At 56.0% G+C, this 57,671-nt stretch carries 51 protein-coding genes, 2 tRNA genes and 2 pseudogenes (1 of these 55 running past the window's edge); 22 read left to right on the forward strand and 33 right to left on the reverse strand.

Features of this window, described 5'->3' with window-relative positions:
- On the forward strand, positions 1 to 182 hold a 182-nt coding region (locus tag KSX58_RS06570; RefSeq protein ID WP_303246165.1), incomplete at its 5' end, for a YccF domain-containing protein.
- 89 nt (positions 183 to 271) lie between these two features.
- Here the strand turns inward: KSX58_RS06570 and KSX58_RS06575 are convergent.
- The 6 genes from KSX58_RS06575 to KSX58_RS06600 all read right to left on the reverse strand — a co-directional run bounded on the left by KSX58_RS06575 (position 272) and on the right by KSX58_RS06600 (position 6,281).
- Complete coding sequence (locus tag KSX58_RS06575; protein ID WP_003808824.1) at positions 272 to 1,780, reverse strand: hypothetical protein; 1,509 nt, start codon at positions 1,778 to 1,780, stop codon at positions 272 to 274.
- Positions 1,773 to 2,015, reverse strand: a complete 243-nt coding sequence (locus tag KSX58_RS06580; RefSeq protein WP_237976461.1) for a hypothetical protein — start codon at positions 2,013 to 2,015, stop codon at positions 1,773 to 1,775. The genes KSX58_RS06575 and KSX58_RS06580 overlap by 8 nt, the downstream gene beginning before the upstream one ends.
- 214 nt (positions 2,016 to 2,229) lie before the next feature.
- Entirely contained in the window at positions 2,230 to 2,880 is a 651-nt protein-coding gene (locus KSX58_RS06585; RefSeq protein ID WP_009243732.1) for an ATP-binding cassette domain-containing protein, read from the reverse strand.
- A gap of 2 nt (positions 2,881 to 2,882) precedes the next feature.
- Positions 2,883 to 4,838 carry a hypothetical protein gene (locus KSX58_RS06590; RefSeq protein WP_101629281.1) on the reverse strand — a complete coding sequence of 652 codons (1,956 nt, stop codon included), beginning with the start codon at positions 4,836 to 4,838 and terminating at the stop codon, positions 2,883 to 2,885.
- A gap of 81 nt (positions 4,839 to 4,919) precedes the next feature.
- Positions 4,920 to 5,234, reverse strand: coding sequence for a hypothetical protein (locus KSX58_RS06595; protein WP_009243730.1), 315 nt, complete (start codon positions 5,232 to 5,234; stop codon positions 4,920 to 4,922).
- Between the two features lie 411 nt (positions 5,235 to 5,645).
- Entirely contained in the window at positions 5,646 to 6,281 is a 636-nt protein-coding gene (locus KSX58_RS06600) for a helix-turn-helix domain-containing protein (protein WP_101629280.1), read from the reverse strand.
- A 497-nt stretch (positions 6,282 to 6,778) separates the two neighbouring features.
- Between KSX58_RS06600 and KSX58_RS06605 the strand changes: the two genes are divergently transcribed.
- From KSX58_RS06605 to KSX58_RS06615, 3 genes and pseudogenes are all read left to right on the forward strand, one after another.
- The gene (locus KSX58_RS06605) at positions 6,779 to 7,828 is read left to right on the forward strand and encodes a replication initiation factor domain-containing protein (protein WP_257963366.1); all 1,050 of its coding nucleotides are present in this window, start codon (positions 6,779 to 6,781) and stop codon (positions 7,826 to 7,828) included.
- A gap of 12 nt (positions 7,829 to 7,840) precedes the next feature.
- Complete coding sequence (locus KSX58_RS06610) at positions 7,841 to 8,047, forward strand: excisionase (RefSeq protein ID WP_101629282.1); 207 nt, start codon at positions 7,841 to 7,843, stop codon at positions 8,045 to 8,047.
- A 6-nt stretch (positions 8,048 to 8,053) separates the two neighbouring features.
- Positions 8,054 to 8,809: pseudogene (locus KSX58_RS06615) on the forward strand (site-specific integrase); the annotation flags it as partial.
- Positions 8,810 to 8,953: 144 nt separating this feature from the next.
- Here the strand turns inward: KSX58_RS06615 and KSX58_RS06620 are convergent.
- Positions 8,954 to 9,868, reverse strand: a complete 915-nt coding sequence (locus KSX58_RS06620) for a hypothetical protein (protein WP_254882486.1) — start codon at positions 9,866 to 9,868, stop codon at positions 8,954 to 8,956.
- Between the two features lie 237 nt (positions 9,869 to 10,105).
- On the opposite strand from KSX58_RS06620, the gene KSX58_RS06625 reads away from it, so the two are divergent.
- The 5 genes from KSX58_RS06625 (at position 10,106) to KSX58_RS06645 (ending at position 14,012) form a co-directional block, all read left to right on the forward strand.
- Positions 10,106 to 10,276, forward strand: coding sequence for a hypothetical protein (locus KSX58_RS06625; protein WP_003808818.1), 171 nt, complete (start codon positions 10,106 to 10,108; stop codon positions 10,274 to 10,276).
- Between the two features lie 178 nt (positions 10,277 to 10,454).
- Positions 10,455 to 11,276, forward strand: a complete 822-nt coding sequence (locus tag KSX58_RS06630; protein ID WP_033499145.1) for a phosphoesterase — start codon at positions 10,455 to 10,457, stop codon at positions 11,274 to 11,276.
- A gap of 83 nt (positions 11,277 to 11,359) precedes the next feature.
- Positions 11,360 to 12,802 (forward strand): RNA ligase, encoded by a 1,443-nt coding sequence (locus KSX58_RS06635; protein ID WP_003808815.1) that lies wholly within the window; start codon positions 11,360 to 11,362, stop codon positions 12,800 to 12,802.
- A gap of 245 nt (positions 12,803 to 13,047) precedes the next feature.
- Complete coding sequence (locus KSX58_RS06640; protein ID WP_229026121.1) at positions 13,048 to 13,395, forward strand: DUF1829 domain-containing protein; 348 nt, start codon at positions 13,048 to 13,050, stop codon at positions 13,393 to 13,395.
- A 149-nt stretch (positions 13,396 to 13,544) separates the two neighbouring features.
- A complete protein-coding gene (locus KSX58_RS06645; RefSeq protein ID WP_033499146.1) occupies positions 13,545 to 14,012 on the forward strand; it encodes a hypothetical protein in 468 nt (155 codons plus the stop codon).
- 87 nt (positions 14,013 to 14,099) lie between these two features.
- On the opposite strand, the gene KSX58_RS06650 is transcribed toward KSX58_RS06645, so the two are convergent.
- Together KSX58_RS06650 and KSX58_RS06655 are read right to left on the reverse strand one after the other, a co-directional pair.
- Entirely contained in the window at positions 14,100 to 14,870 is a 771-nt protein-coding gene (locus KSX58_RS06650) for a PolC-type DNA polymerase III (protein WP_003808806.1), read from the reverse strand.
- Positions 14,867 to 16,015, reverse strand: coding sequence for an Abi family protein (locus KSX58_RS06655; RefSeq protein ID WP_217735670.1), 1,149 nt, complete (start codon positions 16,013 to 16,015; stop codon positions 14,867 to 14,869). Before KSX58_RS06655 ends, KSX58_RS06650 begins: the two co-directional genes overlap by 4 nt.
- A gap of 284 nt (positions 16,016 to 16,299) precedes the next feature.
- On the opposite strand from KSX58_RS06655, the gene KSX58_RS06660 reads away from it, so the two are divergent.
- On the forward strand, positions 16,300 to 16,506 hold the full coding sequence (locus tag KSX58_RS06660) for a hypothetical protein (RefSeq protein WP_003808800.1): 207 nt from the start codon (positions 16,300 to 16,302) through the stop codon (positions 16,504 to 16,506).
- A 60-nt stretch (positions 16,507 to 16,566) separates the two neighbouring features.
- On the opposite strand, the gene KSX58_RS06665 is transcribed toward KSX58_RS06660, so the two are convergent.
- Positions 16,567 to 17,094 (reverse strand): hypothetical protein, encoded by a 528-nt coding sequence (locus KSX58_RS06665; RefSeq protein ID WP_003808797.1) that lies wholly within the window; start codon positions 17,092 to 17,094, stop codon positions 16,567 to 16,569.
- A 1-nt stretch (position 17,095) separates the two neighbouring features.
- Positions 17,096 to 17,938 (reverse strand): ImpB/MucB/SamB family protein, encoded by an 843-nt coding sequence (locus tag KSX58_RS06670; RefSeq protein ID WP_141730684.1) that lies wholly within the window; start codon positions 17,936 to 17,938, stop codon positions 17,096 to 17,098.
- Between the two features lie 212 nt (positions 17,939 to 18,150).
- On the opposite strand from KSX58_RS06670, the gene KSX58_RS06675 reads away from it, so the two are divergent.
- A complete protein-coding gene (locus KSX58_RS06675) occupies positions 18,151 to 18,348 on the forward strand; it encodes a type II toxin-antitoxin system HicA family toxin (protein WP_033499147.1) in 198 nt (65 codons plus the stop codon).
- Complete coding sequence (locus KSX58_RS06680; RefSeq protein ID WP_033499148.1) at positions 18,345 to 18,758, forward strand: type II toxin-antitoxin system HicB family antitoxin; 414 nt, start codon at positions 18,345 to 18,347, stop codon at positions 18,756 to 18,758. Before KSX58_RS06675 ends, KSX58_RS06680 begins: the two co-directional genes overlap by 4 nt.
- 63 nt (positions 18,759 to 18,821) lie before the next feature.
- Here the strand turns inward: KSX58_RS06680 and KSX58_RS10625 are convergent, their stop codons facing one another.
- The 5 genes from KSX58_RS10625 to KSX58_RS06700 form a co-directional block, all read right to left on the reverse strand.
- A complete protein-coding gene (locus KSX58_RS10625) occupies positions 18,822 to 19,178 on the reverse strand; it encodes a tyrosine-type recombinase/integrase (RefSeq protein ID WP_237976459.1) in 357 nt (118 codons plus the stop codon).
- Entirely contained in the window at positions 19,067 to 20,098 is a 1,032-nt protein-coding gene (locus tag KSX58_RS10630) for a site-specific integrase (protein WP_237976458.1), read from the reverse strand. Before KSX58_RS10630 ends, KSX58_RS10625 begins: the two co-directional genes overlap by 112 nt.
- 239 nt (positions 20,099 to 20,337) lie before the next feature.
- Positions 20,338 to 21,432: a redox-regulated ATPase YchF gene (gene ychF, locus KSX58_RS06690; RefSeq protein ID WP_188015793.1), complete on the reverse strand. Its 1,095-nt coding sequence runs from the start codon at positions 21,430 to 21,432 to the stop codon at positions 20,338 to 20,340.
- A gap of 17 nt (positions 21,433 to 21,449) precedes the next feature.
- Positions 21,450 to 22,250 (reverse strand): pyrroline-5-carboxylate reductase, encoded by an 801-nt coding sequence (proC, locus tag KSX58_RS06695; RefSeq protein WP_011743042.1) that lies wholly within the window; start codon positions 22,248 to 22,250, stop codon positions 21,450 to 21,452.
- A gap of 60 nt (positions 22,251 to 22,310) precedes the next feature.
- The gene (locus tag KSX58_RS06700; RefSeq protein ID WP_026645716.1) at positions 22,311 to 23,654 is read right to left on the reverse strand and encodes an alpha/beta fold hydrolase; all 1,344 of its coding nucleotides are present in this window, start codon (positions 23,652 to 23,654) and stop codon (positions 22,311 to 22,313) included.
- A gap of 177 nt (positions 23,655 to 23,831) precedes the next feature.
- Here KSX58_RS06700 and KSX58_RS06705 point away from each other — a divergent pair, with 177 nt between their 5' ends.
- Together KSX58_RS06705 and KSX58_RS06710 are read left to right on the forward strand one after the other, a co-directional pair.
- Positions 23,832 to 26,441, forward strand: coding sequence for a histidine kinase (locus KSX58_RS06705; protein ID WP_217735669.1), 2,610 nt, complete (start codon positions 23,832 to 23,834; stop codon positions 26,439 to 26,441).
- A gap of 76 nt (positions 26,442 to 26,517) precedes the next feature.
- A complete protein-coding gene (locus tag KSX58_RS06710) occupies positions 26,518 to 27,267 on the forward strand; it encodes a response regulator transcription factor (protein WP_085380280.1) in 750 nt (249 codons plus the stop codon).
- A gap of 173 nt (positions 27,268 to 27,440) precedes the next feature.
- Here the strand turns inward: KSX58_RS06710 and KSX58_RS06715 are convergent, their stop codons facing one another.
- The 7 genes from KSX58_RS06715 to KSX58_RS06745 form a co-directional block, all read right to left on the reverse strand.
- Positions 27,441 to 30,083, reverse strand: coding sequence for an ABC transporter permease (locus tag KSX58_RS06715; RefSeq protein WP_085380279.1), 2,643 nt, complete (start codon positions 30,081 to 30,083; stop codon positions 27,441 to 27,443).
- Positions 30,084 to 30,124: 41 nt separating this feature from the next.
- On the reverse strand, positions 30,125 to 30,916 hold the full coding sequence (locus KSX58_RS06720) for an ABC transporter ATP-binding protein (RefSeq protein ID WP_021913905.1): 792 nt from the start codon (positions 30,914 to 30,916) through the stop codon (positions 30,125 to 30,127).
- Positions 30,917 to 31,089: 173 nt separating this feature from the next.
- Positions 31,090 to 32,109, reverse strand: coding sequence for an Lrp/AsnC family transcriptional regulator (locus KSX58_RS06725; RefSeq protein ID WP_021913906.1), 1,020 nt, complete (start codon positions 32,107 to 32,109; stop codon positions 31,090 to 31,092).
- Between the two features lie 9 nt (positions 32,110 to 32,118).
- Positions 32,119 to 32,931 (reverse strand): energy-coupling factor transporter transmembrane protein EcfT, encoded by an 813-nt coding sequence (locus KSX58_RS06730; RefSeq protein ID WP_033499155.1) that lies wholly within the window; start codon positions 32,929 to 32,931, stop codon positions 32,119 to 32,121.
- Positions 32,931 to 34,556: an ABC transporter ATP-binding protein gene (locus KSX58_RS06735; RefSeq protein ID WP_042990671.1), complete on the reverse strand. Its 1,626-nt coding sequence runs from the start codon at positions 34,554 to 34,556 to the stop codon at positions 32,931 to 32,933. The genes KSX58_RS06730 and KSX58_RS06735 overlap by 1 nt, the downstream gene beginning before the upstream one ends.
- A gap of 157 nt (positions 34,557 to 34,713) precedes the next feature.
- Positions 34,714 to 35,265, reverse strand: a complete 552-nt coding sequence (locus KSX58_RS06740; protein ID WP_003808767.1) for an ECF transporter S component — start codon at positions 35,263 to 35,265, stop codon at positions 34,714 to 34,716.
- A 234-nt stretch (positions 35,266 to 35,499) separates the two neighbouring features.
- Positions 35,500 to 36,810 carry an O-acetylhomoserine aminocarboxypropyltransferase/cysteine synthase family protein gene (locus KSX58_RS06745; RefSeq protein ID WP_085461848.1) on the reverse strand — a complete coding sequence of 437 codons (1,311 nt, stop codon included), beginning with the start codon at positions 36,808 to 36,810 and terminating at the stop codon, positions 35,500 to 35,502.
- A 330-nt stretch (positions 36,811 to 37,140) separates the two neighbouring features.
- On the opposite strand from KSX58_RS06745, the gene KSX58_RS06750 reads away from it, so the two are divergent.
- The 7 genes from KSX58_RS06750 (at position 37,141) to KSX58_RS06780 (ending at position 45,042) form a co-directional block, all read left to right on the forward strand.
- Positions 37,141 to 38,016: a PfkB family carbohydrate kinase gene (locus KSX58_RS06750; RefSeq protein WP_003808760.1), complete on the forward strand. Its 876-nt coding sequence runs from the start codon at positions 37,141 to 37,143 to the stop codon at positions 38,014 to 38,016.
- 169 nt (positions 38,017 to 38,185) lie between these two features.
- A complete protein-coding gene (locus tag KSX58_RS06755; protein WP_003808759.1) occupies positions 38,186 to 38,638 on the forward strand; it encodes a YraN family protein in 453 nt (150 codons plus the stop codon).
- Positions 38,638 to 40,167: a YifB family Mg chelatase-like AAA ATPase gene (locus tag KSX58_RS06760; protein WP_003808757.1), complete on the forward strand. Its 1,530-nt coding sequence runs from the start codon at positions 38,638 to 38,640 to the stop codon at positions 40,165 to 40,167. The genes KSX58_RS06755 and KSX58_RS06760 overlap by 1 nt, the downstream gene beginning before the upstream one ends.
- Positions 40,164 to 41,468, forward strand: a complete 1,305-nt coding sequence (locus KSX58_RS06765; protein ID WP_003808755.1) for a DNA-processing protein DprA — start codon at positions 40,164 to 40,166, stop codon at positions 41,466 to 41,468. The genes KSX58_RS06760 and KSX58_RS06765 overlap by 4 nt, the downstream gene beginning before the upstream one ends.
- 68 nt (positions 41,469 to 41,536) lie before the next feature.
- Complete coding sequence (locus tag KSX58_RS06770) at positions 41,537 to 43,393, forward strand: FAD-binding protein (protein WP_039774945.1); 1,857 nt, start codon at positions 41,537 to 41,539, stop codon at positions 43,391 to 43,393.
- Positions 43,394 to 43,451: 58 nt separating this feature from the next.
- A complete protein-coding gene (locus KSX58_RS06775; RefSeq protein WP_217735668.1) occupies positions 43,452 to 44,369 on the forward strand; it encodes a succinate dehydrogenase/fumarate reductase iron-sulfur subunit in 918 nt (305 codons plus the stop codon).
- Between the two features lies 1 nt (position 44,370).
- Positions 44,371 to 45,042 carry an O-methyltransferase gene (locus tag KSX58_RS06780; RefSeq protein ID WP_003808749.1) on the forward strand — a complete coding sequence of 224 codons (672 nt, stop codon included), beginning with the start codon at positions 44,371 to 44,373 and terminating at the stop codon, positions 45,040 to 45,042.
- A gap of 221 nt (positions 45,043 to 45,263) precedes the next feature.
- On the opposite strand, the pseudogene nhaA reads toward KSX58_RS06780, so the two are convergent.
- The 8 genes and pseudogenes from nhaA to KSX58_RS06820 form a co-directional block, all read right to left on the reverse strand.
- A pseudogene (gene nhaA / locus KSX58_RS06785) lies at positions 45,264 to 46,499 on the reverse strand (Na+/H+ antiporter NhaA); the annotation flags it as partial.
- Positions 46,500 to 46,688: 189 nt separating this feature from the next.
- A tRNA-Arg gene (locus tag KSX58_RS06790) sits at positions 46,689 to 46,762 on the reverse strand.
- A gap of 41 nt (positions 46,763 to 46,803) precedes the next feature.
- A tRNA-Arg gene (locus tag KSX58_RS06795) sits at positions 46,804 to 46,880 on the reverse strand.
- 87 nt (positions 46,881 to 46,967) lie between these two features.
- Entirely contained in the window at positions 46,968 to 48,281 is a 1,314-nt protein-coding gene (gene clpX, locus KSX58_RS06800; RefSeq protein WP_033499160.1) for an ATP-dependent Clp protease ATP-binding subunit ClpX, read from the reverse strand.
- A gap of 104 nt (positions 48,282 to 48,385) precedes the next feature.
- On the reverse strand, positions 48,386 to 49,087 hold the full coding sequence (locus KSX58_RS06805; protein WP_003808740.1) for an ATP-dependent Clp protease proteolytic subunit: 702 nt from the start codon (positions 49,085 to 49,087) through the stop codon (positions 48,386 to 48,388).
- A gap of 2 nt (positions 49,088 to 49,089) precedes the next feature.
- Positions 49,090 to 49,710, reverse strand: a complete 621-nt coding sequence (locus KSX58_RS06810) for an ATP-dependent Clp protease proteolytic subunit (protein WP_011743024.1) — start codon at positions 49,708 to 49,710, stop codon at positions 49,090 to 49,092.
- A gap of 105 nt (positions 49,711 to 49,815) precedes the next feature.
- Positions 49,816 to 51,327, reverse strand: a complete 1,512-nt coding sequence (locus tag KSX58_RS06815; protein WP_223895087.1) for an MDR family MFS transporter — start codon at positions 51,325 to 51,327, stop codon at positions 49,816 to 49,818.
- 138 nt (positions 51,328 to 51,465) lie between these two features.
- Positions 51,466 to 52,866 carry a replication-associated recombination protein A gene (locus KSX58_RS06820; protein WP_003808733.1) on the reverse strand — a complete coding sequence of 467 codons (1,401 nt, stop codon included), beginning with the start codon at positions 52,864 to 52,866 and terminating at the stop codon, positions 51,466 to 51,468.
- 83 nt (positions 52,867 to 52,949) lie between these two features.
- Between KSX58_RS06820 and KSX58_RS06825 the strand changes: the two genes are divergently transcribed.
- Positions 52,950 to 55,508, forward strand: coding sequence for an RNA helicase (locus KSX58_RS06825; RefSeq protein WP_033499161.1), 2,559 nt, complete (start codon positions 52,950 to 52,952; stop codon positions 55,506 to 55,508).
- Here the strand turns inward: KSX58_RS06825 and KSX58_RS06830 are convergent.
- Complete coding sequence (locus tag KSX58_RS06830) at positions 55,490 to 56,449, reverse strand: PPK2 family polyphosphate kinase (protein WP_227561446.1); 960 nt, start codon at positions 56,447 to 56,449, stop codon at positions 55,490 to 55,492. The genes KSX58_RS06825 and KSX58_RS06830 overlap by 19 nt on opposite strands.
- A 160-nt stretch (positions 56,450 to 56,609) precedes the next feature.
- Positions 56,610 to 57,671: the 3' portion of an amino acid ABC transporter permease gene (locus KSX58_RS06835; protein WP_003808726.1), read on the reverse strand. It continues 66 nt past the right edge of the window; 1,062 of the gene's 1,128 nt are visible here — the last part of the coding sequence; its start codon lies beyond the right edge, outside the window; it ends in the stop codon at positions 56,610 to 56,612.

Here is a 57,671-nt window from a genome sequence, read left to right on the forward strand (position 1 = left end):
TCGGCTCTGCCTTGGCCAACATCCTGTGGGTGGTGCTGGTCGGCTGGTGGATGGCACTCGGCTATCTGGGTGCAGGCGTGCTCAACTGCATCACCATCATCGGCATTCCGTTCGGCATCCAGTCGTTCAAAATGGCCAAGCTTGCGCTCTGGCCGTTCGGCGCACAGATCTACAGTTTGTGAATTACTCGAAATCACATACCTACAAAACCAAAGATTGTTGCTGTACCAACGTCTAGTCGTTGGTACAGCAATTACGGCAACATCTCCCCTTACAGGAAGAAGTCGTCAATCTCTGCTTCATTGTGCAATATCTCGGTTTCAGAGACACCAATGAATCTTGCCAAATCAACAGATGCGGCGAAACGTAGCTGTATATTTAAATCAAGATTGAATGCATAAGTCTGCAGCTCCCCTAGTTTCCGGTATTTATCGAGAAGAGTTTCCAATATTTGCGCGTATTGCACGTCGAGATTCGCGACGAACAAGTCCGCTTTGCGCTGATATTCAGCGATGATTGCCCGCTCTCTTGCACTCAATATGTTCTTGCCAAGACCAAGCACATTCGAAGCGACAATTGACCCGATAAGCGCGCCCACAACGGGAACAGGAATAAGCGTCTGACCAATCGCCGCTCCTACCGCCGCGCCGGTAGCATCAAGGGCATTGATAGTTACCAAGCTCAAGAAACCGTCATCATCAATCTCTCCGGAACGGAATTTCATGACAGCATCTATGAGTCCAAAAGTTCCGGACGCTATCGCCCCTGCGCTCGGAGCCGAAAGATGACAGACATTGGTCAATCCATAAATTGCATAGCCCGAAAACCCGCCTTTGAAGGCACCCTCTGCTGTCTTGACGCCTCCTTCCTTCCAATCCTCAGCGGTAAACTGCCATATTTCCTTGCCTTCTTCGTGCTTTTGATACACGAAAATGCCGAAGTTCAATCCACCTTGGATAGCAGCACCCACCCCGGCAGCTTTGTTAGCCTCGCCTAGATTCGGCTGAGCTTTGTGATATGCAGCAGCCTTATCCGTATTGGCCTTATTGGAGATTTCGCTCTTTTGCTCGGATGTCTGCCGTTTAATATTGTCGGTTTCTTCAGTAAAAGTCCGGTCAATCGCTTCTCTTTGGACCTGATCATATTTCAATACCGATGATTGCATCCATTTGTCCCAGGACAGTCCCCGGATGTTACTTTCCTCTTCGATAATCTGCTTAATTTTCTGCACTTGGTTACTGGTTAGCGGTTGTCCGTTGAGAAAGACTTCTTTATCGCCATGCATGACCGCACGAAAAACGTCCATGTGGTCCTTTGAAAACATCATATCCATAGAACGGTATTCCGCAGATGTCTTCAGCTCGTTCATTAGGTTCGCATAGAACTTTACCTGCACTGGCTTGCCGTTAATCAACAAATCAGCAGGACCATTATTATTAAGCGTAATTGTTGATTTTTCCAACCCTTCAAATGCTCGTCTGGCGTTAGCGATTCCCGTCTGCGCGAATTCAGCGATAAATCCATGCATACCATTTTCACCACCACGCCCACTGTTGACAATGTTCATGACATTTTGATTCGCTAAATCAAGGTTCCTTAGCGCATTAGCTTGTCGCTCGGCGAGATCTTTCAGCTGACCTGTTTCATTATTAAGAATCTGTCTCAATGTGTCCATCAGAGTAGACACACGTAGCTGATTCAAATAATCAATATACGCGGCAATGCCCTGAGCAACATTGTTATCGATGGCGTGCTTGTCAGCAGTATTCTTGTCAGTCATCGAGTTCCAGTTCCTTGTTAATCATTTGCGCTAAGGTGAGCGTCATATTGACCAGTAATCCCGCCTGCATTTTCTCTTCGTGGGAGAACTGGCTGTAATCGGCGCCTGTCACCGCAGCATTCGCACGCTGTACACCATCTATCTGAGTTTGCGTTGCCTCAGTCAATGCCGCGACTTCGGCATTCTTCACATTGAATTTGCGAATTAATACTTCCACATTCTGGCGCTCAAGCAAAAGCTTGTCAGCAGTTTCTTTGTTTTTATGATTATATAAAACTTGATATAGAAAATCCGATTATCCGCATAAATACAGCATTTAAGGGCTGTTCATCACTTGAAAAAATAAGTGTTTTACCACGAATTTACCATAATTGAATATGAGTCTTGATATGACGAAATATAAAGGGAGATTGCACGTATAATAAAACCGCGTATCTCCCTTTAACAAACTATCTAAAGTTTTCTACATTTATAACTCTGGAAAAACAATCGCACAAATTCATGTTGTGAGTGACCATGATTATAGTAATGCCCTTTTCATTTAATTCTTTCAAAAGTTTCATCACTATCAATTCGTTCTCTTTATCAAGTCCAGAAGTTGGTTCATCAGCTAATATAATCTGACTTCCTTGCAAAATCAATTTAATAATTGCAATTCGCTGTTGCTCTCCACCGCTTAACTGATATACTTTTTTGTTAAGCATGTCACTTAGCTCAAATTGCTTTAAATACTTATTGATTAGTTTCAGTTTTTCTTCTTTTTTTACTTTTTTATATTCAAGAGCTAATTTTAAATTCCACAACACGCTTTCATCTTCTATTAGTCCATAATTTTGAAATAGATAGCCTATTGTATATCTTCTCAAAATCATAGCATTTTTACCGTTCATGGACAAATTTTTATGACTATCAATAGTGATTGTTCCCTCGGATATATCAGTAATCAATCCTATTATATTTAAAAGTGTCGTTTTACCTGCCCCGCTTTTCCCTACAAGCCCCACAAATTCGCCTTTTTCTATTTCTAAAGATAAATTTTCAAATAGAACCTGATTTTTCCCATATTCTTTTTTGACGTTCTTTAATGTAATCAATGACATACTTATGCCCCCTTTTCAATCTCATATAAAGCGTTTGAGATATAAATTCTATAAAGCAATTCGCAGAATATGTAGTCAATAAGTATAATCGCAAAAAGGCAAGCAAAATAATAATTTATAGCAGTTAATACGCCTGATATAATTATTTCGATTCCCCAAAAAATATACCGATTTTTCAGTGTCCTAAAATGAGAGAATCCTAAAATCTCTTTTGCCGCATATCTCTTTCGATTTACAAAAATGTCCACATAATTTGAAATATACAAAATAAACAGTAAAGACACTATAAAGACAATCGTAAACATAGTGAGTGTTTTAAGAACGAATGTCACATTTTCAAGTTGCATTAAATAAGGTGTAAGTAATGTTCCAGCTGTAACTAATTGCTCTAAATCATATTCTGATAACAAAGAAGAAAAATCTTCTCTTGACTCCATTTGAAAAAATAAACACCTTGTATTTAAAGAATCCAAATAGTAAAGTCCTGCAAAATTGCCCGTATCAACAATGATAACAGGATTAGCCATATCCGAAAAACCATTTTCTGTATTGACTTTTATCGTAGAATCATCGTCTATATAAACAACATTAAATTTATCAATAGTTTTTTCTTCTCCCGGTATTCCATAAAATTGATTGTAATTCATCAATCGGAAATATTCTTGCTTAATATATTCGCTAATAGAATTTTCATCATTCTTATATTTATGTGGAACTAATACTGTTGGTTCACTAAATATATCTTCTCCCAATGGTTTTCCACTGAGCTGGATATTTGAAAATTCATTCAGATAATTTCTATTTGCAATAACAAGCTGTTGTTCATAATAGGGGCGTGATGTCTGCAAACCACCGTCTGTCCTAAAATCACATAGTAGTGAATGGTTATGATTATACATCTCTAATGTTTGTTCAGAATATTTTTCTAATATGTCTGTGTTTGCTAACGCATAATCATACTCCGATGAATTAAAACCATTAGCGGTATAATATCCGTCCAGATACTTATAATCTAAAACAGCTTGTTGGCTTTGTCTAAATGAGTTCCCCTGATTCAGCAATGAAATAATAGTGATAGCGATTATTACCGAAAAAATTATTTTTATAGCCTGAACTACAATATTTGTGCCGCTATTTAAAGTCTTATTTTTTATCATTGCCTCTAAAGAAACAAACTTAATTAAAATACTTGTAATTAAAACACAAAGTATATTTATAGCTAAAACACCAATAAAGAACAGTACACTTGTTGCTAAATAAGAAAAATCATATCTGTTTGTTAATGCGTAATATAAATTTAGCAAGAACAGTAATACTAAACATATTACAGCAAAATATTTTATTACACTGGTAATTTGCTCCTTTAAAATATGTATAGTAGAAAAGCCCATGCTTTTTTTAATACCTATTTTTTTCAAACTATAAGACGTATAAATACAGTATATGATTTGAAGTACAATAAATAAGATTACAAAATTCAGAAGATTCAATTCTAATACCATACTATACGGAATAGCGTCATTTTCAAAGTTATTTATTGCGACGGACAGTTGAGAAGCTATCTCTTTAATTGCGTTAGCTGGTAAATCTGTATAGAATACACCAACACTATCTAAAAAATCTTCCTTTTGCAATTCATGATATTGAAACAAAATAGAGGAAGATATAGGCTGTTTTTGTGTAAACTCATTTAATGGATAGCAATATAAATCATAAACAGATTTATCTGTGGAAGTGAGCGTATTGTTAATGAGTTCTAATTTATTTTGAGAATATTCTTCTGTAAATATTGTATAAAATTTGTCGAGAATTTCTGGCGATGTTTCTTCTAAAACATACCCTTTTAAATTCTCAGTAGCAATGTTATTCTTTTCATAAATGTTGTAAATAGAAGTATTAAAAATATATGCAAAGAGTATGACTTCAAGGAAAATAAAAATCTTTAAAAATTTTTTCATAACATACGCCCCTTTCTTTGAAGAAATGTATAAAATAGGGCGGGACAAATAGCCCCGCCCTAGGTGTTTGAACTATTTTACTTAATATGGATAATAATCATAATAAGATGTTTCGTTCGCCCACCAAACTCTCTTTGCATCTTTGTAAGCGTAGTTTGACTTGAATCCACTGGTATATGTATCTCCGCCGACCTTTACAGTTGCCTTTACCATGTAGTTGCGACTAATACCTGCTTTACGCCCAATTTCGGAATATACAATGGTGTCTGTTTGCCCTCCATTGTAGTACAAATCTCCACCCGCTACATCAATAGCCCACGCTGTAAGTGGAGCGCCGACAACCATAACTGCTGCTACAAGACCAACTACTTTCGTTCTCAACTTCTTTGCTCTCATTCGATAAACCTCCTTTCTCTTTTTTACTTTTTGATAGTTTTATGTCACGTACTGTTTTTACTAACCTCAACATAACATATATTTCATTAAATGTCAAGTTATTTTTGTTTCTATTTTATATATGACCTCTTTGTTGCTATCATATTTTGTGCATAATGCACAAAATCAAAGTGCCAATATTAGTGCTTTCCACGATTGTACTTTTACAATGAAAAGACGAAGTACCTGTGATAAATTCATTGCTCTAAAATTATTAGAGAAACTATACAATATAGCTATCCTTTTTTCTCTTGTCTGCCATAAACAGAAAAGAAAAAGCCCTGTCAAGAGCCTGCCACTTCTTTAGAAGTGGTGCTTGCACTCTTGATCTGGGCTTTTTGTTTGCTGTATCTTTTTGCAAGAGGAAAAAGGCTACTCGTCCCCGTTGTCAAAATGGCTGTCCTTTAAGACTTCCCGCAACAGCTCCATATCTTCTTTTGAGTTGGGATTTATCCTCTTTACAACCTGATAAGGTGTACCGTACTTGTGTCCGTCTGTGCTTTCCCCGAACATATCCATGCTGTATAAATCATCATAACGGTCTAATACTTTCTGAAATTTCAAGTGCTGGATAAATGTTTTGATAGGGTAAAGGTCGGACGCTTGTATGTCCTCTCCCTTGATATAGTCTGTGATGTATTTCCGCAACTGCTCCAACTCATACTCTAGCCATTCTTCTTCACTGTCAAAGAAGTTATCATAGTGTCCGTGTTTCAGTTCTGCATTTAGGCGTTCTTCCGTCCGTAAAAACTTGCATACCTCTTTTTCCGCCTGTTGGACAAACTTCCATTCTCCCGACAACAATTCATTCGGTGTTACTTCCAGTACGTCCATTATCTTTTCCAGCGTGTCAAAGGTGGGATAGTTTACCCCTCGTTCAATCTTAGAAAGGCTCTGCATATTGATACCGATGGCGTCCGCAAGCTCCTGCTGTTTCATTTTCCTGTGTTTTCTTATGGTCTGTATGTTCTCCCCTAAAAAATTTATTTTCTTTGTGTCATGCTCCATAACTTCTTATATCTTTTCCTTTCCCGGCTTTTTCGTTCCTTTATAAGCCTATCATACTTATTATAGCCGAAAAAGTCAAGAAAAAGTTCTTGACAAGTAATTCTAACGGCGTTATTATCATGGAGGATATAGTGATTAAGCACAATGAGGTCAATCACACGCTTGAGTAGGCATAGAAAAGAGTTATTTTCGCTTTGATAGCATGAATAGGCATGGACTATCCGACCGAAAACGGTGTTTCTTCCTGTGCCTGCCCCGTTTAGCCACGAGCCTCCCAAAGGCTCGTGAGCGTTAAGAACGGGGCTGGTGCAGGAAGAAAAGGAACGCCGTAGGCGTTCCGTACAGGGCGTATATGTAACACCGCCCTGCGCATACATGTCATAGTACCTAGAAACTGTGATAAATAAAGGACAAAACACGATTTTTACCCCGCAAAAAAACGGGGAGTACGAAAGGAGTAATGCACTATCGCAACACATGAAAATTTATCCGTCAAGATTGATTACATCAGCATTGTCTTTGATACGGCAACGGCAGAAGATGTGATACGGCACATTTTATGCTTGCCGACCGATATTTTTAATGTCTATCCTGCAACGGTCAAATTTAAGACGTATCAGGCGCGTTGGGAAATCGGAGATATTTATGTATCGGGCGACGCAAAAAAGACAGAGGACAACCCACAAGGGCTGGGCTGTTATCTCGTGATGACAGGCAGGGGGTGTGATGATATTTTCCGTATCCTCGATAACAACGGCTTGACCTTTGGGGATATGTTCGGACGCTGTGAAAGGAGATATGGGGCTGGAAACTACCATTTCACAAGGCTGGACGTTGCCATTGACGACAGGAACGAAACGCCGTTCTTTACCATAGAGCAGATAAAGAAGAAATGTGAAAAAGAGGAATTTATCGCCAACAGTGAGGGCTACCATTTTGACGAGAGCAAGTTTGATGATTTTGACACCGCAAAGACCGTCTATATCGGGGCTGGAAAATCGGGGCTTTCCTACCGCTTTTATGACAAGGACAAGGAAGTGTGCGGCAAATACAACAGGACGCTTGATGAAGTCGGGAGTTGGAAACGGACGGAAATGCAACTGCGTGATGAAAAGGCTCATGCCTTTGCTATGGCATTTCAGGCAAGACCGCTGGAGATTGGGGAACTGGCTTTCGGACTGCTGGCGGACAACCTGCGTTTTGTCGTAGCAAACAGGAATGAGAGCAACAAGAGCAGGTGGAAAACGTGCCGTTTCTGGCAACGCTTTTTAGGGGCTGTGGAACTTTTAAAACTCCATGTACCCACACCGCATAATTCCCTTGAAGAAACGCAACAGTGGCTTACAGAGGGTGGTGTCATATCCGCTGTCAAAGGCTTTTACTTCCTCGAATCCCATGACGCTTTAGGTGGGCTGGAACGTGTCGGGGATATGGTAGATAAGGCAAGGTACAGCACTTCCCTTTCCAGCAAGCTGACCGCCCATTTACAGCGGATAGACAGGACAGAATTGATACCCTACGTCCAGTATGACACAAAGAACAGGTAGGGGGGTGGCATGATGAACGAAAAGATTGATATTCCTGTATGGGAAAAATACACCCTTACCATTGAGGAAGCGTCAAGATACTTCACAATCGGACAGAACAAGCTACGCCGATTGGTAGAAGAAAACCGACACGGCGACTGGTATGTGATGAACGGCAACCGTATCTTGATTAAGAAAAAACAGTTTGAGAAATTTATGGATAAAACAGACGCAATCTAATGCAAAAGAGCCTTAAGCAATTATAAACGCTCGTTAAATGCGTCATTCCGCATTGCCATAGCGGACGACCTCGTGAGGAAGAACCCCTTTGATTTCAAGCTGAATGAGGTCATAGAGGACGACAGGACACCACGGCAGGCATTGACCGAGGAACAGGAAGAAAGGCTCTTGTCCTTTGCCAGCAGGGACAGGGTATATAAAAAGTATTATGACGCAATCGTAATACTGTTAAAGACAGGGCTTCGTATCTCGGAACTGTGCGGACTGACAAGGCAGGATATAGACTTTGAAAACGGCGTTATCCATGTAGACCACCAGCTATTATCCAGCAAGGAAACGGGCTATTATATCGAAACACCAAAGACAAAAAGCGGTGTGCGTGATGTTCCCATGAGTGAGGAAGTGAAACAGGCATTTGAGCGTGTCATGGCAAACAAGGCAAAGGCAGAGCCGACAGAGATAGACGGGTACAGTGGTTTCCTCTTTCTGAACGGGAAAGGCTTTCCTATGACGAATGCCTATTATACTTCTACTTTCGCTAATCTGAGAAAGAAATATAACAAGAGCCATGAGGACAGCTTACCAAAGATAACGCCCCATATCCTGCGTCATACGTTCTGTACCAGACTTGCGAACAGGAACATGAACCCTAAGAGTTTACAGTATATCATGGGACACGCAAACATCAGTATCACGCTGAACCTGTACGCCCATGCGTCCATAGAGAACGTCAAGGCAGAATTAAGAAGCATGATAGCTTAAAGTTTTACCACGATATTTACCACGATTGACCGTGAGAAAACGTGATGAAACGTAGCTGTTTGGAAGTATCAGCCGAAAAGAGAAATGCCCGTAAAGCTGATAAAATAAGGCTTTGCGGACATTTAAGAAGATATGAAAAGATAATCAAAAATTTATATTAAGTTTCGCATAAATACCAGAACCAATTGCCGCAGCGCCCGCCACGCCAGCGATGGTCCATCCAACCGGACCAGCCAAGCCCAGGAACGCGGTTCCGGCTGACATGCCACCGCCACCTGCAGCCAATGCACCGCCACCAAGCCAAGCCAGAGCAGCACTATTTGCTGCAGCTCCGGATAATGCAGAAATGGCAGTACCGGTCGAAGCTACACCGAAGGTGGTGGCCACACCCATTGCAGCCGTAGGTCCCATGGTTGCTACTGCGATTCCCAAAGCACTGAGGGTGGCTCCTGCTCCAGACCCTCCTTCAGCTGCTTTTGCTTGCTTTTCTGCCTCCTTAATCTCATCCTCTTTATTCTCGAACGTCGTTACTTCGGTATTGATCTTATGCAGTTCAACGGCAAATTCTTTTGGCGTATTAGCCAATTGATTGATATGTTGTTCAACATACTTGACATGCACAATAGCGATTTTTCTCAAGTCATACAGCGCTTGCGTACTTTTAGCTAAATCATCCGCTACGTTTTCATAGCGTTCTACGGCATTGTTGTAATCCTCAACAGCCTTAGCTCTTAGTTTGGAATTAAACAAATCGACCTTATCGGCACTATCCTTGACGTTTTTAGCGATTGAGACGGTACCCTTTGCCATGCTGTCAGCCGCTTTGCTTACTTCGCCACTTGCGACGGCCGCAGACTGTGCCACGCTCCCTGCAACAGCTGCCGTCATTTTGCCCGCATCGCCGGCAAGCTTACCCGCATCGTTGGCGATCTTACCTGCCCCTTTGGCAACATCTTTCGTGATTTTTCCCGCTGTGTCACCGATATTTCCGGCTATTTTACCGGCTTGTTTGGTGAAATCATTAAGACCTTTGCCCAAATTATCGAACATGTTGCCCATGGTTGTTGCTCCCCTTTTCACGCACCTGCCATGATGTCCGTCATCGACGGCAAGTGCTTCGTTGCACTTATAGGCCAAGTGTACTCATAATTACGTAGCTGCGGTACATGACCATACATGCACACTGCGTAGTTTGACGGATTCGCGAAGAAGCCCCCATGAATGACCAAAACGTAACTTGCTTACACACACCGTGATTTGACGGATTTGGACGTAAGACCTTATGGTGTGCACACCATGATTCAACGTATCGCATTCAGCAGCAACGGCGTGAACGAACACGCCAAGCGCCAGCAGACGAACCTGCCGGCGATGCTCGAATGCGCCTTCAAACAGGGTTTGCGTACTGCTCAGTTCCAACCAATAACCGGAAACAAGCGCAGCCTGCTCGCTGCCATACAAATCTGATCAGTACACCTCTCATTGGCGCATAGCTGAATCATTGCCGGTGATATCGAGCCGGCTCGTTCGCACCATGCCTCATAAACGCACCTGTACGAGCATGTGTTCTTGGCATCGCCGCAACTCAATGCACCGCAGCAAAACCCATTGCATACCATCACATATTCAGAAAGAACAACAGATCATGAAGTATTTCACTACTGACACGCATTTCGGGCATCCGCTGGTCAGCGTGCTGCGCGGATTCACCACGTTCGACCCTGGGCACACACAGTATGACGCTCTCCTCTCCTCGCAGGGACGCAAGGCCGCCGAGGATTGGGTGAAGGGCGTGGTGCTTGACGATTCCCGGCTCAATTTCCGCAAGGCCGCAGACACCGATGCGCACGATGAAGCAATCGTGGCCAATATCAATCGGATTGTCGGCGAGGACGACGAGCTGTGGATTTTGGGCGATATCGGATACCGAACATCGGTCCGGCATCTGAAGAGCTGCCTGCGTCAGCTGCGCTGCAGGCATCTGCACGCGGTTATCGGCAATCACGATGACTGGTGGCTGGACGATGCACCCGCGCGAGATCTGTTCGAATCGATTGAGCCGAACAGCACGGCGGAGCTGACCGGTCTCGGAATTGGCCGCCCGCAGGCGACGGAGACCGTCAATCTATCGCATTTCCCCTACCGTGAGGATCTTGCCTATGGCTGGCCGGATGATGCCGTACGTTTCCGCGATCAGGCATTGCCGTTCGACGGACATCGTCTGCTGTATGGTCACACGCACCAGCTGTCTCCGGAGGGCGCACGCCACGAAGCCCTCAACGTTGGACTGGACGCATGGAATCTGCAACCGGTAAGCGAAACACAGATTGCCGACTGGTTCCATGCACACGCGACCGATTCAACGCACGTATCACCGCTGGATATGCCCGACTCCCCCGGGCCGGCGCCCATTGACTCCGCCGCACAGCAGGAACCAGGCGGCTCGGTTTCGGCAGCCGAATCATAATACAAGCAATATTGGGGCGAGCAGAACCTTATGCCATCGCTGGCACCTGTCTCGCCCCACAGCACAACGAAAGGAGCTTGGCTATGGCAAAGCTCATTATTCTGCGAGGACTGCCCGCTTCGGGCAAGTCCACGTGGGCACGCTCATGGTGTGAGGACCCCGCCAACACGTGGCCGCATTGCGTGATTTCTCTCGATGACATTCGGCTCATGATCGCCGGCTCGGCACAGGTCCGAAACCGACTGCAATCCGAGCACGGCAAGCGATTCAATGACATGGTGGTTGCCATGGGACGGCACATGATTGCCGACGCATTGGATGCGGGGTGGGATGTGGTGGCGGATGCGCAACACGCTAATCCCCGGTATGCAGCCGAACTGGCGCTACTCGCTCAACGTCATGGCGCACTGTGGGAAACGAGGGATTTTGACGTTCCTCTAGACGAATTGTTGCGTCGCAATGCGGCGCGTGATACCGCTGACCGTGTTCCGGAAGATTACATTCGTTCGTCCTGGAAGCATTTTCACACCGCGATGTTCCGCCCGTTGGAACCGGGCGATCCGAATGGAAACCTGTTGGAGCGTATGCGCGCGGACCCTTACGTTCGGGTTATTCCGGTGCGCGGCGAAACAGACGTGTATGCGTGCAATTTCACTGCAGAGGCATTTCGTGAACATCGGTGGACGGATCGCACCATCAATGCGCGAGGGCTTTTTGTCGGCGGCAACGGTCAGGTGGTGCAACGCGGGTTCGAGAAGTTCTTTGCTGTGGACGAGACGGAGGAGACATCGTTCGCCCAAGTCGTCAATCACGCTCAAGAACATCCAGAGTCGTTGCCCGTGCGCGTTGAGCGCAAGGAGAACGGATTTCTCGGGCTCGTGGGCGCGGCGGGAACTCCTGGATTGTTCCGCTTCTGGTCGAAGTCGGGGCAAACGGATTATTCCGCGCTTATCGAGCGCCTGTTTCCTTCAGATTCAGCGGTACGTGCCGAATTGTGGCGTATGTTGCATGAGTGGAATGTCACGGCGGCGTTTGAAGTCATCGATCGCGAGTCCGACCGGCACATCGTTGGATACGAATCATCCGGGCTGCGCTTGCTGCATCTGATTCGTAATGCCGAATCGTTCTCCATCGATGCCGCTCACGAGGAAACGTTCACTCTTGCCGGCGGCTTCGTGCGGCCGGAAACGGTGGCGATCCGCCATTCGCCGGAAGAAGTCGCCCAGGCAATCGGCGAAGCCAAGGCAAGCCCGCGTGAAGGCGTGGTGCTATATTTTGCCGACGGTTGGATGGTGAAGGTGAAGTCAGACCGGTACAAGTTGGTCAAGGCGATGCGCCCTCTTATGCAACGCGTGCTGCTGCGTGGTCGTTCCTTCAACAAGTCCGGCGACATTGCCGATTTGGCTCGCCGTATCATCGATTACGCACACGAACACCACATCGACCTGGCCTACGAGCGGCAGGCATTCGGCGAGCGCGATATCGATATGACCAAGGTCAACGACATCGTGGACCACGTGCGGTAACTGCTGAGTTCTAGCGCAATATCTTCTGACCAACGTATGTATCACGAAAGCATGTGTCGTGAAAGCATGTATTGCGCTAGAACCAAATCATTCTCGTTGAGGCCGGATAATGAATCTCTATGCTTTGAACATGACGCACCATATGCCGGCATTTCCTTGCGCGAACAACTGTTCATTACGAACATTGTACTGATGCCGTTACAGAACAGAAGAGGGTGCTGTCCTACTTTGCTGACGACGTTGCATTGAAGCTCGACTCATGCCATGTGTTCTACACTCCGAACGTGGGGATCCGAGGCGTATCCAGCTACGAGCACAGCTTCGATTTCCTGTTCCAGCGTAGCGCCAACCATCCGACCCGGTTCTGCCAGGCACCGAACCGATTCGACAAGGACGCCGTGAAAGACATCATGTTCGGTTGGGATGACACGAAGAAGGATCCCAAGCGCAGGGATTCCCGGCTGATAGTCATCGGCGACGACCGGCAGACGCCGTTGCAGCGCGGCGCGCTCACCGCGTTCCGCAACTACGGTGTGACCGTTATCCCCTACTCCAAATTGGAAGAGCGGGCTCCCGTGGAACTCGCCGCGTAGCTTCCGAGCCATATAAGGACTCATCCCGACGACTCACCGCGAGCACCGGGATGAGTCCTTGGTTCTTGTGTTTCGCTATATGATCTTGTGTTTCGCTATATGATTGAGTCATGTCGGACGACAATGTCCGGCACGAAGAGAGACCCATCATGAAAAAGGCAATCGCACTGCTTGTTGCGGCGATGTTGCTTACCGGCCTGTCCGCTTGCGGGGGAAGCACTACGGCCGATGCGCCGGCCAAATCCGATGGCACGTCAAAGACCGAGACCAATAAGGAAGAACCCAAACCCCAGCCGGCCGATCTGACCGGCACATGGAAGCAGACCAATTCCAACGACCCGAGCTCATACATGGAAGCTACCATCAGCGGCGACACCATCGAGGTCAACTGGATCGGCACCGACACCAAGAGCCTCTACTGGAAGGGCACCTATCAGGCACCGGCCGCAGCCGGCGATTGGAAATGGACCAGCCAGGGCGACACCGAGACCATGGCCAGCGCGCTCCTCGCCTCGCAGGATGCCACCAAGGACTTCACCTACAGTGAGGCGGACGGCGTGAGCTGGGAGACCACCGCGCTCGGTACCACCATCACCGTCAAGACGGTCAAGCAATAAATCCCGTGTCGGGCGGATCAAGCCCTAAACACGAAACCGCCCCGGTCACTCTGCGAGCGCCGGGGCGATTCTGTTCCTGGATAAGGGTTATTTGATTCCGTTGGCCTTCATGTAGGCTTTCATGGTTTCGTAGCATTGTGCGGTTTGGAGTGCGTCGTCTGCCGCGCGATGGCTTTCCGTTTGTGCGATGCCGAATCGGCGGATGATGTCGACAAGGCGGTGTTTCGGCTCTTCTGGGTAGAGGGCGCGGTCCAGTGGCAGGGTGTCGATGGTTTTGTTGCCGATGTGTCTCATGCCGAGTCTGGTGGTGTTGGCGAGGAGGAAGGCGGCGTCGAATTCGTTGATGTTGTGGCCGATGAGGGTGTCGTTCCCTATGAATCTGATGAAGTCCGGGAGCACTTGGTCTACGGTCGGCTGGTTGCGCAGATCGGCGTCGGTGAGTCCATTGAGACGTGTGATCTCCTCGGGCAGCGGACGTTGTGGGTTGATGAGCTGGCTGTACCGTTTGACCGGTCGGCCGTTCCTGACGCGGATGGCCCCGATCTCCACGATCCTGTCATCGCTTGGCGAGAACCCGGTGGTCTCCAAGTCTATGGAGGTGTAGTTGTCCACCATGAGGTCTTTGGCCTTGACTGGCTTGGACTTCATCTTCGTGACGCTCTTCGGCTTCTTCTTGAATCGCGCCTCCGGGTCGACTTTCCTTGCCGCCATGGCGAATCCGACGGCGAGCGCCACGAGGGCGATGATGGTGACGATGGTGAGAGGCAGACCGCTGTCGCGGTTGTCGTCGAATGGTGCGTAGATGGCGCTTGCGGCGAACAGCGCCGCGAGGATCCAGTAGAGTGTGCGCTTCCTCATGATTGTTCTCCTTCCGCTTCATTGGCCGCGAGTCGTCGTGCCCGTTGTTCGAGGTTGTCGATTTCGGTTTGCAGGTCCGTTATTTTCCGTTTGCGTCGGTCGATGCGTTCCCTGATTTTTTCGACCGAGACCTGTTTCCTGCTGCCGTAGGGGTCTTTGGCGTCGAGTTCGTCGGCTTTGATGCGGGCTTTCTTGATGTAGCTTCTGGATAGCGTCTCGATTGCGGAGAGGGTGGAGTCGATCAGAATGTTCCTTGGCTCGCGGGCTCCGCCGGCGACGCCGAAGTATAGGGCGCGACGCTGGTTCATCCGGTCGAGGAACGACTGGACTTCATGGCATGAGTGAATCAGTGCGCGTGGGCTGTCCACGAATTCCAGATGGCAGAGCAGCACGCAGGCGTAGTTGTGGGCGACGAGCCGGTCAAGTGACTGTTGGAATGAGCGCGTTTTCGAGCCGGTCTTTCTTGGCTTGTCGCATAGGCGCATGGCGGCCTTGGTGATTTCGATATCGGAACGGCCGGTATCTTTCTTGTGCGGTGATGGGCGGCTCATGTCGGTGAGCAGGCAGTTGCCGTGCGATACGGCGTTTCGCATCTTTCTGACGATGAACAGGAGATGCTGATATGGGTGGTTCTCGTTGTGACGGTATCGCCAGTAGGTGTTGAACAGAGTCAGTTGGTCGTTGAATCCCAAGAGTTCCCAGAGGTTCCATAGGGCAAAATCGCCTTGCAGGCCGGTTTTCATGTCGTCGGTGTAGGGATTGTCGTGCATGGTGGGCAGGTTGCCGCTGAAGCACCTTCTGACGCAGATGTCGGCGATATCCGGGTTCTGATCCTTCATGATGAGCTGGTTAAACCTGACCTTGATGGAATGCTCAATGCTGGAGCACATTGACCATACCAGTCGACTGAGTGCGAAATCCACCAGCGAGAGTTCGACCAGATGACCGAAATCAAGGTTGTCGTAAACGTATCCTCCGGATTCGTCGATGGTTTTCCGGTAGTTGTTCTCGTAGGATTTGATCTTGAAGAAGTACGAGTTGTTCGAGAGGAACCTTCGGGCTTTCTCTTCGTCCATCAGGTCGAAGGTGACGCCATGCGAGACGAGGGTGTTTATCTGCTCATCCGGCGTCGCTCGTTGCTTCATCTTCACCTCTCAGAATAAAAAAACGGCGGCCGATGAATTCGACCGCCGTTCCGAGACGCCTCGGCGAACCAAGGCTTCTCTACGTTGTATGCCATACAATAGCCGCAATCTCCGGACTTTTCAATGATAATCAGCCGTGCGCCCAAGTCTTTCCGTTGGTTCTACGGCGTGTCGCTGGCATGCGGCGCGATGTGCCTCATCCTCGCCATCGGCGGACGGACCATCGCCGCCGGGGTCTTCGGAGCCGCCGCCGGGGTCTTCGGCTACCTCGCGGGAGGAGAACGATGACCGAACGTTTCCTGAGCCTCAAGGAGGTCGGCGAGCGCCTCGGCGTGAAGAATCCAGCCGCGAAGGGCTACAACCTGCCGGAGCCGGATGCGCTGATCGGCGCGACGCGCGGCTGGCTGCCGGAGACCATCGACCGGTGGAACGCGGCGCGTCCCGGCCGCGGGGTCGGTGGCGGCAGACCGCGCAAACATCCCGAGGAGTAAGCGAAAGCCCCCGGTCGCTCGTCTGCGAGCGCCGGGGCGATTCTGTTGGCTGGGTGGAGGTTATCTGATGCCGTTGGCTTCGTGCCGTTGGAAGGCTTTTTGCATGTCTTTGTCAGTAAAGGGTTCGCCGATTGTCATGGATGCCTTTTGCATGAATAGCGTGTATTTCATCCAGTGGATGCTTCTGCCCAGCTTTGCGATCATCATGACAAGTGCATATATGGAGATGGCTGTGGATAGTCCCGGGCGCGACGGCCAGAGGCAGAGGGATGCCAGCGGGAGCACCGCCGTGATGGCTGTCCATGCGATGATGCTGACCCAGTTTCTGGATAGTTCGTCGTGATATCGGTCACGCGCGATTTGCATGTAGCGTGATTCCGATTGGTAGGACATGGAACAGATGAATGTCACTGCCGCCATGACGAGACCAGAGAGGGTGGATAGCGCCACGAAGAGGTTCTGCGAGACGTTGTCGTCCGGTACCGGTCTCCCGGAGATTGCCCAGATGATGATTGGGATGGCGGGGGCGAGCATGTCGACGCTCGGATGTGCGGCTAATGCGTCGCCGAGCGTCGATTTTCTGCTCATGTCATGCTCCTCGCGATATTTCGTATAGGTAAGTTTGCTTTTCGGTGCAGACTTTTACGAGGTGGTCTATGAGGTTGGTGAATTGTCTTGGCTCGTTTTCGCCGATGATGATGTCCTCCTGTTCCACGACGGGATGACTGACGAGGTTGAGTTCGAGGAGTTTGCCTGCGAGGTCGGTGCCGCTGACCTGCATTTGCTTGTTCTGTTTTACGGCGAATGCGACCAGGTCGCTCACCGTGCCTTTGAGTTTGCGTCCCGCACTGGGGAAGAAGCCGTCTTTCGGTATGGAGACTTTGATTTCCACGTCGAGGTCGGTTCCGATCGCATCGGCCATTTCGCGATAGAATTCGCCTGTCTTGCCGCCCTCCTGCGCCGTCGAGTCCAGGTATCGTCTTGTTGTGAATCCGGCGGTGAATGACGACAGTTCTTTGAGCTCCCTTTCGAAACGTTCGATGCTGTCCACCGTTACCACGGGCTGTACGTCCCATTCGAATTCCCCTCCGGGAGACCAATAATGGTCAAGCGCTTTTTTCAGCGGTTCGGAGCTTTTGCCGGCGGAGCCGCTGATTCTTCCGATGAGCGCGTATTCGGGAAAGAACGCGAATGCCGACGATTTGGCCAGATCGCCCCTTTCCCCCGCCAGGTAATTATCCATGTAATCCGTTACACGTTCGTTCTCGCGGTCGATGTATTGCATGAAGGTTGGGTCGAATTGTTCGGATACGCTGAGAATGGGATATTCTTTCCCCAGGATGGCGTCATATCTGATGCCATCAATGGCTTTCTCCTGCCATTTCATGGAATCCAGATCGGCGAGTCGGCTTTCCCAGTCCACATCCTCCACAGGCCTGTATGATACGGCCTCGCGGGATCTTAAGCGGAGCCAGTAGAAAGCGACTGTGCGCTGTATCGTTTTGGGCATCATGCCTCCCAACCTCGTTGTTCTCTCGGCCGTCTCTTTGCGGCTCTATGGAGATTCTACAGGCGGATCCGTGGTTCCGTGTTTTTCTCTATCTCAAACTTGACGTTATGCGCATTATGCGTATAATAGAGGGTATGAGGTTCAAGGAGATCGAGAAGCGCCTGCTGGCCGACGGCTGGGTGCTCAAGTCGCAGCGCGGTAGCCACCGCCAATACGTGCATCCCGTGAAGCCTGGCAAGGTCACGCTGCCGAACCATACGGGCGATCTGGACCCACGAACCGTGAAGAGCATATGGAAACAGGCCGGAATCAACGAACGGAGGACGAAATGAAGCTGGTCTACCCGATCATCCTCTACCCGATGGAGGAGCATGAGGGCGGCTACACCGTCGAGGTGCCCGACCTGCCCGGCTGCGTCACCGAGGGGCATGATCTCGCCGACGCGCTGGATATGGCGCGTGACGCGGCGAGTGGCTGGATCCTCGACGAGATGGAGGACGGGCGCGCCGTGCCGCATGCCAGCAACATCACCGACGTGAAGCCCGACGAACCGGACGGCATCGTCAGCCTCATCTCGCTGGATATGGACGCCTATGCCGAGAAGTACGGCAGCAAGGCGGTGCGCAAGAACGTGACCATCCCCGCATGGCTCGACACATTCGGCGAGCGCAACAACATCAACTATTCGCAGGTGCTGCGCGAAGGGCTCGAAAGCCGCTACCGCGCCCTGCAGGATGCCTGACTGCCATACGCCGAAAGCCCCGGCGCTCACACTTGCGAGCGCCGGGGCTTTCGTTTGTTCGCCTTATGCGGTCTCCTCGATGATTTCGGCTTCGATGATTTCGGTGTCGTCGTGGAGGTCGGGGATGGCCTGGTCGAGCAGGGCGGCGAGTGATGCCGTGTCCCTGTGGGTGTAGTGGTTGGTCATCGTGATGCTGGTGTGGCCCATGATGGCGGTGCGTGCGTCGTCGGGCATGTTGGCGCGGGCTGTCATGCTGGCGGTCCAGTGGCGTGCGCTGTGGATGGCGACCGGCGGGAGGCTGGCGGCTTTCAAGGCCTTGTTCCAGTTGTAGCGTTCGGTGCTGCTGCGCACGGGGTTGCCTCGTGAGTTGGTGAATATGAGGTCGCGTGGCCTATGCCGAGTCGTTTGATGCGCGCCCACAATCGCTGCCACAGGCTCGTGGATATGGGTACGAACCGGTGGGCGGCGTGGGTTTTGGGTGTGGTGAGCCACAGGATGCCGTACAGGTGCTCGGCTTTGAGCCAGGCGGGTATCACGGCGTCCTCCGGTTTGCCGTATTGCTGGATCTGCTGCTGCACGTTGATGCCGGGCACGCCGTCGCGTTGCTCCAGCTCGTAGGGCATGAGCGCGTATCGTTCGCCTTCCCTCATGCCGGCGGCGAACGCGAGTTCGAACAGCAGCATCCAGGATTCGTCCACGTCCACGGTCAGGGCCGGGCCGCGGCGTTTCGCGCCGCGGTTGGGCACGGCCTCGATCAACTGTTTCGGCTGGTCGGGTGAGAGGATCCTGGTCTCGGTGGGCTCCACCCTTGGCGGCTTGACCCTGCGGCATGGATCCACGGGGATGAGCTCCTCGAGCTCCGCCTGGTCAAGCATCATCTTCAGGCTCACGAAGTGGTCCTTGAGCGTGGAGGGAGCGAGCCGCTTGGAGAGCACGCGCATGCACTTGCGGATATGGTCAGGTGTCAGGTCCGTGAGGCGGATACAGCCGATGACCTCCATGCACGCGTGGATCCTGCCGGCGCGTGTGCGGTATGTGGTGGGTTTGACGTTGAGCCGGTATTCCTCCAGCCAGCGCTCCGCGTAGTCCTTCAGGTACGGGCTCTTGGCTCCGGGCAACAGGCCGGTGCGCTCCATCTCGGCGACCTTCGCGCCGAACCGTTCGCGGGCATCGGCCTTGGTGCGGCCGCTCGCCGCTATGAACCGTCGTTTGCCGGTGGCGGGATCCCGGCCGATTTCGCGGCGGAACTCCCATCGTCCATCCGCGCGGTGGATGATGCCGCCCGCGCCCTTCGTGCGCCGCGAACGTCCGCCCGTCTTCCGTGTGGTCTTCGCCGTCATGGTGTTCTCCTTGTGTCCGAGAGCACTCAATGAGCGTCCACGCACATGGCGAGAACCGTTACGGCGAGCGCACTCCGGGGTTTTCCGGAATTACACTCTATTTACACTCTATCGCCGCGTAAAACGGCGGAATACGTGCGTAAAACGGCGGTTTTCCGCGAATCGAAAAACGGCGCGATTCCAACGTTCCGACACCCCGGAACCCTTGGAATCACGCCGTTTTCTAGGGTCTGAAGACCCTACTTGGAAACGTTGAACTTGAATTCGACGATGTCGCCGTCCTGCATGACGTAGTCGCGGCCTTCCTGACGGAGCTTGCCTTCCTCCTTGATCTTCGTCATGGAGCCTTCGGCGGCAACGAAATCGTCATAGGAGACGATATCGGCCTTGATGAAGCCCTTTTCGAAGTCGGTGTGGATCACGCCGGCGGCCTGCGGGGCGGTGTAGCCCTTGTGGATCTGCCATGCGCGCACTTCCTTCTCGCCTGCGGTGAGGAAGGTGGACAGACCGAGCGTGTCGTAGCCGACGCGTGCCAGCTGGTCGAGGCCGGATTCCTCAAGGCCGGCGTCGGCGAGCATTTCGCGCGCGTCGTCCTCGTCGAGTTCGGTCAGGTCGGCTTCGAATTGCGCGTTGAGGAAGATGGCCGGAGCCGGAGCCACGGAGGCGGCGAGCTTGGTCTTGAGATCCTGGTTCTGCAGTTCGGAATCGTCCACGTTGAACACGTAGATGAACGGCTTGGCGCTCATCAGGTGCAGGTCGTAGACGGAGTCCTTGTCGAAGCGGCCTTCGCGGGCGGCCTTGTCGATGGTCTCACCGGCTTCGAGGATCTCCTTGGCCTGCTTGACGGCGTCCATGTAGGCCGGCTCGATCTTCTTGCCGCGCAGATCCTTCTCCAGCTTCGGCAGCGCGTTCTCGATGGTCTGCAGGTCGGCGAGGATGAGCTCGGTGTTGATGGTGTCGATGTCGTCGGCCGGATCGACCTTGCCGTTGACGTGGACGATGTCGTCGTCTTCGAAGGCGCGTACGACCTCGCAGATCGCGTCGGCCTCGCGGATGTTGGCGAGGAACTTGTTGCCCAGGCCTTCGCCTTCGGAGGCGCCCTTGACGATGCCTGCGATGTCGACGAAGGTGACGGTGGCCGGCACGATCTTCTCCGTGTGCACGAGCTTGGCAAGCACCGGCAGACGGTCATCCGGCAATGGCACGATGCCGGTGTTCGGTTCGATGGTGGCGAACGGATAGTTTTCCGCCAGTACGTTGTTACGGGTCAATGCGTTGAACATGGTGGACTTGCCGACGTTCGGCAGTCCGACGATTCCGATAGTAAGAGACATGGTTCCTTAGTTTAGTATTAGGCTTCGATGGCGTCGACCGCTTTGATCACGGCACCACGGAACGCGCTTTCCTCCAACGATGCGACACCCTTGATGGTGGTGCCTCCTGGAGAGCAGACAGCGTCTTTCATGGCACCCGGATGCGTTTCGTTGGCCAGGTACAGTGCGCCGACGCCTTCCACCATCTTTGCGGCCAGACGGTAGGCGGTGGCGCGTTGCAGACCGTATTTCACGCCCGCGTCGCCGAGCGCCTCGATGTACATGTCGGTGAATGCGGGCGCGCAGCCGGCGATGCACATGCCGATGCCCATATGCGCGGAGTCGACGCGTTCGATGAGGCTGATCGATGAGAACAGCTTTTCGAACGTCTCGTTTTGCGCGTCGGTCAGCGTGTTGTCGGTTTCCGTGACGAGCACGCCTTTGCCGACGGCCATCGGCGTGTTCGGAATGGTGCACTGGATGTGCATCGCGCCGAAATCGGCGCCGAACAGTTCACGGTATTTGGCGAGATCCCAGCCTGCCGCAATGGATACGACGAATGTGCTTTCGTTGGCGAGCGCGCCGGCGATTGGTTTGATGACGCTTTCGATCTGGTACGGTTTGATGGCGATGATGACAACGTCGGCCGCGTCTGCGACTTCGGCAGCGGTGCGCAGCGGTGTGGCACCAACCTTCGCCGTGGTTTTCTCCAGTTTGTCGTAATGCGCGGCGCACGCCACGATGTCAGTACCGTCGATTGCACCTGCCGCGACAAGTCCTTCGGCAATGGCCTGTGCCATGTTGCCGTATCCGATGAATCCGATGGTTGGGTTGGACATGGTTTCTCCTTGTTGTTCCCGGTTCCTATTTGATATCGATATATGGATGGATTGTCTGTGTCAGAACAGTTCTTCCAGATCTCCCCTGTTCAGTGCTTCGTTGAACAGGCGTTTGAAGACCACGGAACCATGCACGCCGTCATGTTCGAACTCATTGGTGGTCCAATAATGTGAACGACCGACGCGGGACAGCGTGTCGAGCTGCAATCCAGAATCTACGTACATGTCGTCGAAATAGACGGCAGCCTGCAGCGGAACCTCATTGCGCGCCAACTGGTCGGCATCGTAGATCGTGCCGAAATGCGTGTCTTCCATAAGCACGTCCATGGCCGGTTTGAACGGACGCAACGCACGTTCCTGCTCGAACATCCACGGGAACATGGCCTCGCCGGTGAAATTAAGCGGACGGATGTCACCCGCGAATTCCGGATGCTCGCCGCGCACGCGCTGGGCGGCCCAGCAAATCGGCGTTTCCAGCTCGCCGTTGGCGTAGATGAACTCCTGCAACGGCCAGTACAGCGGGCGAGACGAGGTCGCATCCATCACGGAAGACAGGAATTCGTCAGACAGTTCCGCCGAGGTCGAGGCCGAACCGTCGCCGTCGAGGAATGCCTGGTCAAGAATCCAATGCACGCGTTCGAAACTTGGCTTCATGCCGAAATCGGATCCCAAGCATTGGAAGCGTTCCACCGTGAGCGGATCGCCGTTCGGCAATGCGACCTTGCGCGACTGCAGAATGTCGGCGACGGCCGCGGCACGTTCGACATCGATCGGGTAACGCTCGTAGAACTGCTTCGTCTTTGCCGCCATGCGCGGGAACGTATGACGGTACACGTCGGTCGCATCGGCGGGAACATGAGGAATGCCGCCCGTGGTGAAACTGGCGATAACCCCTTGCGGGAACAGCGAAAGATACGTCAGCGTCAGGAATCCGCCATAGCTTTGACCAAGCGTGGCCCAACGTGCGCCCCCGAATTCGGTACGACGCAGATGCTCGAAATCACGAACGATCGAATCGGCGAGGAAGCGCTTCAAAAACGCGGCACCGGCCTTGCCGCCGCCATCCATGCCCTCAATCACATGCGTATCGACACGAGACGAACGCCCAGTACCACGTTGATCCGGCAACACCACACGGAAATGCTTGATGGCCTCCTCAATCCAACCATCGGAACTTGGACCGAGCGGACGCGGACCGGAACCACCGGGACCACCCTGCAGGAACACGAGCAGCGGAAGATCATCATGCACATGTTCGGGAGCGGTGACCACACGGTAGAACAGGCTGATCGATTCGCCATCGAACCCATGACCGGGCTCGTGGCCCGTCCAATCCAACGGCACCTTGATGGAACGATCCTCAATATGCAATCCGGGCACGTAGTATTCGCTCAGCAACGTCATGCATTCACCTTCCCTTTGGCGTCATCGGCATGTTCAATGCGGGTAGTGACTTTTTGATGGCTTCCATCTCACCCACATGCGGAGACAACCTTACCTCACAAAAGCGGCTTTATCCTGCCGCTATTTCATTCCTGCGCATGATGGCGTCACAGCATATCTGGCGCTAGGGTGGAACGTATGTCGAATTTCAAACAGCGTCTCTTGTCATGGATGCATGGCCATGTTTTCGCCGGCGATCTCATCATCACGCTTGTTATAGGTGTTCTGCTGTTCGGCGTGACCGGCGGCATCACCTATAATCCGGGATTGCTGTTTGACCTTAAGCCTTCCACGCGGATGGCATGGGAAGCGGCAATGCTTATCCCGCTGCTGATCCGTCGATGGCGGCCGCAGACCGGAGCGTTGCTCTGCGTGGCATTGACCTTGGCGCATCTCATATTCGGCCCTTGCCTGTTGGGCGCCGATATTCTGGCATTGTTCATGCTGTATTCGGTGATCGTCTACGGCAATCCCAAAAACACGAAAGCCTTCATTATTCTGGCGTTGATCATCGGTCTTCTGGCTTCGGCGCTGGTGGCATGGACCATGACCAATGGACCATTGCTCACCGGAGGCAAAGTGCATACATGGAGCAGCTGGAATGACCCAAATCCAAATGGCGTTATGGTCACGAAAGACACTCTCGGTTCCATCTACACAGGAACATCCATGTCGGAAGTCGCCGACATGATGGCGCAATACATGCTGGTACTGACGCCGATTTTCGAAGTATGCATTATTTCCACCGTCATTGTAGCGTTCTGGCAGCGTGCCCGTCTGGCAACCGTTTGCATGATGCGGGAACGCAATGAGGCAATCGCCGCGCGAGACCAGGATGAACGCGATATCGCCGCGTTGGCGGAACGCGCACGCATCGCACGTGACATGCACGATGTGGTGGCGCACACCCTGTCAATCATCATCGTGCAGTCTGATGGCGGTCGCTATGCAGGCACGCATGATCCCGCGGTGGCCAGAAACACCATGGAGACGATTCGACACGAATCGGAACGCGCACTGCATGACATGCAACGTCTTCTGGGAGTATTCGGGGGTTCACCGCACGCCGATTATAACGATATCGGCAATCTTGTGGAACAAGCGCAAAACGTCTCCCCCGACATTCGAATCCGACGGAATATCACCGGCACCGCCAGCCCAGAACAACTCGGCGAACAAGCCTCGATAGCTTCCTACCATGTAGTGCAGGAGGCGCTGACGAATATCCGCAAGTATGCGGGGCCGCATGTCGATGTGCATATTAAAGAGTCATGGAACAACGGTTTGCTCACTTTGACCATCACCGACAATGGTCATGGCGCGGCGGCCAATATCGACGGGCATACGCCAGGTTACGGCCTGCTGGGCATGAAAGAACGCATCGAATCGGCCGGAGGCTCGTTGCAGGCTGGCCCTCAACTCGGCGGAGGCTTCGAAGTCATGGCCACCCTGCCTTACGGCGGTAAAGAACAGGTGACAGAAGAAACCGGCGAACAGTATGCCTCGGAACAGTCCGAATCTTGCAACACAACTGCCATATCCAGCAAAGCGAGATTATCCGACGAAGCAATCGCACCTCACACAGCCGTTAACATATCGGCGCGAATCCCAGATCAGCCATCGGAGCGGACGCAGGAAACCAACCAACCGACCGGTCGCGATCATCGTTCGAATGCCCTGCAACATTTGCGCATCACCGCACCCAATTTGCATGATTTGCTCAAATCGTTGAAACTGAAATCCGTAGAATTTGCAAATACATCCAATTCGCGAGGGCCGAATTGGGTGGAACGTGTTTCCGCATGGACGCAGCACCATTATGTGCTCATGGATTCCGTTGGTGCCGTGGTATTGGTCATGCTGCTGAATCGCATGTCGGTTACGTTCTTTTTTGATAGTTCACCTCTTGCGCAGCTCTCTCATGCGATCGCTACCTGCTGCATATTGGCGCTGTCCCTTCGACGCAGGTTCCCCGAGACTTGCGCGCTTATTGTGTTCGTATTGTCGGTTGTGCAATTGGTGTTTTTGGGATCGATTGAGGTTGGACATATCGTAGCTTCGCTGTGTGCTCTGTATTCAGCCGTATTGTATGGACGCGAACACGCATGGCGTTGGACCGGTCCTGCCGCTGTCGCCTGTTCGGTGCTGATGGGCTTGAAAATCGCGGCCGATCAACACGGATACATTACCTTGTTCGGCGCCATCACCGCTTCCGTGGGCTTGACAAAACCGGTTTCAGCCGCGTCAAGCAGTACTGCGGCGTTTTTTACCGGCGTTATGTATACGGTTGCGGTGTTGATACTGTGCGCCGGCATTATGGCATGGGCGCGTTGGACTCGCTCCAGTGATTCAAACGCACTGGTGTTGCAGGCGCGAGAGGAGGCGCTGGTGGCCGAGCAGGAGAAGCAGCGTATTCTCGCGGCGAATATGGAACGCGACCGTATCAGTGCCAGCATTCAGGCTGAAGTCACCGCCACGTTGAACAGCGTGATTAGTCAAGCCGTCGATGGTATCCGCATGTTGGACGCTGCCGAAGCACAAGGCAAGGAGCCTACCGCCGACGAGATTTCCGCAGCGTTCAAAGCCATCGGAGAACAGGGGCGCGCCGCGCTTAAGCGTATGCGCGAACTGCTCGGAGTGCTTCGTGAGACTGGTTTCAGCGATGACGCTCATGCCGGTAGCGCGAACGAACTGCAGTTGCGGCCCGCAGCACCGCTGGAGGAGCAGCTGCAGCGCGCGTCTCGATAGCCGGTTCAAGTTTTTCAGGGAGATTTAAGGGTTTGTTTCGCGCTGTGAGCGGAACGATGCCGATAAGGTGGAGAGTATGAGTGAAGAACAGAAGATTCGTGTGGTCATTGCCGATGATCAGAAATTGGTGCGTGCCGGTTTCGCGATGGTGATCAGCTCGCAACCGGATATGGCGGTTGTCGGCCAGGCGCGCGATGGCGCGGAAGCGGTGGCTTTGGCGGAGACGCTGCATCCCGACGTGGTGCTGATGGACGTGCGTATGCCCGGTATGGACGGCATTGAGGCGGCACGTCGGATCAGCGCGTTGCAGCATCGTTTCGCACCCGATGGCAGCGCGCTTGACGATGCGCATACCCGTGTGATCATTCTGACGACGTTCGATTTGGACGAATACGTGATGGCCGCGATCAACGCCGGCGCGTCCGGCTTCCTGCTGAAGGACACGGAACCGGAGACGCTGCTCAATTCGATTCGCACCGTGTACCAAGGCAACGCGATCATCGCGCCATCCGCCACGAAACGGCTTATAGAGAAGATGATGGATGGCGATTTCGCAGGAACGGCCGCCGCAGCGCCCGTTTCCGCAACGTCCGCTTCCGCTTCGACGGCAACTATGTACACCGATCCGGAATTGGACGAACTGACCGACCGCGAGCGCGAGGTGCTCATCGAAATCGCGCATGGCCTGTCGAATCAGGAGATCGCGGACAAGCTGTTCATCAGCCTGCCTACCGTGAAAACGCATGTCGCGCATATCCTGTCGAAAATCAATGCGCGCGACCGCGTCCAAGCCGTCGTGTTCGCCTACGAAAACCATCTCGTATAAAATCTTCATAAAACGTATTCGGCAACAAAAATGCTCCTTCTTTCGAAGGAGCATTCCGTTTATCGCCTAAGCTTCAGCGAGCGCCTCAACAGGCCGAACCGTAAAGCGGGAAGCCTGGTAGGCTTCCCGTAGGTGAGGTGAGCGGCTTGCCGCGAAGGCCGCCTGTTGAGGTGCTAAGCTTCTGCGAGCGCCTCAACTGGCGGCACCCTGACCGCCCGACGGGCAGGTGCGATGCTGGCCAGCAACGCTGCCACAGCCGCCACGGCAAGCACAATGCCGTTGATTCCCCATTCGAATGGGAATGCCACGGTGCCGTACAGACTGAACACCACGTATGCGCCCAGCCAACCGAACAATGTGCCAAGCAGTATGCCGGCAAGGCCTGAGACTACGGAGATGAGCAGCGCTTCGATGGCGAGCGATGCCCTGAGCTGGCCGCGGGTCATGCCGATGGCGCGCAGGGTGGCCGATTCGCGGGTGCGTTCGATCACCGACAGGGACAGCGTGTTGGCCACGCCGACAAGTGCGATGAGCACGGCCACGGCGATCAATCCCACCAGAAGCATCATCATGGAGTCGATCATCTTCGCCCATACGATGCGTTCGGCGATCGGTCCGGTTACTGTCGCATCAGTGCTCTTTTCCAATGCGGCCTGCATGTCGTTGTAGATGCCGTCAACGGAAACTCCCGACTTGTCAGTATCCGCCTTGACCAGCAGCACATGGGTGGCGGCATCGAGGTCACCATTGGTGAAATGGCTTTCATCCACGAATCCGACAGCTCCATACTGTGCGGATACGCGACGGTAGTCGGCTTGGTTTGCTTGCAATGTCAGCGAACGCGTAGCGTCGCCGTCCTGGTTCCATTCGGTGGAGAAATCAGCCGTACCATTGGCGAACTGCAGTTCCTTGCCGGTTTGCGCATTGTATGTTGGCATGAGCACGCCATCACTGTCGATGGAGGCGTTACCCAAGTTGGCACGCATGACCTGCTTGACCTGATCGATATTCTTCACGCCGACCAGCAATGCGGACGTAGGCTGGATTCCATCCGCTTTCTCCAAGGTCACGGAAACCGCCGGCGCATACAACGTGTCGGACACGCCGTTGATGTCGGCTACATCCTTGACCATTTGCTGGCTGATGTCATCGCCCATGGCCACGATGTCGACGCTATAACGGGTGGCGAGCGCACCATTCATAGTCTCTTTGGCGCTGGCGGCACCGGTTGCGATGGTGGAAACCAGGGTGACGCCGATGAGCAGAGCGGCACCGGTTGCTGCGATGCGTCGCGGATTCTTCTGAATGTTGGCGTGCGCAACCGTTGCGGAAGGGCCTGTCAGCGAGGCCAACGCTCCAACTCCCTTCATGAGGGCCGGCATCCAAAACACCGCGGTGACCACCATTCCGAGGAACACCAGTGCGGCGCCGGCGATGGCTACGAGCAGAATCATCGTGAATTGATCGCTGCTCGCATTCTCGCCGCCATTGGTGGCTTGTACCTGCCAGATGGAAAATATCACCATGGCGATACCGACCACCACCATCAGAATACCGATTATGGCTCGCGTGAGGCTGGAACGACGGTTGTCGGTCAGTTCAATCGGGCGCAATGCCTCCAATGGCGTCACCGCAGTAGCGGAACGTGCAGATCCCAGGGATGCGAGCACCGTCACCACAATACCGAAGAGAATAGGTATGACGGCGGCCTGCCAAGAGAAATTGAATCGCATACCCTCTTGCATGATGTTGCTGACGCACATGCCCCACATGAGCAGACTTCCCAGCACCACGCCAAGCACGGATGCGACGAAGCCAAGCACTGCCGCTTCGAACAGCACGGAACCATACAGCTGGCCTTTTTTCGCGCCGATGGTGCGCAGCAAGGCGAGTGTGCGGCGGCGTTGCGCCACGAGTACTTGGAACGTGTTGGCGATCACCAGTGCCGCCACGAACATGGCAAGCACGCCGAAGCACATGAGGAATGTGGTGACGATGCTGGTTTGGTTGCCGGTTAAGGATTTGATGCTTTCGTCACTGACCTGCTGTCGCGACATCAGATCGAAATGCTTTGGCAGCAACGCTTTCACACTGTTGATGGTTTTTGCGGATACGCTATTTCCATCCAAGGCAAGGTCGAGGTATACCGTTGTTGTTCCGGTGGTGTCGAAATCGTCCGTTCCCTGCATTGCGGCAAGCAGATTGTCGGATCCTACGATCGCACCACCATAGTACGAGTAGGCGCCGTTCGGATCGGAGGTGAGTCCGACCACGCGCACGTTGTCCGCTTTGGCTTTGCCATCGGTGCCTACCGCATATTGGGAGGTCAGTCTTACAGTGTCGCCAATGCCGACGTTCAGCTGTTTCGCCATGTCTTCCGGCAGTGCGACTTCGTTGGAGTCCTTCGGCTGGTCCCCTTCCGTAATATTCACGGGAAGCATGTTCTTCTGTGCCGCGGTAGAGATGATCTCGCCGCTGATGGCGCTGTCCCCCCTGGAAACGCTGACGCCGGTTTCCACCGAGGCGCGGACACCGTCAACCCCTTCGATGCCGGCGATCTGGTCGAGATGGAAGTCGCCGACAGTGCTGGAGTACGCTTCGTTGAGTTCCTCATCGCTCAGGTCGGAGCTGTTGACGGTCACCGCATAGTTGGCGTTTCCGAACATGGCGGTCATCTGCCGTGTCAGGGAGTCGTTCATGGCATTGCCGAACAGGAAGGTGCTGGCGATGAACGCCGTGCCGATCATGATGGCGATGCCTGCGGGTATGAGCATGCGCTTGGTTTTTCGCATGAGTTTCAAAGTGATGGACCACATGGTTAATTCTGTTTCCTTCTTCGAATGCTTCTACAGTGCGTTTAGCGGGAATGTCTCGCGGAAGCCACATTCATTGTGGCGGCTTCGCGTTCCTTCATCAGCAGTTCACTCATCTGGTCTGCTGTCGGCTTGTTCACGTCCGCCACGATCTGGCCGTCGGCGAACACGAGCGCACGGTCGGCGTAAGACGCGGCGACCGCATCATGCGTGACCATGATGATGGTTTGGCCAAGTTCGTTGACGGAACGTTTCAGGAAGCTCAACACTTCGGCGCTTGATACAGAGTCAAGATTGCCGGTGGGCTCGTCTGCGAACACCAGTTTCGGTTTGGTGATCAATGCTCGCGCGATGGCCACACGCTGCTGTTGGCCTCCCGATAGTTCGTTCGGACGATGGTTAAGACGTTCCTTAAGGCCAAGCGTTTCCACCAGCAGACGCAACCACTGTCGGTCTGGTTTCGCCCCAGCCAAGGTCAAGGGCATGAGAATGTTCTGTTCGGCAGTAAACATCGGCAGCAGATTGAAGCTTTGGAAGATGAAACCGATCTGATGGCGGCGCAGCAGGGTGAGCTGGTCGTCGTTCATGCGGGTCAGATCCTTGCCGTCGAACATGACGTGTCCGCTAGTGGCCGAATCAAGTCCGGCCAGCGTGTGCATCAACGTGGATTTGCCAGAGCCGGAGGGGCCCATGATGACGGTGAATTTTCCTTGTTCGAAGGCGATATTGACGTCACGTAACGCATGCACCGCGTTGCTTCCGGAACCGTAGTCCTTGACAAGATCGATGGCTTCAATGGCAGTGTTATTGGCTTTGATGGCGTCCCTGATGTCCATGGAAGTTCCTTTCTTTGTGAAGTTACTTCCAACATACGGAACATTCGACGTCAACGGCATCATGCGTTGGTCTAAAATCCTGCTGAACCGCGACTCATCCTTGAGTATGAGATCAACGCGGGAACAGCGAAAACTGGATGATCAGAAACCATGTTCCAAGCATCGGGCAATCGTCAATCGCCTAGCAATACGCCTTCGTGCGGCGGCTCAAGCCAATACGACTCCTTCTCCACACTGACGGTGGACGCCCACCAGGTCTGTTCCACGCCTGGCAATGGGCGAATGGATTCGTCCACCACGCGCCATAGGTCCTCATCGTTGTCGGCGATGATTTCAATCAGGTAATCGGCACCGTTCAATCCGACACCACTCATCGCGTACGTCACTTCGTCGATGGCCAGAAGCTGTTCGGAGTCAAGCCGATATGGAGGTTTCACTCCAAGTCCGAGGAATGCCTGTCGGAATCCTCCCAAACGCATGGGGCTTACCGTGGCCATAATGCGCATCACGCCGGAATCTTCGAGTTTTTTGATGCGGCCGCGAATCGCCGTATGGGTCACGCCGAGACGCTCCCCCAACGACGCGTAGCTGGCCCTGCCGTCCTTCTGCAGTTCGTTGAATGTGTGCACGAACCGTGGATCCAGACGATGCGAGGGAATATCGGTGCCGACACTCGCCTCGCGTTTGGTCAGGAAGCCGGTTTCGCCATGCGCGGCGAGCAGACGGTTCACCACGCTGACATTGTGGTCATCAAGCACCAGTCGTCCGCATGAGAACACCTGCAGACGGGACAATCCCGGCAACGCGCGCAGACCATGTTTGAGGAAATGATCCATGCCTTCAGCCGAATACACCACAGCCTCAGCGATGATGTCGGCATCCCCCAGAGCGCAGACCACGTAGGTGACCTGTGGCATGGATTGGAGCATGGCAAGAGCCTCATCCCTGCTCCCGTCGAGACGAAGTCCCACCAGCACCTGGCTGTAATTGCCCAGACTCAATGGATTGCACACCGGGACGATGCTCATGATGCCGGATTCAGTAAGCCTGCGGTAGCTTTCCGTAGCCGCGTAGACGGAAATGCCGATTTTGTCGGCAAGCGCCTGCATGGTCATACGGCCGTCGCATTGCAGGGCCGAGACCACTTTCAGGTCGCGTGCTGTGATGGTGATGCGTTGTTCGTTCTGGAACATTGGCCTGCCTCAGAACTGCCACAGCATCAGCCAGATGCTGCCTGCCGTCGCGGCGACGGTGACCGCAAGGATGATCCAATCGGAGAGTCTCATCTTCAGCTGTATGCGGTAGGTGCGTCTCACGCCTTGGAGGTTGAGCCCGCGCGATTCCATAGCCCAGCCGACGCTTTGGCTCATTTTGTAGGCGCGGATCAGCACCGCGATGATGATGGGCAGATACGATTTGAACCGGTCCACCAAGCGTACGAATACGTTGCGTTTCTTGCCGGTGGCGTCTTTCTTGCCGTTCAAGTCGAGTCCGCGGGCCCGTTGCGCGGCCGATACGGATTGGAAGATGGAGAAGAACACCGGAATGTAGCGCAGCGCGGTGGCGAGCGTGAGTCCGGCCTTGTACGGCATGCCCAGGGAGGTGAGCCCTCGGATCAGCTTGGTCTGGCTGGTGGTGAACAACGTGAGGAAGCACGCGAATCCGAGCGCCGGAATGCGCAATCCCATCACCGCGGCCATGACGAGGTTCTCTCGCGTGAGTTTCAGCCATCCCCACTGCCACAGCACGTGCGTGCCGGATGGGTCGAAAATCGGCCAGAGCACCACGATGAACACGATGATCACGGCGAGGATCTTCCACACCCAGCCGATGCGTTTCAGCGGCACGCCGTCGGTGATGAGCATGAGATGTTCGATGATCAGAACGTCAAGTATGAACGCCCAGTTGCGCCATACCAGGCACAACACCAACATGACCACGGTGATGAGGAATTTCACACGGGGGTCGGCGCGATGCAGCCAGCCGTCGCCCGGTACATACAAATCGGCGTCCATCAGTGTCGTCCTTCCTCATGCTTGGTGACTTTCAGCAGCACATGCGTCGCCGAAACGGGCCCATTGGATTTACGCGGTTTGCGGATGGTCCGAGATTGCTTCTGCGCCGCTTCGGACCTGTCGATCGGCCCATACTGCACGACTTTTCCGTCCTCCAATTCCAGCACATGCGTGCAGTACCGGTATACCGCGCGCATGTCGTGGCTGATCATGACGATGGTGACGCCGCGCTGGTTGAGTTTCTCGATGGTGCCGAGGAAGCGTGCTGCGAGACGGTGGTCGAGACCGGCCGTAGGCTCGTCGAGCACGAGGATCGGCGTGCGCATTGCAAGCACGGATGACAGCGCCACCGCACGGCGTTCGCCGTAGCCGAGCGTGGCCGGCGAGACGTCTTCATAACGGTGCAGGTCGAACAGCGTCAGCATCTCGTCGACGCGTTTGAACACGGTGGCTCCGTCCAGTCCAAGCGCGGTAGGACCGAATGCGATTTCCTCCTTGGTGGTGGAGCAGAAGATCTGATGGTCGGGATTCTGGAAGACGAATCCGACGTGGGCCGCCATTTCGCCGACGCTGTGTTTGGAGGCGTCGAGCCCATCCACCGTCACCGTGCCCTGCGTGGGTCGGATCAGTCCGTTCAGATGTTTGGCGAGTGTGGTCTTACCGGAGCCGTTACGTCCGATGAGTCCGATGAATGAGCCACGTTCGATGTCGAACGTCACGTCGTCCAGAGCTTTCGATGCGTTGCCGCCGCGCTCATATTGGTAGGAGACATGGTCCAGACTGATGACCACGTCCTTGGACCGTTCCGGCTGATTCTTTTTGTCCTTCTTATGCTTTTTGCCCTGCTGTACGGCCTTGACCTGCGGCAGCGGATCGTCCGCGACCTGCACGCCGGAGGATTCCAGCAGTCCTTTTTCACGGACGAACAGGCTGGCGTCGCCGTTGCGCACCAATTCCCCATTGACCATGAACAACACTTGGTCGGCCCAATAGGCGATATGCTCCGTGTCCTGTTCCACCATGATCACCGTCATGGAACGGGTCTGCCGGATGCGTTCAAGCACATCGAAGACTTCCTGCTTGCCTTCCGGATCGAGCGCCGCAGTCGGTTCGTCAAGGATGAGCACGTCGGGTTCCGCCGCCAATGCCGCCGCGATGGCCACACGCTGCATCTGCCCACCCGACAGGCTGGTCGGCACGCGCTTGCGGTAGCCGGTCATGCCGACCAGATCGAGCATGACGTCGATCTGCTTGTCGATGATGTCCGGTGCGATGCCGCGGTTTTCCAAAGGAAAGGCGATCTCATCCTCAACGCTCGCACAGAACAGCTGCGCTTCGGGATCCTGCTGCACGTAGCCGATACGTTCGGACAACGCCGATACGGAATGACGGCTGGTGTTCATGCCGTTGACTTCCACCAGTCCGGTCATGGTGCCGTCCGCCAGATTCGGGATGATTCCGGCCAAAGCCATGCACAGGGTGGATTTGCCGGCGCCGGTCGGTCCGATGACGCCCACGAACGAGCCTGATTTGATATCGAAGCTGACATGCTTGAGGCTATCCACCGGCTTGCCGCCATCCACCAATGGCTCATACTGCCAACTCAAATCACGTACCGTGATCATGCGCTCTTCTCCATATCTTTCAGCACATCAGCCCATTGCACCGGCCGCGAACACAGCCACTACGGATACTATATGAACGAATATGTATAAATAAAGCCCGTGGAATCGCCGTTCATCGGTGAACCCACGGGCTTTATTTATGCAAGACAATAATGTATCACTCGCCGGCCTTGACGCTGAGGTTGCCGAGTCGCACCAGCGGCGGATAAGCCTTGCGCACCGCGGAGAACAGTGCGAAGCCAACGATCAGGCCGACAACCATCTGGAATGAGTTGCCGATGATTTCGCCTAGGGCCGGACCGAAGCCGGACAGGATGCCGCCGGCGATGAAGTAGCCGAACACCTTCCACACGCCGGCCACCAGAGAGCCGATGACGACGTTGGCCGGTTTGAATTCACGGACCAGCAGACCCACGAGCACCGCCTGCAGACCGTCGATGATGAAGGTGAAGATTGCCCACTGCGGGTATCCCGAGATGAGGTCGGACAACGCCGGTCCAAGACCGCCGATGATGCCGCCGACCCACGGGCCGAACGCATAGGAGCTGAAGAAAATCATCGTGTCGGACAGGTTGAGGTATCCACGGGTCGGGGTCGGAATCTTCACGAACATGGTCAGCACGGTGGTGACCGCGGTCATGATGGCGATCAACGGGATGGTGTTGACCTGAATAGCTTTCTTGATATCGTTCTTGACGTCCTGCGCCATAATACAGTCTTCTTCTCTCTTTTTTACCAAAATAGCAAAATCATCTTGCTTTTCCTACGATTTGTAAAGAAATCGCAAGGAATTTCTTTCGATGTATCAAATTGCGACATACCATATCGCAATAAGCGAAAATTTTATCCCATCCGCGTTACAAGCGCAGTGCAAAACGGGCGGCCCGCAACACCCCCCTTCTCATGGTGCAGCGGACCGCCCGACAGTTGTTTCAGACCAAAGTCACTTGGCCAGACCGGATTCGCGCAAGGCCTTGAAGCCGCTTTCGAGGTCCTCGATGATGTCGTCGATGTTCTCCAGTCCGATGGACAGGCGGATGGTGCCCTGGTGGATGCCCTGGTCCTCGAGCTCCTCCAGCGTCTCCTGGGAGTGCGTGGTGGAGGCCGGGTGGATCACGAGGCTCTTGGCGTCGGCCACATTGGCCAGCAGGCTGAACAGGTGCAGGTTGTCGATGAACACGCGTGCCGCGTCCTTGCCGCCCTTGATGTCGAAGGTGAAGATGGAACCGCCGCCGTTCGGGAAGTACTTCTTGTACAGGTCGTTGTCCTTGCGGCCTTCGATGGACGGGTGGGAGATGGACTCGACCTCCAGCACGGTCTTCAGGTAGTCGATGACCTTCAGCGCGTTCTGGACGTGGCGTTCGACGCGCAGGGACAGGGTTTCGGTGCCCTGCAGCAGCAGGAAGGCCGCGAACGGGGACAGGGTGGCGCCGGTGTCGCGCAGCAGGATGGCGCGCACACGGGTCACGAAGGCGGCGCCGCCGAGGGCCTCATAGAAGTTCAGGCCATGGTAGGACGGATCCGGCTCGGTCAGGGTCGGGAACTTGCCCGGCACTTCGGCCCAGTTGAACTTGCCGCCTTCCACGATCACGCCGCCGAGGGTGGTGCCGTGGCCGCCGATGAACTTGGTGGCGGATTCCACAACGACGTCGGCGCCGTGCTCCAGCGGGCGGAACAGGTACGGGGAGGCGAAGGTGTTGTCCACGATCACCGGCAGGTGGTGCTTGTGGGCGATGGCGGTGATGGCTTCGAAGTCCGGAAGGTCGGCGTTCGGGTTGCCGAAGGTCTCGAAGTAGACGAGCTTGGTGTTCTCCTGGATGGCGTCCTCGAACTCCTGCGGGTTCTCGGCGGAGACGAAGGTGGTGGTGATGCCGTCGCGCGGCAGGGTGTGGCGCAGCAGGTTGAAGGTGCCGCCGTACACGTTCTTGGCTGCGACGATGTGGTCGCCGGACTGGGTGATGTTGCGCACCGCGTATTCCACGGCGGCCGCGCCGGACGCGACGGCCAGGCCCGCGGTGCCGCCTTCGAGGGCCGCGATGCGGTCTTCGAACACGCCCTGGGTGGAGTTGGTCAGACGGCCGTAGATGTTGCCCGGGTCCGCCAGTCCGAAGCGGGCCTCGGCGTGGTCGAAGTTGTGGAAGACGTAGCTGGTGGTCTGGTAGATCGGCACCGCGCGGGAGTCGGTGGCCGGGTCGGCCTGCTCCTGGCCGACGTGCAGCTGCAGGGTTTCGAAACGATAGTTCTTGTTTGCCATGATGCGCTCTCCTTGGATAAGGGTTCGTTGTTCTCGTCTTGGTTGGCCACCCGCCCTGCCGTGTAGGGCGCTTGGCCAGGTGTTGGTAGCGACAATAAACCGGCCGGCGAGCGCAACGCAAGCCGAACGTTATCGCACTTGCCTATATCCCCTTATAAACCGTTGGAATCATTGGCTTTCCCCACTCCCCCAACCGTTGAAAAAACCATTCGGAACCATTCGACACGCCGAAGTCCCGCATGCCGGTGACCCACCGTGAGGAACGGATGCGCGTCAGGTCAGGGGAACGGCTAAAGTCATGGGCAGGCAAATCGCAAGAGAGGTTCCGATATGAGCGATGAGATTCTGTACGACCGTGATCCGCGGTATATTCCGCGCGTCGCCGCGGTGCATGACATGTGCGGTTATGGCAAGTGTTCGCTGACGGCGGCCATTCCGATTCTGTCGGCGGCCGGCTGCGACGTTTGTCCGGTGCCGACGGCGCTGTTTTCCGCGCACACGCGCTACGAGGTATTCACGTTCCACGATACGACCGAGATTCTGGACGGCTATCTGGACGCATGGCGTCAGGAGAACGTCGATTTGGATGGCGTCTATTCCGGTTTTCTTGGTTCCGCGGACCAGGTCGCAATCATCAAACGCCTATACGCGGAGTATCCGCATGCCTTGCGGTTGGTGGATCCGGTGATGGGCGACGGCGGAGAAATCTACGCCACGTACACTCCTGAGCTGTGTCGGGCGATGGGCACGCTGGTGGATGGCGCGGATGCGCTGATGCCGAATCTTACCGAGGCATCCATTTTGACGGGCCGTGACTATCCAGGCCAGGATATCGACGACGCGCAGGTGGATGAGATTCTTGGGGCGTTGCTTGCCGCCGGCGCGAAGAACGTGGTGCTTAAGGGCATCGATCGAGGGGATGGCATGATTCGCAACTATGTGGCGTCAGCTTCGACGGGCGTCGCCGGAAAACAGGAGCTGGCGCATGCCAAGCTGCCGTTCATGACCCACGGCACCGGCGACGCGTTCGCGTCGGCGCTGTGCGGCGCGGTGATGGCTGGCCGTCCTCTGGCCGAGGCCGCGAACATCGCCGGCGAGTTCGTCCGCCATGCGATGGAAAGCACCCAGTATCAGCCGAATCATGAGGAACGAGGCGTGAGCTTCGAACTCAATCTCGACGAATTGACCGCTTTGACCCGTCGTTGACGGTTCATCGGTCACTCTTTTCGCACAGAGGCCTTGGATCGTGTTGTGGATAGGTGTGGATAGCGTCGACTCATCCACCGACTATCCACGACACGCCCGAGATACGTAAGTTATCCACATTAGCCTATCGGCCTTGTCATGCGTGGCTTCTGTCTGTTGGACTAGGGCCATGAACCATTCATCATCACATGATGTTCCGGCCCCAACGCAGCCGCCGGAGCAGATTCTCGATTCCCTAGCGCGGCGTCTGCATGACGGCACGCTGCGTTCCCGACAGATCGGCGAGCTGGGAGAACAGTACGCCGCCGCATGGTTGGAAAGCCAAGGGTGGCGGACGCTCGACCGCAACTGGCATTGCCGATACGGCGAACTCGACGTCGTGTCGCGCAATCCGATGGGCCAGATCGTTTTCGTCGAGGTCAAAACCAGACGTACGATGCGCTACGGCACCCCTCAGGAGGCGGTGACCGCTTCCAAGCAAATCAATCTGCGCCATGCCGCCGTGCAATGGCTGACGGCGCCGGAGCACCGCATGCCGAACAGTGGCGTGCGTTTTGACGTCGTCACCGTCGTGGTGCAGGGAGACAGACCTTTGCTGCATCATATCGAGGGAGCGTTCTGATGGCCATCGGCAGCGCCCTTTCCGTAGGACTGATCGGTTTGAAAGCCTTCATCGTCCAGATTCAAGCGTTCGTATCCCCTGGACTTCCCTATTTCTCCATCATCGGCCTGCCCGACACCTCATTGTCCGAGGCGCGCGAACGGGTCAAGTCGGCATGCCAGGCAAGTGGTTTCAAATGGCCGGAAACCCGTGTCACGGTCAATCTCTCCCCAGCGTCCATGCCGAAGAAAGGCTCTTCGCATGATCTGGCCATCGCGGCCAGCGTGCTCAGCGCGGCCGGCGCAATCGCCCATGACTGTCTGGCCGGCACCATCGTGCTTGGCGAGGTGAATCTTGACGGCACCGTATTGCCCATCAACGGACTGCTGCCCATCATGCTGCATGCGCGGGAGCAGGGAATCGCAACAATCATCGTGCCTTACGCCAACCTTGATGAGGCCCGTCTCGTTCCGGATGTCAAGGCGATCGGCGTGAGGCATGTCGGAGAGCTCATCGAACTGATGGGAGGCGATGCGGACTACCGGATTCCCGAAGCCACGCATGCCGTGAACGCCGATGTCGGCGCCACGGGCATGTGCCCTCCGCCCGGCGACATGAGCGAAGTGATGGGCCAGCAAGCGGCCAAATGGGCGTTGGAGGTGGCTGCCGCCGGAGGCCATCATCTGATGATGACCGGTCCGCCCGGCACAGGCAAGACCATGCTCGCTTCGCGCATTCCCGGCATCATGAGTCCTTTGAACGAGACGGAACAGCTTGAAGTGGCCTCGATTCGTTCGTTATGCGGCACGCTTCCCGGATACGGAATCAGCGACGTTCCACCGTTCGAGGCGCCCCACCATACCGCGTCGACCGCCGCGCTGGTGGGTGGAGGCGCAGGATTGGCCCAGCCCGGAGCCATCACCCGCGCGCATCGCGGCATCCTGTTCATGGACGAGGCTCCGGAATTCTCGGCGCGTACGCTGCAGACGCTGCGCGAACCTTTGGAATCCGGATATGTCGCGATTTCCAGAGCGAAAGGCACCACATACTATCCGGCTCGCTTCCAACTGATTATGGCGGCGAATCCCTGCCCGTGCGGCTACGCGTACGGCAACGGCGAGCGCTGCACCTGCCGAGAAAAGGACCGCGTCAAGTATTTCAGCCGGCTTTCCGGACCGATCCTCGACCGTATCGACATCCAGATCGAGGTGCCTCCGGTGGAGCGGATAAGTCCGGGGAACGCTCCCTCCGGCGATTCGAGCCATGCCATACGTCTGCGTGTCATCGTTGCCCGGCAGATGGCGCAGGAACGGTTCCGCGAATTCGGCTGGTGCTGCAACGCGCAGGCTACCGGCACCTGGCTGAGAGCCAACACCTCCCCCAAGGCCATCGAATTGGTCAACCGCGCCTTGGCGAGCGAGCGGCTGAGCCTGCGTGGCGCCGACCGTGCCATGCGGCTTGCGTGGACATTATCCGATCTGGCGGGAAAGACTTCCCCAGGACCTGAGGAAATGATGCAGGGAATATCCATGAGAACGAGGCTGGCATGATGGTGACGATCGACGACGAGACCCTGGCCCGCGCGGTGCTCACCTTCTGCCTGGACAGCGCCGACGCGATGATGTACGCGCTGGTCAAAGGCACCGGCTCCGCGGCAAGCGCGCTACAGCTGATCGCTGACAGCGGCCCTGGCAATCACGAAAACGTGACGGCCGCGGCCTGCACGTCATTGGATGCGGCGTTCATCAACGGCGTCACTCGTTGGGGACGCACCATCAACGCCCGCGGAATGGCTTCGTTCCATGGCTCGCTGGTGTCATGGCAGCAACGTCTGGCATCGTTGCCCAGCAAGGATCCGGACGCATTGCGAGACTGGTTCACAGCAGACGGCACGCAGTGGATCATCGCCCCGCATCACCCCTGTTGGCCCAGCCAACTGAACGACCTTTCACTGCGCACCGACTGGGCCTCCCCGCTCTGCCTATGGGGCAAAGGCGATCCGAAGGCGCTGGTGTCATGCCCCGAGCCGGTGGGTATCGTCGGCTCACGGGGCGTAAGCGACTACGGTAGGCAAAGCGCCCACGAATTGGCCCTTCGGATGGCGCGTGCCGGACATCTGGTGGTATCCGGCGGCGCGCTGGGCACCGACGCCGCGGCGCATTGGGGCGCGGTCAAAGCCATGGACGAAATGAGCGCCGCTCTGGCGGGACGCACCGTCGCCGTATTCGCTGGCGGACTGAACCATATCGGTCCGAAAAGCAACCAGAACCTGTTCGAGCAGATCGAAAGCCATTCGGGCGCTTTGATTTCCGAACTGTGCCCCGGAACCGTGCCGGAGGCAAGACGGTTCCTGCTGCGCAACCGTCTGATCGCGGCATTGTCATCCACTCTGATCGTGGCGCAGGCACGTGCGCGTTCCGGCGCGCTCAACACCGCAGGCTGGGCGAACGAACTCAACCGCAATCTGTTCGCCGTGCCGGGAGACATCACCATGCCGCATAACACCGGCTGCAATCGCCTTATCCAAGACGGCAGAGCCACCATCATCTGCTCACTGGCGGAGATCGACGAACTATGCCATAGCGCGCATCGCCCGCAACATGTCGACCTGCCGGATGACACCGAACATCCGCAGGAATCGACAGACGAATCCGACGATGCCATACTCGCCGCCATTAAAACTTGCGCCGAAGCAAACGGCCACGTCTCCGCCGACGATCTGCTCGATCTAATGGACAAGACGCATCCGGGAGAATATCCCATCTCGCGAATCATGCGCGAACTGGGCTCCTTGGAGCTTGAAGGCCGCATCAGCATGCGGTCCGGATGGATCATCGCCGAGCAGCGATAGCAGGCCCGGCACCTCCACCTCAGCCGCGTCGAACGTGCGAGGTCACACCTTGTGCGAGAATCGGTGGTATGAGTCCGAAGCATGTTGAAGATATGTATGATGCAGTGATCGTCGGCGCAGGCGCGGCCGGCCTGTCCGCAGCGTTGGGAATGCTCCGTAGCGAGCGGATGCGCCAGATGCGGGCGGACGGCATCGAACCGAACGTCCTGGTGATATCCAAACTGCAGCCGCTGCGTTCGCACACCGGCTCCGCGGAAGGCGGCATTGCGGCCAGCCTTGGCAACGTGGAGAAAGACGATTGGCATTGGCATTACTATGACACAGTCAAAGGCGGCGACTGGCTTGTCGACCAGGATGCGGCGAAGCTGCTTGCCGAACAGGCTCCTGCCACTGTGATCGCGCTGGAGCATGCCGGCGTCGCGTTCTCGCGTACCGATGACGGCCATATCGCGCAGCGCCGTTTCGGAGGCCATACCAAGGATTTCGGCAAGGAACCGGTCCGCCGCGCCGCTTATGCGGCCGACCGCATCGGGCATCAGATTCTGTTCTCGCTATGGCAGCAGTGCGTGGCCGAGGGCGTTGAGTTCGCCGAGGAATGGTATGTGACCGATCTGGTGGTTTCCGAAGACCACGGCAAGGTCGAGGGCGTGGTGGCGTTCGACACGCACAAGGGCGAGACGCATGCCATCCACGCACGCAATGTGCTGATGGCCACTGGCGGTGCCGGCCGTCTGTTCCATACCACGTCGAATTCGTGGGATCTGACCGGTGACGGCATGGCGTTGACATTGTCCGCTGGCCTTCAGCTTGAGGATAGCGAGTTCGTGCAGTTCCATCCGACCGGTCTCGCCCATACCGGCATTCTGCTGTCTGAGGCGGCACGTGCGGAAGGCGGCGTGCTGCGCGACTCCGATGGCGAGGCGTTCATGGAACATTACGCGCCGGGGCATGCCGATCTTGCCGCGCGTGATGTGGTGAGCCGTTCCATCATGGCTGAAATCGACGCCGGACGAGGAATCGCCGATCCGAAAAATCCGGATGGGCCGAAGGATTGTGTCTGGCTGGATATGACCGGCATCGATGCGGATCATATGCATGAGGTGCTGCCGCAGGTGGTGGAGACCATCGAACAGTATGCCGATCTCGATCCGACCCGCGACTATGTGCCGGTCAAACCCACCGCGCATTACACCATGGGCGGCATCCCCATCACCACCGACGGCGAAGTCTACCGTTGGGTCGATGGCGAACGCGCCGTCGTGGACGGTCTGTTCGCCGCTGGCGAATGCTCCTGCGTGTCGGTGCATGGCGCGAATCGTCTGGGCGGCAACTCGCTGTTGGACGCCTGCCTCTTCGGCACCCGTTCGGGCAAGGCGATGGCTGAACGTGTCGTCGATAATCCAGTGAACGATCCGATGGCCGAGCCTGCCGACGAAGCATCTATCGACGCGGTGTCGCAGGCTGCCGACAAGCGTTCCGCGCAGGTCAAGGAACTGTTGACGCGGCCGTCCGATGACGACGATGCGTCGTCGGACAATCCGTACCAGCTGATGGCCGATTTGGGATCCGTCATGGAGCAGGCGGTCGCGGTGCGTTGCGACCGGAACAGCATCGAACAGGCGTTGGCTACGCTGGACGATACGCTCACGCCGCGTGCCGAGGCGCTGCATGCGCATTCCGACTCCCCCACTTTCAATCAGGAAATCACCGCCATCTGGGAGGTGCGCCATCTGTTGGAGCTCGGCAAGGCCGTGCTCGCCGCCTCCGATGCGCGTCACGAATCCCGTGGATCGTTGAAGCGTCTTGATTTCCCGGAGCGTGACGACGAGCATTTCCTGGCCCATTCCATGACGGATGTTTCCTGCCAGGTCTCCTGGCAGCCGGTGCACATCGTGGACATGCCGCCAAAGGCCCGTGAATACTGACACCCTGGGCACGGCGTATGGCAGACTGGTTGACGGTTTTTTATCGAAAGGCAGGTATATGAGCGGCATGGAGAACGGCATGGAAACGGTGACGTTGCGGGTGAACAGGTTCACGCCGTGTCCCGAACGCGGCCGTGAACGAGGCGGCTCGCCGTTCGCTAGGAAGAGCTCTCCCTTCGGCGATTCCGGATCCACGCGCAGGCGTCCGCGAGGCAAGCAGTGGGTGCAGGATTACGTGGTGCCGGCGCGTCCGGAGGACACCGTGCTTGACTGCCTGCTCAAAGTCAAGCGCACCATCGATCCGACGCTTGCCTTCCGTTATTCGTGCGGTCATGGCATGTGCGGTTCCGATGCCGTGTCCATCAACGGCACGCCTACGCTTCTGTGCACCGCCACGGTGAAGGCTTGGGCAAAGCAGCCGTCCGACGCACAGGTGGATGAGGACGGCTTCCGTCATACGGGCGAAGACGTTCAACCCGCGCAAACGCAGGATGCCGACGATTTGGGTGTCATCGAGCTCGCACCGCTGCCCGGTTTCCCCGTGCAGCGTGATCTGATCGCCGATATCAACCAGATGCTTGACCAAATCAGGAAACTCAAGCCGTATCTGCAGGCCAGTGGCGAACTCGCCACCACCGCGGACGGCAAGATCAACGCATTCGAATATCTGCAGAATCCCCAGCAGCTCGCCAAGTATGAGCTGCTGAGCAACTGCATAGCCTGCGGCACCTGTGAGGGAAGCTGTCCGGTATATGCAGGCGGCGAGGCGTTCATCGGCCCTGCGGCTCTTATCGCCGCCTCCCGTTTCATCAATGATTCACGCGACAGTCAGACGGATGCACGTATGGATGCCATCGATTCCGCCGATGGCATCGCCGCGTGTCAGTCGGTGCGCGCCTGCACGCGTGAATGCCCGCGTGGCATCGATGTCGGTGAGGAGATCTGGCAGCTGATCGCCCAAATCAAGGAGCGCTGAAATGGATAGGACGTCATATACCAATCTCGCGAAATCGTGGGAGTACGTCGAGGATCATGCGTTCTCACGCCAGTCTGCCGAACTCAATGCGATCAGGACCGCGGCCGAGGAAGCCGGCATTCCCCAAGGATCCGCGGCGCAGGCCGAATTGCTGCGCATGCTGGTGCGAATGTTGGACGCCTCGTCGGTGATCGCCATCGGCACCGGTTCCGTGGTGGAGACGATGCAGCTGATCAACGGTCTTGACAATGCAGGCCAGCTTACGGCCGTCGATTCGTCCACGCAGGGCATCGCGCTGATTCGCAAACTGTTCAATCGTCTGTCCGATGACACCGAAACCACATTGCGTGCCGTGAACGCGTCCGCAGGTGTGTTTCTGCCCCGTCTGAACGCCGAGAATTACGATTTAATCGTCGTGGCCGGCGATCCGGAGAATTATGCGGCGGCTTTCGCGCAGGCTCCACGCCTGCTGAAACCGCATGCCGCGATTGTCTTCACCGATGTACTTGCCTTTGATTCGGCCACATCGGCCGGCGGCGTGCTGAATCCCGCCAATCGTGATGCCAAATCCATCGCGATGCGCGAATTGCTGGAAACAGTGGAGTCGGATGAACGGTTCGTCACTGCGTTGACGCCGACCGGCACTGGTCTGCTGGTTGCCGTCAAGAAATAGACCAATCAGATTAATCAGCCGTGCCGCAATGGCACGATATGTTGAAAGGGCCACGCATGGGAATGCGTGGCCCTTTCAACATATGGAAATCCCTTTTACTGTTCCTGGTGGGTGCCGATTATCTGGCTGACCACCACGGTACCGTCTTCCAGCACCGTCTCAACTTCGTTCATGGCATCTTCGTCGCCGGTATGGTGCTTATGCTTCGTACCGTCCTCCAGTTCGAATCGTTTGGATTGATGGCTCAGCAGAATACCTGAGATCACGGCTGCGACCATGGACCCCACCAGGACGCCGAAACGGGCTTCAGCCGATAGTTCGGCATCCTGATATGCCAGCGACGCGATGAGAAACGACACCGTGAAACCAATGCCGCAGGCGCAGGCGGCGGGGAACATGTCGCGCACGCGCAGCCCTTTGGCCATCTTCAGACCGCCCACGTGCGTGGACAGCCATGCGGTGGTCATGATGCCCAGAGGTTTGCCGACCACGAGCGCCACCATCACGGCAACGACCACCGGCGAGACGAACAGCGCCAAGGTCAACGACTCGAAGTGCACACCAGTGGCGAACAGTGCGAAGATCGGCAACGCCAGCAGTGCGGAGAACGGCTGCAGCTTGTCGGCGTAACGTTCCGCACGCGGCGTCTTCTCACCGAAACGCTCATGGGCCGGCGTGAGCAGTCCCACGAGCACGCCGGCCAAAGTGGGGTGCACGCCGGCTTCGAACATCATGACCCATGCCAGCACGCCCACGATGGCCACGGCCAACCACGGTACCTTGCGCATGCGGACCAGAAAGTACCAGACGACCGCGCATACGGCTATGCCAAGGAACCAGTACCATGCGTTCACCGATGAGAAGAACACCGCGATCAGGATGATGGCCAGCAGGTCGTCCACTGTGGCCAATGTCATCAGAAAAGCGCGGATGGATCCCGGCAACGCTTTGGCGAACAGGGCCAATACGGCCAATGAGAACGCGATATCCGTGGCTGTGGGCACCGCCCAGCCATTGGACATCTGTGCGAAGGAGAACGACGTTCCTGAAGCGATGACGAGTTGCCCTGATCCTGCCGCCGCAAACAATGAGATCACGCCGATGAACAGTACCGGCGGAGCAAGCATACCGCCAACCGCGCACAGCATCGGCACGGCCGCGGCTTTGGGATTGGACAGTGATCCCGTGGTGAGTTCCTGCTTCAATTCCAGGCCTACGGTCAGGAAGAACACCGTCAGCAGGCCATCCTGCACCCAATGGCCCAATCCCATGTCGATATTGGTGTGTGGAATGGCTATACGGAAGTTCTCAAGCTGTTCGAACGCATGCGCGGTGAACGGCAGATTGGCGAGCAATAGGCCGGCAAGAGCGAAACCGAGCATAATCAGACCGGATATGCGGTCGGACGCGGCTATGCGTCGGATTGTTGCCCAGGTTCCCCTCTTCGATGTGGCCATCATGCTCCTTGTCTTGCGGTCCCCGTTCGACCGCAGTATCCGTAAACGTAGTATCAAGTGTATCGGAGGGTCTTGGCGTTCATCCCTGCCGCATATTGCGCTCCGCTGTGCGCGCAATCAATTGCAGGCTTCACAAAAATCCACGGAAAATAAAGAAAGCCTCCTCCGCATTCGCGAAGGAGGTTCATGTGCGCGAGACAGGATTCGAACCTGCGACCTGCTGATCCGTAGTCAGCTGCTCTAATCCGCTGGGCTACTCGCGCAACGTCATCTCATTTCTTTGCGCCACCTGATGACTGGTGGCTGGTGCGCGAGACAGGATTCGAACCTGCGACCTGCTGATCCGTAGTCAGCTGCTCTAATCCGCTGGGCTACTCGCGCAACGTTGTCTTGTTTTCGGCAACTCGAATAAGATACACCCAAATGAACTCCAGGCAAAATCTCGGCGTGTCGCAGGAGTTTTCGGCCTTACGCCTCACGTAGACGAGGAATTTTCTGCGTCGACACCTTGAATAGTTTCGGAGTGCCCGATCCGGTGACGGCGGCTTCGTCGACGACCACCTCTTCGACGCCTTCCATGCTGGGAAGACGGAACATGGTGTCCTCCAGCGTCTTCTCAATAATCGAACGCAATCCACGTGCGCCCGTACCCCGCCGAATCGACGTCGCCGCAATCTGCCGTATCGCCCCTTCGGTAAAGGTCAACGTCACCCCATCGACGGCGAATAGCTTCTGGTACTGCTTGACCAGCGCGTTTTCCGGTTCGACGAGGATTCGGGCCAAATCGTCTTCGGTAAGTTCCTCAAGCACGCTGACTACCGGCAGACGTCCGATGAACTCCGGCAATAATCCGAAATCAGCCAGATCATCGGCGGAGACCTGCGCAAGCAGCTCACGCTTGGGAACCTCATGGTCATGCCAGGCCGCACCGAAACCGCTTTCCCTGGCGCCCAACCGTTGCGCCACGATGTCGGCGAGTCCCACGAACGCGCCACCGCAGATGAACAGTATGTCGCGGGTGTCGATCTGCACGGTTTCCATTTCACGATGCTTGCGGGTCCCTTCCACCGGCACGGAGGCGACGGTGCCTTCAAGGATCTTGAGCAGCGCCTGCTGCACGCCCTCGCCGGACACGTCACGCGTGATGGAGGTGTTTTCGCCGCTTTTACGGGCGATCTTGTCGATTTCGTCGATATATACGATGCCCTGCTGCGCACGCGCCACATCCCCGTCAGCAGCCTGGATGAGGCGCTGCAGCACGGTTTCGACGTCATCGCCCACATATCCCGCCTCGGTGAGCGTGGTGGCGTCCGCTATGACGAACGGCACGTTCATCACATGGGCCAGCGTCTGCGCGAGATATGTTTTGCCCACGCCGGTCGGTCCGAGTAGCAGGATGTTCGATTTCGCCACTTGCACGCCCTCGAACGAATCGTCATGTCCATGCATCCGTTCCTTGCCGATTCGCGACGACTCGCGCATTTCCATGTTGACGCGCTTGTAATGGTTGTACACCGCCACTGAAAGTGTCTTTTTGGCGGACTCCTGGCCTATGACGTGATTGTCGAGGTAGGCGCTGATCTGTGCCGGCTTGGGCAGTTGCAGGATATTGAGCTGGGCGTCCTTGTCCCGTTCCTCGGAAATGATGTCCACGCACAATTCGATGCATTCGTCGCAGATGGCCGCGCCCGAACCGGTGACCAGTTTGCGCACCTGGCTCTCGGACTTGCCGCAGAACGTGCATCTCGGCACCGCATCGTTGTAGCTGACCACGCGTCCCATTCGCAACCTCTTCGTTTCACATATCTGCCGTTTAGAAAACACAATACCCCTGCCGCGACCCGGCAGGGGTATTGCATTTGTGAAGATATCATTCCACCGCAGGCTCAGCTGCGATGTTCCAGCACCTCGTCAACGATGCCGTATTCCTTGGCCTCCTGGGCCGTCAGGAACGTGTCCACTTCGATGTCCTTGCGGATCTTCTCGATGTCACGACCGGTATGCTTGGCCAGCGTGTTCTCCAGCCATTCACGCATACGCAGCATCTCCTTGGCCTGGATTTCAATCTCCGTGGCCTTGCCGAAGCCCTGGTCGATGGCCGGCTGGTGGATGAGCACGCGGGCGTTCGGCAGCATCAGACGTTTGCCTTTGGCGCCGGCGGCCAGCAGGATGGCCGCGGCCGAGGCGGCCTGGCCGAGGCATACGGTCTGCACGTCCGGCTTGATGTACTGCATGGTGTCGTAGATGGCGGTCATGGCCGTCATGGAACCGCCCGGCGAATTGATGTACATCATCACGTCACGGTTCGGATCCTGGCTTTCCAAAACCAGCAGCTGGGCCATGATGTCATCGGCGGAGGTGTCGTCCACCTGCACGCCCATGAAGATGATGCGATCCTCGAACAGGCGGGTGTACGGATCCTGCCTCTTGTATCCGTACGGGGTCTTTTCCTCGAACTGCGGCAGAACGTAACGGTTCTGCGGTGCGAACGCGGCCTCACGCGCCGCAGCCCTCTGGAAGCCGACCACACCGGTCGGTCCGGCCAGACGTTCGGCGCGGGCTACAAACTGTGCTTCTTCGCTTGCCATGGTCACTCTCCCTTGGTGGCGCTCATCGTGTCGTGGGTGGAAACGAGCTTGTCCACGAAGCCGTACTCCAACGCTTCTTGGGCGGTGAACCAGTGGTCGTACTCGTTGTCGCGGTAGATTTCCTCGACGGTGTGTCCGGTCTGCTCGGCGGTCAACTCGCTCATGGTCTTTTTCATGTCCATGATCAGCTCGGCGTTGATGCGCACGTCAGTGGCGGTGCCGCCGATGCCGCCGGACGGCTGATGCATCAGCACACGCGCATGCGAGGTCAGGAAGCGCTTGCCCTTGGTACCGGAGCTCAGCAGGAACTGGCCCATGGATGCGCACATGCCCAAGCCCACGGTGGCCACGTCCGGCTCGATGAGCTGCATGGTATCGTAGATGGCCATGCCCGCGGTGATGGAGCCGCCCGGGGAATTGATGTACAGCCAGATATCCTTTTTCGGATCCTCGGCGGCCAGCATCAGCATCTGCGCGCAAATGCGGTTGGCCATCTCGTCCTTGACTTCCTCACCCATCCAGATGATGCGGTCCTTGAGCAGGCGGTTGAAAATCGGATCGGTGGGTCCTGCCGGCATGTCTTCGCCAGCCATGACGGGCAGGGGTGCACTAAGGTTGCTCACCTTGTCTCCTTTTCCAGTGTTCTCTATAGTTTCACAGCCTACCGCTTCGAAGCGACGGGGAACAAAATTGCGCCCACAGTGGAGAAGCCGACGGCGAAAACACGGTTATTTGCGTTTCGCGCCGATGCGGAAGGCGGTAATCAGGCAGCAGATTGCAACGGCGACAATCACGATCATGACGGTGAACGTCCAACTGCCGCCAACCGCCGTGGCATGGCTGAATGCCTCGGTTCCTTCCTTGCCAGCGCCGGCCTGGGCCACAGACAGCACCGTGGAGAACAGCGCGGTTCCGGCTGCGCCACCGAACTGCAGGCAGGTGTTGAACACGGCGTTGCCATCCGGCATGAATTGCGGCGCAATGCTGCGCAACGCATTGGTCATGATGTTGGAGAAGCCAAGCGCATAGCCAAGTCCGAAGATGAAGTAGAAACCGGCAAGCGTGGCCGGCGTCAGCCGCATGGAGAAGACCAGCAGCAGGATCGGGCCGCAGATCGCCAGGAAGAACGCGCCCAGAATCGGGCGGACAGGGCCGAAACGGTCGTACAGCGTGCCGCCGATCGGTGCGAAGAAAGCGCCGATCAACGCGCCCGGCAGCACCAGCGCGCCTGCCAGGAACGCGTTCGTTCCCAGGGAAAGCTGGGCAAGATTGGTGATCACATAGCCGAAGCCGATGCCGACGATCGGCAGCAGCATGTAGGCGATCAGATGCAGCAGCACCATCGGATCACGCAGCCATCCCAAGCGAATCAGCGGCGAGAAGGAACGACGGGACGACCATCCGAAGAAGAAAAGCGATCCCAAGCCGACGATCAGGCTGATCACTGCGAAAATCGCCGGCGCTGTAGCCACACCACCCGAAACGGCGGCGGCAACAGCCACGCCCGCCTGGTTCAGGAACATCACTAGACCGCACAACGCCAGCACAATCGCCGCGAACTGCAGCGGATTCAGATGCGCCTCTTCCGTCGGACGGTGCTGTTCGATGCATTTGAGGCCGACAGGCAGCGAAATCAGCAGAATCACGGGAATGACGATGACGAAAATCGCACGCCATGGCAGAATGCTCGACACCGCGCCACCCACGGTCGGGCCGATGGCGGGCGCCACGGTGATGACGAGCGAACCGACGCCCATCAGTCGTCCGACCTTGCTGCGTGGGGACTGTTCGAGAATGATGTTCATCATCAGCGGTGTGGCCACGCCGGAGCCGATGCCCTGGATGATGCGGGCTACTAGAATCACCGGGAACGCATGGCCGAAGATCATGGTCAGCGAGCCAAGCACCGCAAGCGCCACCGCGGCGAGGAACAGGACGCGATGCTTGAATTTGCGGTTAAGATACGACGACAGCGGCATGGTGGCTGCGACCGTCAGCAGGTAGATGGTGGTGATCCACTGCACAGTAGCAGTGTTCACGTTGAATTCCCGCATGAGCTGTGGGAACAGCACCGTCATCACGGTTTCGGTGAGGATGCCGATGAAGGCGAGCGAGCCGACCGCCACGATGGCGCCGATGAGTTTGCCGGGAATGCGTTCGTCCGGCGTTTCCTTGATGTTTTCGCTATTGTTCCGATTGTTATGGTCGGTGGTTTCGAGCGTTGTATTCCGTTCTTTCATAATCACTTTCCGCGCACTTTTTCCTGCGGCCATGTGCGACGCCGCGATTGACGCATGGGCCTTGCAAAGCAAGCAGGCGTCAACCCCAGCGAAGAATTTTAGCGGAACCCCTGACCCAATGCCTGCAGGAAATGAACATCAGGCGTTGCGCTGGCCGGAACGGCCGTCACCGTTATCGTCCTCTTCGTGCAGAATCTTCCGAATCCGCTCCAATCTCGGCTTGACCTCATGCTCGTAACCGCGGTCGTTCGGATGGTAATACTCACGCCCCTGCAATTCGTCAGGCATGTACTGCTGTGGCGCCACCGCGCCCGGCCAATCGTGCGCGTACCGGTAGCCTTCGTGGTTGCCCCAGCTTTTCATCAGCGCGGTCGGCGCATTGCGCAGATGCAGCGGCACTTGGCCGATAAGCCCCGCGTCCACATCGGCGAGCGCCGCGTTGATGGCGTTGTAGCTGGCGTTGGATTTGGGCGCGGTGGCGACGGCGAGCGCCGCTTCGGCAAGAATGATGCGCGCTTCGGGCATGCCGATCATGGCCACTGCCTGCGCCGCGGCTACGGTGACTTGCAGGACCTGCGGGGCGGCCATGCCGACTTCCTCGGATGCGGCGATCATGATGCGTCGTGCGATGAAGCGCGGGTCTTCCCCCGCGCGCAGCATGCGGGCCAGATAATGCATGGTGGCGTCCGGATCGGAGCCTCGCATGGATTTGATGAACGCCGAGATGACGTCGTAGTGGTCGTCTCCGTCCTTGTCGTAACGCACGGTGGCCACGTCCATGACCTTCGACACCACATCAGGCGTGATGATGGGCCGTTTCGCGCCTTTTTTTCGTTCTTTGTCACCAGTGAGCGCGCCGGCCGCGGCTTCGAGGATGGTCAGTGTCTTACGTGCGTCGCCGCCGGCCATGCGGATGATCTCATCCACAGCCTCGTCGGTGATTCTGATTTCGTTGTCAAGGCCGTGTTCGCTTGCGATGGCGCGATTGATCAGCGTTTTCAGATCGTCCGGTTCCAGCGATTCGAGTTTGACGACCACGGATCGGCTGAGCAGCGGCTTGATGACGGAGAAGCTTGGGTTTTCCGTGGTGGCCGCGATGAAGGTGACGTCGCGGTTTTCCACACTGGGCAGCAACGCATCCTGCTGCGATTTGGAGAAGCGGTGCACCTCGTCGATGAACAACACCGTTTCCTTGCCTTCGGAGACGAGACGTTCGTGCGCGCGTTTGAGCACGTCACGCACGTCCTTGACGCCGGAGGTGACCGCGGACAGTTCCTCGAAGACACGGCCGGACTGTTTGGCGACGATATAGGCGAGGGTGGTTTTGCCGACTCCGGGAGGTCCGAACAGGATGATGGAGCTCGGTGCGGTGAGCGAGCCTTTCGAAGCGGGGTTGGCGAGTCTGCGCAATGGCGATCCCTCCCCCAATACCCGTGATTGCCCCACCACATCGTCGATGCTCGCTGGGCGCATGCGTACGGCAAGCGGGCGCGTCACATCATCCGGCGCGTCCATCGCGGCAAACAAATCGTCAGTCATGCTTTCCACTGTACCGCAACACACCCAACAATTCGAACACACGTTCGATGCATGCGTTCGCCCCAACCGGTAGACTGGCAAGCATGGCAGACGATACGAATTATGGCTCGCTGGGCGCGTTGGCGCCGAATTGGGACGAGGGCGAGCGCAACATCGACACGGATGAGATCTATGAGCGTTTCTTCACCTGGGTGGAGGACGTCAAAGGCGTGGAACCGTGGCCGCATCAGGAGGAGGCCATCATGGATCTGCTGGCCGGCGACCATGTCATTTTGAACACTCCGACCGGTTCGGGCAAGTCGCTGGTGGCGCTCGGCATGCATTTCGCCGCGTTGTGCACGGGCCGCCGTTCCTATTACACGGCTCCGATCAAGGCTCTGGTGTCTGAGAAGTTCTTCGACTTGGTTGAAGTTTTCGGCCGCGAGAACGTCGGCATGATCACCGGCGACACGCATATCAACGCGGATGCGCCGATCATCTGCTGCACCGCGGAGATCCTCGCCAATCAGGCGTTGCGCGAGGGCCGCCACGCCGATGTCGGCTGCGTGGCGATGGACGAGTTCCACTATTACGGCGATCCCGAGCGCGGCTGGGCTTGGCAGGTGCCGCTGCTTACGCTGCCGGATACGCAGTTCCTGTTGATGAGCGCGACGCTGGGCAATGTCGACGCAATCGCCGACAAGCTTGAGGACATGACGGACACCGACGTGGATATCATCGCCGATGCGCCACGTCCCGTGCCGTTGACGTACGAATACACACTCGACCCGTTGGAGAAGACGGTGGAATTGGCGTTCGGCAAGGGCGAGACGCCGATTTACGTGGTGCATTTCTCTCAGGATGCCGCGTTGGAGACCGCCAACGCGCTGGCCAGCACGGGCGTGTCCAGCAAGGAGCAGCGCGCCGCGATCGCGGAAGCCATCAAGGGCACGAAGTTCACCACCGCGTTCGGCAAGATCCTGCAGCGTCTGTTGCGTACCGGCATCGGCATCCACCATGCCGGCATGCTCCCCCGCTATCGTCGTCTGGTGGAGCAGCTCGCCCAGCAGGGACTGCTGCCAGTGATCTGCGGCACCGACACGCTTGGTGTCGGTATCAATGTGCCGATTCATTCCGTGGTATTGACCGCGTTGACCAAGTTCGACGGCACGAAGATGCGCAAGCTGCGCGCCCGCGAGTTCCATCAGATCGCAGGACGCGCCGGACGCATGGGCTTCGACACGGAGGGTCTGGTCATAGCCGAAGCCCCCGAATTCGAAATCGAGAACGCCAAGGCTCTGGCCAAGGCAGGCAACGATCCGAAGAAACTGAAGAAGGTCAAGCGCAAGAAGGCTCCTGAAGGTTTCGTAACGTGGAACGAGAACACGTTCGACAAGCTTATCGACGCGGCTCCGGAAACACTGGTGCCGCATATGAAGATCACCCATTCCATGGTGTTGAACGAGGTGGAGCAGGGCGGCGACGCCCGCTACCGCATCGACCGGCTTATCGACGATTCGGCGCAGACTCCGGAGCAGAAGGAGCGTCTGCACGCCCGCGCGGACGAGATCTTCCAGACCTTGTTCGACACGAACGTCATCGAGACCGAAGACCGTGACGATGGCGGCAAGGATTATTTCATGACCGTGGACATGCCGGACGATTTCGCCCTCGATCAGCCGCTAAGCCCGTTCCTGCTGGCCGCGTTGGAACTGCTCGACCCGGAGTCGGACACGTATGCGTTGGATGTGATATCCATGGTTGAGGCCACGTTGGAGGACCCGAAGCAGGTGCTGCGCGCGCAGGAACGTCAGGCGCGCGACGAGGCGATGATCCGCATGAAAGAGGATGGCCTCGACTATGACGAGCGTATGGACAGGCTTCAGGAGATCACCTATCCGAAGCCGTTGGAGGATATGCTGCAGGCCGCGTTCGATGAATACCGCCATGATGTTCCGTGGGCGAACGACTATTGGCTGAGCCCGAAATCCGTGGTGCGCGACATGGTGGAGACCGCTTCCGATTTCACCGGCTACATCGCCCGCTACAACATCGCCCGTTCCGAAGGCACGCTGCTGCGTTACCTGTCCGACGCCTACCGTGCGTTGGCGCGTACCGTTCCGCAGGAAAAGCGCGACGAGCAGCTTGACGACATCATCTCCTGGCTGCGCGTGGTGGTCCGTTCCATCGACTCCTCGCTGGTGGACGAATGGGAGCATGCCGGAACCGATACCGACGCGTCCGAAGCGGCCGCCAATCTTGCCGCGCCCGGCGCAAAACAGGCCGTGGTGGAGGATCGCCGTGGACTCACCGTATTGGTGCGCAATGCCATGTTCCGCCGTGTGCAGCTTATGGACCTCGACAAGCCGGACGAGCTCGGCGCGCTCGATAAGGACTGGGGCTACGGCGTGCACGAGTGGGAGGACACGCTCGACGATTACTACGACGAGCACGAATACGTCAACATCGACGCGAAGGCACGCAGCGGCGAACTGTTCATCCTCGACGAAAGCAAGGAGAACAGCGAGCACGCCTGGAAGGTGCGGCAGATCATCGACGATTCCGATGGCGACCACGACTGGGCCATCACCGGAACCGTCGACCTGGACGCCACGCAATCCAGTGGCGAGGTTGTCTTCTTCGATTACAGCGTGTCCAACTGACGGCGCATCTCGTCGGCGTCGACTTCGAGCGGCGGCCAGATCATGTTCATGTTCTTGAGCGTGTTGCGCAGCAGCTCGGAGACGACGGCCCTCGAATACCAACGATTGTCGGCAGGCACCAGATACCACGGCGCCTGCTCGGTGCTGGTGCGCAGGAACACATCCTGCCATGCAGCCATGTAGTCGTCCCAGCGGGCGCGCGCCTCAAGGTCGCTCGGATCGAACTTCCAGCATTTGGTCGGATCATCGAGACGGCTCAGGAAGTGGCGTTTCTGCTCGTCTTTGCTGACCACGAGGAAGATTTTGATGATGGCGCATCCGTCGGCCGTCAATTGCGATTCGAATCGGTTGATTTCGTCGTACCGTGCCTGCCACACTTCTTCCGGCTGCGTTTTGTAGATGCGCGGCATGACGATGTCCTCGTAATGGGACCGGTCGAAGATGGAGATCCATCCGTTGTTCGGCAGCTCGCGTTTGATGCGCCACAGATAGTCATGGTCCAGTTCTTCGCCTTTCGGCGCGCCGAAACCGTGATAGTGCATGCCCATCGGGTCGCCTTGGCTGAACACATGTCGTACGATGCCGCCTTTGCCTGACGCGTCCATGCCTTGCAGCACGATCAGCAATCGCCGATGCGAGCCTTTCACGCCATTGGCGTACATAAGCCGCTGGTAACGGGCGATCTCCGACGAGCTGATGGATATGAATCGTTCGGCATCATCCTTGTTGCCGTCAAAACCAGGAGTGGAATCGCCATCTATGTCCGATACCTTCGTGTCGTGATGGAATCGCAATAGCTGGGTCGGCGGCAACGTCCATACCGAGCTCAGTAGTTCGCTCGCTTTTGCGGCGTTCGCCAATCCTTCGGCGACGGAATCGCAATTCTCGCTTTTTTCCAGCCGATCTTCCACTTTGTTCAGCGTTTTCGCGATCGAAGACATTCTGGCGTCGTCTTTTTTCGCATCCTTGGTTTTATCCGCCATGTCAAGCCTCCCTGCTTGGTACGGACCACATGCGTGCAGTCCATCGTAGACACGAAAGGGGCCGCTTCCCCGTATTTCGCGGGAAAACGACCCCTACGCGTGTTATGCGATACCGGTGCTATTCGTCGGCTTCGGACTTGTTCTTGTCCTTGCCATCGCCCTTCGTCTTGAACGGATTGTCCTTGATCGGATGTCCATTCTTGTCGAATTTGACCTGGCTTTCCGGATGCGTCTCATCGAAGCCTTGGGCGTACCTGGTCTGACGCCACTGGTGGATGGACGCGTTGGTGCCGCGATGGTGCACATGGTAGACACGCTGCGCGCCACCCAGCGGCACGCCTTCCTTGGCCACGGCGATCTGGTTCACGTTCGACGGATCCATGATGGCGATCGGCGCGACCGGTTCCGGTTCGGCCGGTGCAGCCGTATGCTGCTGCATGCGCGACGGCAGCCATTCGGCCAGCCTGCTCAACAGCCAGCAGACGATGAAATAGACGACCGCGGCCACCACCAGCGTCTGCAGAATGTTGAAATACATGGAGCCGAGTCGACGTGATTCCTGCAGCAGGTCGGTGTACATGATGATCGAGCCGAGCGCGGTGTCCTTCAACACGACGACCAGCTGGGTCACGGCTGCCGGCAGCATGGCGTAGATGGCCTGCGGCACTTCGATCTGCAACAGAGACTGCGTGCGGGTCAATCCCAAGGCGAGCGAGGCCTCACGCTGGCCGTTCGGCAGGTTGCCCACGCCGGAACGCACCAGCTCGGCCACCACGGATCCGTTGTAGATCACAAGCGCGAGCACCACCGCCCAATACGCGGGGCTGGGCAGACCTGCGAAGGCGAACCAGCGCCAGAAGAAGATCATGAGCAGCAGAACGGGGACGGCTCGTGCGAATTCCACGATCGCGCCGGAAATGGTACGGATCAGCAGGCTCGGCAGCAGTCGGCCCACACCAAAGACCAGGCCGAACACCACGGCTCCGACCACGGCCAGTACGGACGCGCGGATCGTGGCCCACAGTCCCGGCAGATAGAAGTCGGTCCATGCTTCGGCGTCAAGCGCCGGTTTCCACAGTTCCCAGCTCAGCTGGTTCTCGCCGTCCGGCGGATTGTGCAGACGCATGAGGATCAGCACGACCACCACCGCGAAGATGATGCCTGCGATCCAATTGACGAT

It is taken from the genome of Bifidobacterium sp. MSK.17.10 (assembly GCF_019129655.1).
Lineage (GTDB): Bacteria > Actinomycetota > Actinomycetes > Actinomycetales > Bifidobacteriaceae > Bifidobacterium > Bifidobacterium adolescentis.

What these genes read in the sequence shown, in the direction of transcription:
- KSX58_RS06575 (WP_003808824.1), bottom strand. Translation starts at nt 1,780, where the DNA reads ATGACTGACAAGAATACTGCTGACAAGCACGCCATCGATAACAATGTT.
- KSX58_RS06585 (WP_009243732.1), bottom strand. Translation starts at nt 2,880, where the DNA reads ATGTCATTGATTACATTAAAGAACGTCAAAAAAGAATATGGGAAAAAT.
- KSX58_RS06590 (WP_101629281.1), bottom strand. Translation starts at nt 4,838, where the DNA reads ATGAAAAAATTTTTAAAGATTTTTATTTTCCTTGAAGTCATACTCTTT.
- KSX58_RS06595 (WP_009243730.1), bottom strand. Translation starts at nt 5,234, where the DNA reads ATGAGAGCAAAGAAGTTGAGAACGAAAGTAGTTGGTCTTGTAGCAGCA.
- KSX58_RS06600 (WP_101629280.1), bottom strand. Translation starts at nt 6,281, where the DNA reads ATGGAGCATGACACAAAGAAAATAAATTTTTTAGGGGAGAACATACAG.
- KSX58_RS06610 (WP_101629282.1), top strand. Translation starts at nt 7,841, where the DNA reads ATGAACGAAAAGATTGATATTCCTGTATGGGAAAAATACACCCTTACC.
- KSX58_RS06620 (WP_254882486.1), bottom strand. Translation starts at nt 9,868, where the DNA reads ATGGGCAACATGTTCGATAATTTGGGCAAAGGTCTTAATGATTTCACC.
- KSX58_RS06625 (WP_003808818.1), top strand. Translation starts at nt 10,106, where the DNA reads ATGATTCAACGTATCGCATTCAGCAGCAACGGCGTGAACGAACACGCC.
- KSX58_RS06630 (WP_033499145.1), top strand. Translation starts at nt 10,455, where the DNA reads ATGAAGTATTTCACTACTGACACGCATTTCGGGCATCCGCTGGTCAGC.
- KSX58_RS06635 (WP_003808815.1), top strand. Translation starts at nt 11,360, where the DNA reads ATGGCAAAGCTCATTATTCTGCGAGGACTGCCCGCTTCGGGCAAGTCC.
- KSX58_RS06645 (WP_033499146.1), top strand. Translation starts at nt 13,545, where the DNA reads ATGAAAAAGGCAATCGCACTGCTTGTTGCGGCGATGTTGCTTACCGGC.
- KSX58_RS06650 (WP_003808806.1), bottom strand. Translation starts at nt 14,870, where the DNA reads ATGAGGAAGCGCACACTCTACTGGATCCTCGCGGCGCTGTTCGCCGCA.
- KSX58_RS06655 (WP_217735670.1), bottom strand. Translation starts at nt 16,015, where the DNA reads ATGAAGCAACGAGCGACGCCGGATGAGCAGATAAACACCCTCGTCTCG.
- KSX58_RS06660 (WP_003808800.1), top strand. Translation starts at nt 16,300, where the DNA reads ATGACCGAACGTTTCCTGAGCCTCAAGGAGGTCGGCGAGCGCCTCGGC.
- KSX58_RS06665 (WP_003808797.1), bottom strand. Translation starts at nt 17,094, where the DNA reads ATGAGCAGAAAATCGACGCTCGGCGACGCATTAGCCGCACATCCGAGC.
- KSX58_RS06675 (WP_033499147.1), top strand. Translation starts at nt 18,151, where the DNA reads ATGAGGTTCAAGGAGATCGAGAAGCGCCTGCTGGCCGACGGCTGGGTG.
- KSX58_RS06680 (WP_033499148.1), top strand. Translation starts at nt 18,345, where the DNA reads ATGAAGCTGGTCTACCCGATCATCCTCTACCCGATGGAGGAGCATGAG.
- KSX58_RS10630 (WP_237976458.1), bottom strand. Translation starts at nt 20,098, where the DNA reads ATGACGGCGAAGACCACACGGAAGACGGGCGGACGTTCGCGGCGCACG.
- ychF (WP_188015793.1), bottom strand. Translation starts at nt 21,432, where the DNA reads ATGTCTCTTACTATCGGAATCGTCGGACTGCCGAACGTCGGCAAGTCC.
- proC (WP_011743042.1), bottom strand. Translation starts at nt 22,250, where the DNA reads ATGTCCAACCCAACCATCGGATTCATCGGATACGGCAACATGGCACAG.
- KSX58_RS06700 (WP_026645716.1), bottom strand. Translation starts at nt 23,654, where the DNA reads ATGACGTTGCTGAGCGAATACTACGTGCCCGGATTGCATATTGAGGAT.
- KSX58_RS06705 (WP_217735669.1), top strand. Translation starts at nt 23,832, where the DNA reads ATGTCGAATTTCAAACAGCGTCTCTTGTCATGGATGCATGGCCATGTT.
- KSX58_RS06710 (WP_085380280.1), top strand. Translation starts at nt 26,518, where the DNA reads ATGAGTGAAGAACAGAAGATTCGTGTGGTCATTGCCGATGATCAGAAA.
- KSX58_RS06715 (WP_085380279.1), bottom strand. Translation starts at nt 30,083, where the DNA reads ATGTGGTCCATCACTTTGAAACTCATGCGAAAAACCAAGCGCATGCTC.
- KSX58_RS06720 (WP_021913905.1), bottom strand. Translation starts at nt 30,916, where the DNA reads ATGGACATCAGGGACGCCATCAAAGCCAATAACACTGCCATTGAAGCC.
- KSX58_RS06725 (WP_021913906.1), bottom strand. Translation starts at nt 32,109, where the DNA reads ATGTTCCAGAACGAACAACGCATCACCATCACAGCACGCGACCTGAAA.
- KSX58_RS06730 (WP_033499155.1), bottom strand. Translation starts at nt 32,931, where the DNA reads ATGGACGCCGATTTGTATGTACCGGGCGACGGCTGGCTGCATCGCGCC.
- KSX58_RS06735 (WP_042990671.1), bottom strand. Translation starts at nt 34,556, where the DNA reads ATGATCACGGTACGTGATTTGAGTTGGCAGTATGAGCCATTGGTGGAT.
- KSX58_RS06740 (WP_003808767.1), bottom strand. Translation starts at nt 35,265, where the DNA reads ATGGCGCAGGACGTCAAGAACGATATCAAGAAAGCTATTCAGGTCAAC.
- KSX58_RS06745 (WP_085461848.1), bottom strand. Translation starts at nt 36,810, where the DNA reads ATGGCAAACAAGAACTATCGTTTCGAAACCCTGCAGCTGCACGTCGGC.
- KSX58_RS06750 (WP_003808760.1), top strand. Translation starts at nt 37,141, where the DNA reads ATGAGCGATGAGATTCTGTACGACCGTGATCCGCGGTATATTCCGCGC.
- KSX58_RS06755 (WP_003808759.1), top strand. Translation starts at nt 38,186, where the DNA reads ATGAACCATTCATCATCACATGATGTTCCGGCCCCAACGCAGCCGCCG.
- KSX58_RS06760 (WP_003808757.1), top strand. Translation starts at nt 38,638, where the DNA reads ATGGCCATCGGCAGCGCCCTTTCCGTAGGACTGATCGGTTTGAAAGCC.
- KSX58_RS06765 (WP_003808755.1), top strand. Translation starts at nt 40,164, where the DNA reads ATGATGGTGACGATCGACGACGAGACCCTGGCCCGCGCGGTGCTCACC.
- KSX58_RS06770 (WP_039774945.1), top strand. Translation starts at nt 41,537, where the DNA reads ATGAGTCCGAAGCATGTTGAAGATATGTATGATGCAGTGATCGTCGGC.
- KSX58_RS06775 (WP_217735668.1), top strand. Translation starts at nt 43,452, where the DNA reads ATGAGCGGCATGGAGAACGGCATGGAAACGGTGACGTTGCGGGTGAAC.
- KSX58_RS06780 (WP_003808749.1), top strand. Translation starts at nt 44,371, where the DNA reads ATGGATAGGACGTCATATACCAATCTCGCGAAATCGTGGGAGTACGTC.
- clpX (WP_033499160.1), bottom strand. Translation starts at nt 48,281, where the DNA reads ATGGGACGCGTGGTCAGCTACAACGATGCGGTGCCGAGATGCACGTTC.
- KSX58_RS06805 (WP_003808740.1), bottom strand. Translation starts at nt 49,087, where the DNA reads ATGGCAAGCGAAGAAGCACAGTTTGTAGCCCGCGCCGAACGTCTGGCC.
- KSX58_RS06815 (WP_223895087.1), bottom strand. Translation starts at nt 51,327, where the DNA reads ATGAAAGAACGGAATACAACGCTCGAAACCACCGACCATAACAATCGG.
- KSX58_RS06820 (WP_003808733.1), bottom strand. Translation starts at nt 52,866, where the DNA reads ATGACTGACGATTTGTTTGCCGCGATGGACGCGCCGGATGATGTGACG.
- KSX58_RS06825 (WP_033499161.1), top strand. Translation starts at nt 52,950, where the DNA reads ATGGCAGACGATACGAATTATGGCTCGCTGGGCGCGTTGGCGCCGAAT.
- KSX58_RS06830 (WP_227561446.1), bottom strand. Translation starts at nt 56,449, where the DNA reads ATGTCTTCGATCGCGAAAACGCTGAACAAAGTGGAAGATCGGCTGGAA.